This window comes from Streptomyces sp. NPDC044002 (assembly GCF_056434525.1).
In genome coordinates, this window is sequence record NZ_JBWKEZ010000008.1 from 56,656 (window position 1) to 111,433 (window position 54,778).

Annotated in this window: 53 protein-coding genes, 4 tRNA genes and 1 pseudogene (2 of these 58 running past the window's edge); 26 read left to right on the forward strand and 32 right to left on the reverse strand. The window is 73.7% G+C overall.

Features of this window, described 5'->3' with window-relative positions; translation table 11 throughout:
- The 5 genes and pseudogenes from AC07A6_RS08520 to AC07A6_RS08540 form a co-directional block, all read right to left on the reverse strand.
- Window positions 1-147: pseudogene (locus AC07A6_RS08520) on the reverse strand (toxin glutamine deamidase domain-containing protein) (its annotated part extends 441 nt beyond the left edge of the window); the annotation flags it as partial.
- Between the two features lie 9 nt (window positions 148-156).
- Window positions 157-465, reverse strand: coding sequence for a YrhB domain-containing protein (locus tag AC07A6_RS08525; RefSeq protein ID WP_478776551.1), 309 nt, complete (start codon window positions 463-465; stop codon window positions 157-159).
- Window positions 462-2,159: a putative T7SS-secreted protein gene (locus tag AC07A6_RS08530; RefSeq protein ID WP_478776552.1), complete on the reverse strand. Its 1,698-nt coding sequence runs from the start codon at window positions 2,157-2,159 to the stop codon at window positions 462-464. Before AC07A6_RS08530 ends, AC07A6_RS08525 begins: the two co-directional genes overlap by 4 nt.
- Window positions 2,159-2,791 (reverse strand): hypothetical protein, encoded by a 633-nt coding sequence (locus AC07A6_RS08535; RefSeq protein WP_478776553.1) that lies wholly within the window; start codon window positions 2,789-2,791, stop codon window positions 2,159-2,161. The genes AC07A6_RS08530 and AC07A6_RS08535 overlap by 1 nt, the downstream gene beginning before the upstream one ends.
- Window positions 2,788-3,258, reverse strand: a complete 471-nt coding sequence (locus tag AC07A6_RS08540) for an SseB family protein (protein ID WP_478776554.1) — start codon at window positions 3,256-3,258, stop codon at window positions 2,788-2,790. Before AC07A6_RS08540 ends, AC07A6_RS08535 begins: the two co-directional genes overlap by 4 nt.
- A 141-nt stretch (window positions 3,259-3,399) precedes the next feature.
- Here AC07A6_RS08540 and AC07A6_RS08545 point away from each other — a divergent pair, with 141 nt between their 5' ends.
- Window positions 3,400-4,302 carry a hypothetical protein gene (locus AC07A6_RS08545; RefSeq protein WP_478776639.1) on the forward strand — a complete coding sequence of 301 codons (903 nt, stop codon included), beginning with the start codon at window positions 3,400-3,402 and terminating at the stop codon, window positions 4,300-4,302.
- A gap of 7 nt (window positions 4,303-4,309) precedes the next feature.
- On the opposite strand, the gene AC07A6_RS08550 is transcribed toward AC07A6_RS08545, so the two are convergent.
- Window positions 4,310-5,890: a beta-N-acetylhexosaminidase gene (locus AC07A6_RS08550; RefSeq protein ID WP_478776555.1), complete on the reverse strand. Its 1,581-nt coding sequence runs from the start codon at window positions 5,888-5,890 to the stop codon at window positions 4,310-4,312.
- Window positions 5,891-5,953: 63 nt separating this feature from the next.
- Between AC07A6_RS08550 and AC07A6_RS08555 the strand changes: the two genes are divergently transcribed.
- The 3 genes from AC07A6_RS08555 (at window position 5,954) to glmS (ending at window position 9,118) form a co-directional block, all read left to right on the forward strand.
- Window positions 5,954-6,844, forward strand: a complete 891-nt coding sequence (locus AC07A6_RS08555; RefSeq protein ID WP_362461757.1) for a DUF4429 domain-containing protein — start codon at window positions 5,954-5,956, stop codon at window positions 6,842-6,844.
- 106 nt (window positions 6,845-6,950) lie between these two features.
- Window positions 6,951-7,226, forward strand: a complete 276-nt coding sequence (locus tag AC07A6_RS08560; protein ID WP_007264192.1) for a hypothetical protein — start codon at window positions 6,951-6,953, stop codon at window positions 7,224-7,226.
- Between the two features lie 74 nt (window positions 7,227-7,300).
- Window positions 7,301-9,118, forward strand: a complete 1,818-nt coding sequence (glmS, locus tag AC07A6_RS08565; RefSeq protein WP_362461760.1) for a glutamine--fructose-6-phosphate transaminase (isomerizing) — start codon at window positions 7,301-7,303, stop codon at window positions 9,116-9,118.
- Between the two features lie 102 nt (window positions 9,119-9,220).
- Here the strand turns inward: glmS and AC07A6_RS08570 are convergent, their stop codons facing one another.
- Together AC07A6_RS08570 and AC07A6_RS08575 are read right to left on the reverse strand one after the other, a co-directional pair.
- Window positions 9,221-9,787: a GPR1/FUN34/YaaH family transporter gene (locus AC07A6_RS08570; protein WP_478776556.1), complete on the reverse strand. Its 567-nt coding sequence runs from the start codon at window positions 9,785-9,787 to the stop codon at window positions 9,221-9,223.
- 99 nt (window positions 9,788-9,886) lie between these two features.
- Window positions 9,887-10,417, reverse strand: a complete 531-nt coding sequence (locus tag AC07A6_RS08575) for a universal stress protein (RefSeq protein ID WP_362461766.1) — start codon at window positions 10,415-10,417, stop codon at window positions 9,887-9,889.
- 416 nt (window positions 10,418-10,833) lie between these two features.
- Between AC07A6_RS08575 and AC07A6_RS08580 the strand changes: the two genes are divergently transcribed.
- From AC07A6_RS08580 to AC07A6_RS08595, 4 genes are all read left to right on the forward strand, one after another.
- A complete protein-coding gene (locus AC07A6_RS08580) occupies window positions 10,834-11,220 on the forward strand; it encodes a hypothetical protein (protein WP_478776640.1) in 387 nt (128 codons plus the stop codon).
- Between the two features lie 376 nt (window positions 11,221-11,596).
- A complete protein-coding gene (locus AC07A6_RS08585) occupies window positions 11,597-12,772 on the forward strand; it encodes a helix-turn-helix domain-containing protein (RefSeq protein ID WP_125817271.1) in 1,176 nt (391 codons plus the stop codon).
- Window positions 12,773-12,851: 79 nt separating this feature from the next.
- The gene (gene orn, locus AC07A6_RS08590) at window positions 12,852-13,454 is read left to right on the forward strand and encodes an oligoribonuclease (RefSeq protein ID WP_125817272.1); all 603 of its coding nucleotides are present in this window, start codon (window positions 12,852-12,854) and stop codon (window positions 13,452-13,454) included.
- 105 nt (window positions 13,455-13,559) lie between these two features.
- Window positions 13,560-13,632: transfer RNA gene (locus AC07A6_RS08595), tRNA-His, on the forward strand.
- A gap of 62 nt (window positions 13,633-13,694) precedes the next feature.
- Here the strand turns inward: AC07A6_RS08595 and AC07A6_RS08600 are convergent.
- On the reverse strand, window positions 13,695-14,687 hold the full coding sequence (locus AC07A6_RS08600) for a LacI family DNA-binding transcriptional regulator (protein ID WP_478776557.1): 993 nt from the start codon (window positions 14,685-14,687) through the stop codon (window positions 13,695-13,697).
- 159 nt (window positions 14,688-14,846) lie between these two features.
- On the opposite strand from AC07A6_RS08600, the gene AC07A6_RS08605 reads away from it, so the two are divergent.
- Window positions 14,847-16,130, forward strand: coding sequence for an MFS transporter (locus tag AC07A6_RS08605; RefSeq protein ID WP_478776558.1), 1,284 nt, complete (start codon window positions 14,847-14,849; stop codon window positions 16,128-16,130).
- Here the strand turns inward: AC07A6_RS08605 and AC07A6_RS08610 are convergent.
- From AC07A6_RS08610 to AC07A6_RS08630, 5 genes are all read right to left on the reverse strand, one after another.
- Complete coding sequence (locus tag AC07A6_RS08610; protein ID WP_478776559.1) at window positions 16,078-16,374, reverse strand: hypothetical protein; 297 nt, start codon at window positions 16,372-16,374, stop codon at window positions 16,078-16,080. The two genes, AC07A6_RS08605 and AC07A6_RS08610, sit on opposite strands and share 53 nt — an antisense overlap.
- Window positions 16,375-16,483: 109 nt before the next feature.
- Complete coding sequence (locus AC07A6_RS08615) at window positions 16,484-17,161, reverse strand: NADPH-dependent F420 reductase (RefSeq protein ID WP_478776560.1); 678 nt, start codon at window positions 17,159-17,161, stop codon at window positions 16,484-16,486.
- 186 nt (window positions 17,162-17,347) lie between these two features.
- The gene (locus AC07A6_RS08620) at window positions 17,348-18,730 is read right to left on the reverse strand and encodes a sensor histidine kinase (protein ID WP_478776561.1); all 1,383 of its coding nucleotides are present in this window, start codon (window positions 18,728-18,730) and stop codon (window positions 17,348-17,350) included.
- Window positions 18,731-18,800: 70 nt separating this feature from the next.
- Window positions 18,801-19,490, reverse strand: a complete 690-nt coding sequence (locus tag AC07A6_RS08625; protein WP_128636943.1) for a response regulator transcription factor — start codon at window positions 19,488-19,490, stop codon at window positions 18,801-18,803.
- A 179-nt stretch (window positions 19,491-19,669) separates the two neighbouring features.
- On the reverse strand, window positions 19,670-19,915 hold the full coding sequence (locus AC07A6_RS08630; RefSeq protein ID WP_478776562.1) for a hypothetical protein: 246 nt from the start codon (window positions 19,913-19,915) through the stop codon (window positions 19,670-19,672).
- A 1-nt stretch (window position 19,916) separates the two neighbouring features.
- Between AC07A6_RS08630 and AC07A6_RS08635 the strand changes: the two genes are divergently transcribed.
- Window positions 19,917-20,132 carry a hypothetical protein gene (locus tag AC07A6_RS08635; protein WP_362461788.1) on the forward strand — a complete coding sequence of 72 codons (216 nt, stop codon included), beginning with the start codon at window positions 19,917-19,919 and terminating at the stop codon, window positions 20,130-20,132.
- A gap of 7 nt (window positions 20,133-20,139) precedes the next feature.
- Here AC07A6_RS08635 and AC07A6_RS08640 read toward each other — a convergent pair whose 3' ends face one another.
- Window positions 20,140-21,024, reverse strand: coding sequence for a spermidine synthase (locus AC07A6_RS08640; protein ID WP_478776563.1), 885 nt, complete (start codon window positions 21,022-21,024; stop codon window positions 20,140-20,142).
- Between the two features lie 25 nt (window positions 21,025-21,049).
- A complete protein-coding gene (locus AC07A6_RS08645) occupies window positions 21,050-21,499 on the reverse strand; it encodes a hypothetical protein (protein WP_362461794.1) in 450 nt (149 codons plus the stop codon).
- 281 nt (window positions 21,500-21,780) lie between these two features.
- Between AC07A6_RS08645 and AC07A6_RS08650 the strand changes: the two genes are divergently transcribed.
- Entirely contained in the window at window positions 21,781-23,103 is a 1,323-nt protein-coding gene (locus AC07A6_RS08650) for a tetratricopeptide repeat protein (protein ID WP_478776564.1), read from the forward strand.
- 423 nt (window positions 23,104-23,526) lie between these two features.
- Here AC07A6_RS08650 and AC07A6_RS08655 read toward each other — a convergent pair whose 3' ends face one another.
- Window positions 23,527-23,868 carry a VOC family protein gene (locus AC07A6_RS08655; protein WP_362461799.1) on the reverse strand — a complete coding sequence of 114 codons (342 nt, stop codon included), beginning with the start codon at window positions 23,866-23,868 and terminating at the stop codon, window positions 23,527-23,529.
- A 43-nt stretch (window positions 23,869-23,911) separates the two neighbouring features.
- The gene (locus AC07A6_RS08660) at window positions 23,912-24,508 is read right to left on the reverse strand and encodes a histidine phosphatase family protein (RefSeq protein ID WP_362461802.1); all 597 of its coding nucleotides are present in this window, start codon (window positions 24,506-24,508) and stop codon (window positions 23,912-23,914) included.
- Between the two features lie 128 nt (window positions 24,509-24,636).
- Here AC07A6_RS08660 and AC07A6_RS08665 point away from each other — a divergent pair, with 128 nt between their 5' ends.
- The 4 genes from AC07A6_RS08665 (at window position 24,637) to AC07A6_RS08680 (ending at window position 29,380) form a co-directional block, all read left to right on the forward strand.
- A complete protein-coding gene (locus tag AC07A6_RS08665) occupies window positions 24,637-25,815 on the forward strand; it encodes a hypothetical protein (RefSeq protein WP_478776565.1) in 1,179 nt (392 codons plus the stop codon).
- Window positions 25,803-27,374, forward strand: coding sequence for a hypothetical protein (locus AC07A6_RS08670; protein ID WP_478776566.1), 1,572 nt, complete (start codon window positions 25,803-25,805; stop codon window positions 27,372-27,374). Before AC07A6_RS08665 ends, AC07A6_RS08670 begins: the two co-directional genes overlap by 13 nt.
- Entirely contained in the window at window positions 27,371-28,705 is a 1,335-nt protein-coding gene (locus tag AC07A6_RS08675) for an AAA domain-containing protein (protein ID WP_362461810.1), read from the forward strand. The genes AC07A6_RS08670 and AC07A6_RS08675 overlap by 4 nt, the downstream gene beginning before the upstream one ends.
- Window positions 28,706-28,792: 87 nt before the next feature.
- Window positions 28,793-29,380 (forward strand): hypothetical protein, encoded by a 588-nt coding sequence (locus tag AC07A6_RS08680; RefSeq protein WP_478776567.1) that lies wholly within the window; start codon window positions 28,793-28,795, stop codon window positions 29,378-29,380.
- Window positions 29,381-29,404: 24 nt separating this feature from the next.
- Here AC07A6_RS08680 and AC07A6_RS08685 read toward each other — a convergent pair whose 3' ends face one another.
- Genes AC07A6_RS08685 through AC07A6_RS08695 form a run of 3 tightly spaced genes read right to left on the reverse strand, consistent with a single transcriptional unit; the run spans window position 29,405 to window position 30,953 of the window.
- Window positions 29,405-29,821 (reverse strand): GNAT family N-acetyltransferase, encoded by a 417-nt coding sequence (locus AC07A6_RS08685; RefSeq protein ID WP_478776568.1) that lies wholly within the window; start codon window positions 29,819-29,821, stop codon window positions 29,405-29,407.
- Window positions 29,822-29,863: 42 nt separating this feature from the next.
- On the reverse strand, window positions 29,864-30,442 hold the full coding sequence (locus AC07A6_RS08690) for an SMI1/KNR4 family protein (protein WP_478776569.1): 579 nt from the start codon (window positions 30,440-30,442) through the stop codon (window positions 29,864-29,866).
- A 16-nt stretch (window positions 30,443-30,458) separates the two neighbouring features.
- Complete coding sequence (locus AC07A6_RS08695; RefSeq protein ID WP_362461821.1) at window positions 30,459-30,953, reverse strand: MarR family winged helix-turn-helix transcriptional regulator; 495 nt, start codon at window positions 30,951-30,953, stop codon at window positions 30,459-30,461.
- A gap of 136 nt (window positions 30,954-31,089) precedes the next feature.
- Here AC07A6_RS08695 and AC07A6_RS08700 point away from each other — a divergent pair, with 136 nt between their 5' ends.
- The 4 genes from AC07A6_RS08700 (at window position 31,090) to AC07A6_RS08715 (ending at window position 32,932) form a co-directional block, all read left to right on the forward strand.
- Complete coding sequence (locus AC07A6_RS08700; protein ID WP_478776570.1) at window positions 31,090-31,647, forward strand: NADPH-dependent FMN reductase; 558 nt, start codon at window positions 31,090-31,092, stop codon at window positions 31,645-31,647.
- 72 nt (window positions 31,648-31,719) lie between these two features.
- Window positions 31,720-32,067 carry a hypothetical protein gene (locus AC07A6_RS08705; protein ID WP_362461827.1) on the forward strand — a complete coding sequence of 116 codons (348 nt, stop codon included), beginning with the start codon at window positions 31,720-31,722 and terminating at the stop codon, window positions 32,065-32,067.
- A gap of 207 nt (window positions 32,068-32,274) precedes the next feature.
- Entirely contained in the window at window positions 32,275-32,868 is a 594-nt protein-coding gene (locus tag AC07A6_RS08710; protein WP_478776571.1) for a bifunctional DNA primase/polymerase, read from the forward strand.
- Window positions 32,859-32,932 (forward strand) — tRNA-Lys (locus AC07A6_RS08715). Before AC07A6_RS08710 ends, AC07A6_RS08715 begins: the two co-directional genes overlap by 10 nt.
- A gap of 61 nt (window positions 32,933-32,993) precedes the next feature.
- On the opposite strand, the gene AC07A6_RS08720 is transcribed toward AC07A6_RS08715, so the two are convergent.
- Window positions 32,994-34,235, reverse strand: a complete 1,242-nt coding sequence (locus AC07A6_RS08720) for a M6 family metalloprotease domain-containing protein (protein WP_386270573.1) — start codon at window positions 34,233-34,235, stop codon at window positions 32,994-32,996.
- Between the two features lie 369 nt (window positions 34,236-34,604).
- On the opposite strand from AC07A6_RS08720, the gene AC07A6_RS08725 reads away from it, so the two are divergent.
- From AC07A6_RS08725 to AC07A6_RS08735, 3 genes are all read left to right on the forward strand, one after another.
- Entirely contained in the window at window positions 34,605-36,437 is a 1,833-nt protein-coding gene (locus tag AC07A6_RS08725) for a putative bifunctional diguanylate cyclase/phosphodiesterase (protein ID WP_478776572.1), read from the forward strand.
- Between the two features lie 121 nt (window positions 36,438-36,558).
- A complete protein-coding gene (locus AC07A6_RS08730; RefSeq protein WP_478776573.1) occupies window positions 36,559-36,987 on the forward strand; it encodes an effector-associated constant component EACC1 in 429 nt (142 codons plus the stop codon).
- Entirely contained in the window at window positions 36,984-39,287 is a 2,304-nt protein-coding gene (locus AC07A6_RS08735) for a caspase family protein (RefSeq protein WP_478776574.1), read from the forward strand. Before AC07A6_RS08730 ends, AC07A6_RS08735 begins: the two co-directional genes overlap by 4 nt.
- 68 nt (window positions 39,288-39,355) lie before the next feature.
- On the opposite strand, the gene AC07A6_RS08740 is transcribed toward AC07A6_RS08735, so the two are convergent.
- Window positions 39,356-41,041, reverse strand: a complete 1,686-nt coding sequence (locus AC07A6_RS08740) for a glycosyl hydrolase family 18 protein (RefSeq protein ID WP_362461835.1) — start codon at window positions 41,039-41,041, stop codon at window positions 39,356-39,358.
- Window positions 41,042-41,307: 266 nt separating this feature from the next.
- Complete coding sequence (locus tag AC07A6_RS08745; protein WP_478776641.1) at window positions 41,308-42,513, reverse strand: LLM class flavin-dependent oxidoreductase; 1,206 nt, start codon at window positions 42,511-42,513, stop codon at window positions 41,308-41,310.
- Window positions 42,514-42,776: 263 nt separating this feature from the next.
- Here AC07A6_RS08745 and AC07A6_RS08750 point away from each other — a divergent pair, with 263 nt between their 5' ends.
- On the forward strand, window positions 42,777-43,535 hold the full coding sequence (locus tag AC07A6_RS08750; protein WP_007264223.1) for an IclR family transcriptional regulator: 759 nt from the start codon (window positions 42,777-42,779) through the stop codon (window positions 43,533-43,535).
- A 102-nt stretch (window positions 43,536-43,637) separates the two neighbouring features.
- Here AC07A6_RS08750 and AC07A6_RS08755 read toward each other — a convergent pair.
- The 5 genes from AC07A6_RS08755 to AC07A6_RS08775 form a co-directional block, all read right to left on the reverse strand.
- Window positions 43,638-43,711 (reverse strand) — tRNA-Lys (locus AC07A6_RS08755).
- Window positions 43,712-43,798: 87 nt separating this feature from the next.
- Window positions 43,799-45,505, reverse strand: coding sequence for an AMP-binding protein (locus AC07A6_RS08760; RefSeq protein ID WP_478776575.1), 1,707 nt, complete (start codon window positions 45,503-45,505; stop codon window positions 43,799-43,801).
- Between the two features lie 26 nt (window positions 45,506-45,531).
- The gene (locus tag AC07A6_RS08765; RefSeq protein ID WP_478776576.1) at window positions 45,532-46,122 is read right to left on the reverse strand and encodes a lytic polysaccharide monooxygenase auxiliary activity family 9 protein; all 591 of its coding nucleotides are present in this window, start codon (window positions 46,120-46,122) and stop codon (window positions 45,532-45,534) included.
- Between the two features lie 334 nt (window positions 46,123-46,456).
- Window positions 46,457-48,706: an SPFH domain-containing protein gene (locus tag AC07A6_RS08770; RefSeq protein ID WP_478776577.1), complete on the reverse strand. Its 2,250-nt coding sequence runs from the start codon at window positions 48,704-48,706 to the stop codon at window positions 46,457-46,459.
- Between the two features lie 11 nt (window positions 48,707-48,717).
- Entirely contained in the window at window positions 48,718-50,199 is a 1,482-nt protein-coding gene (locus AC07A6_RS08775; RefSeq protein ID WP_478776642.1) for a peptidoglycan-binding protein, read from the reverse strand.
- A gap of 227 nt (window positions 50,200-50,426) precedes the next feature.
- Here AC07A6_RS08775 and AC07A6_RS08780 point away from each other — a divergent pair.
- Window positions 50,427-50,500 (forward strand) — tRNA-Lys (locus AC07A6_RS08780).
- 89 nt (window positions 50,501-50,589) lie between these two features.
- Here AC07A6_RS08780 and AC07A6_RS08785 read toward each other — a convergent pair.
- Entirely contained in the window at window positions 50,590-51,264 is a 675-nt protein-coding gene (locus AC07A6_RS08785) for a class F sortase (RefSeq protein WP_478776578.1), read from the reverse strand.
- Window positions 51,261-51,860 (reverse strand): hypothetical protein, encoded by a 600-nt coding sequence (locus AC07A6_RS08790; RefSeq protein WP_362461851.1) that lies wholly within the window; start codon window positions 51,858-51,860, stop codon window positions 51,261-51,263. Before AC07A6_RS08790 ends, AC07A6_RS08785 begins: the two co-directional genes overlap by 4 nt.
- 151 nt (window positions 51,861-52,011) lie before the next feature.
- Here AC07A6_RS08790 and AC07A6_RS08795 point away from each other — a divergent pair, with 151 nt between their 5' ends.
- Both AC07A6_RS08795 and AC07A6_RS08800 read left to right on the forward strand, forming a co-directional pair.
- A complete protein-coding gene (locus tag AC07A6_RS08795) occupies window positions 52,012-52,245 on the forward strand; it encodes a hypothetical protein (protein WP_478776579.1) in 234 nt (77 codons plus the stop codon).
- A gap of 42 nt (window positions 52,246-52,287) precedes the next feature.
- Complete coding sequence (locus AC07A6_RS08800) at window positions 52,288-54,303, forward strand: zinc ribbon domain-containing protein (RefSeq protein ID WP_478776580.1); 2,016 nt, start codon at window positions 52,288-52,290, stop codon at window positions 54,301-54,303.
- Here AC07A6_RS08800 and AC07A6_RS08805 read toward each other — a convergent pair.
- Window positions 54,300-54,778, reverse strand: partial view of an HAD-IIA family hydrolase gene (locus AC07A6_RS08805; RefSeq protein WP_386270579.1) — the 3' portion only. Its footprint extends 301 nt past the window's final position; 479 of the gene's 780 nt are visible here — the last part of the coding sequence; its start codon lies off the right edge, out of view — the gene reads right to left on this strand; it ends in the stop codon at window positions 54,300-54,302. The two genes, AC07A6_RS08800 and AC07A6_RS08805, sit on opposite strands and share 4 nt — an antisense overlap.

The following is a 54,778-nucleotide window of genomic DNA, read 5'->3' on the forward strand; positions in this document are numbered from 1 at the left end:
CCGAGGATATCCAGGCTGCGCAACGGTCCGACAGGAGAACAACCACGTCCCGGCATCCTCCGCCACCGGATTCGGCTCTGCCAGCTCGACAAGCCCTCGGTACGTGCCGAAGAGCCATTGCAGCGCGGCGCCCTGAGGCTCGATCATCAGCCGACCTCAATCCTTGGTCGGGGGCCAGTTGCCCGCCGCCAGTTGGTCAAGGTACGCGGCCACGGGAAGGTGGGTGGGTGGGAAATGAGGGGCATCACCGTTCTTCGGAACAACCACCACGCGAGTGAACGGGGCCAGGGCCCGGTTTCCCGTGTCGAGATGCTCCTGCGAATCGAAACGGACACACCAGGCGAAGTCGTGTTCGAACGACAGGTCGGGCTGCATGACTACCGTCAACCCAGACCTATCCGAAAACGCCTGCTCCAGGAACCTGCGGGCGCTGGCATGCGCTTCCATCCGGGATACCGACATCATTTCCCTCCACCATACGGAATATGGCCGATATATGGCACATCTTCCAGAATCGCCAATGTTCCGCTCTGTCCATCGAGGAACGCCACCCCGTACTCCGTGTTTACGGCATTGAACACGTGAGCACTTCCGTCCTCTCGCTCGATGTACACAACACTTCTGGCATCGGGCCCACGCGCCTCGATGTCGCGAATTATGTCATCATAACCGTGAACCCAGTCATATTCGCCGACCGCCCTGTCTTTGAGGCCGAGCACCTCCGGAGGGACGTGCGCTCCTTCCGCCCTCGGAGCAGCCGACACCTCGACCCCCTGCAGCCTCTGCTCCACAGTCACCACGTTGTGTGAACAGTTCATGGTATAGCCAGCACTGCCGGTAGGGTTGATTTCTTCGAGCCACGGGAATTTATGCTCCAGGAACTTCTTGGCATCCGCCTCGGAAACCGAATCCGCATGAATTGACCTCTCGGGCACCTTTTCCGTCGGCTTCGCGAGATCTTTCCAATCGAAGGATTCGATCGGGGTAGTCCCGGGGCTTGCCGCACTTTTCCCTGCTTGCTTTACCGAGGTCTCCGCGCCTTCTTCGGCCACTCGTACGCCAACGCGGGCCCCACCCATCCCCTTCGTGCCCAGCAGCTCCGGCACCAGGCGACCGAGACCCTCGCTGGGGTCGTCCTTCAGGGGGTCCAGGAGCGCGCCCGGGATGCGTTCCGGGTGGGCGGCCGTGGAGACGAGACCCGCCAGGGTCATGTTGACGTGCTGCGAGTACTCGGCCGGGTGCGTGAGGTTGTACGGGTCGTACGGGTTCAGGCCTCGGGCGAAGTCGACGGTGGCCGCCGTGCCCTTGAGCACGCCGCCGACGAAGTGGTTCAGCTCCAGCGCCTGGCCGGCCTCGTGGTCGACGAAGTTTCCCCAGGCGCGCTCGGATGCCGACGGCATGGCCGGGGCCTTCTCCGTGGCCGCCTCCACGGCCCGCTGGGCCGTTCCGGCGGCCTCGTCCCGCTGGCGGCGGGCCTCCGTGAGGATCTCCTGCGCGCGCCCCCGCGCCGCCTCGCCCGGGTCGGCGCCCGGTGCCGGGCAGGGGCCCGGGTCGCGGCCGGCCTTGGCCGCGGCCTCGTACGCGTCCGCCTTGGCCCGGTAGGCGTCGGCCGCCTCCTTCGTGGCCTTCACGCCCTGCCGGTAGAGGTCGACGGCCTGGGCGGCCTGCTTCTGGGCCCATTCCACGGTGTCCGCGTAGTGCTTGAGGGCATTGGCGCCGTCCTGGCAGGCGTCCGACGCGTGGAACCAGTCCTTGGGGTGCATCGCGAACTTCTCGCGGAACGCCTCGGCGGCGGCACCCTTCCAGTTGCCGGTTTCCAGGGCCTTCATGCCTTGGCCGACCTTGTCGAAGGCGGAGTGGAAGTCGGCGAGGTGGGCGGCCGCCTCGCGGATCGCCGCCGGCTTGCCGTGGACCAGTTCGTTTGCCTGCTCGGTCTGGCCGAGCTGCTGCTCGCCCACGGAGGCGCCGAGGTCGGAGGCGACGCCGTCGCCCCAGTCGTCGACCTTGTCCGCCCAGCCGTGCGCGCCGACCTGGTCCAGGACGTCGCCGACGCCGTGGGCGGCGCCGCTCACGCCCTCGCCGACCGCCTTCTTGGTGGCGTCCCAGCCGTCCTCCAGCTTCTCCAGCCCCCGGTCGACCAGACCTCCCCAGTCCGGCATCAGTGCCCACCGCCCTTGCCGGCCTCCGGTGCGGGTCCGACCCAGCCCTCCACGGCCCTGTCCATGTCGTCCCGCAGACCGGTGGCGTCCAGCAACTGGTTGTGGAGGAGGGTGTCGGAGCTGTTCACGTCCCGTACCGCGCCCTTCCAGGCCTCGGTGCTGTTCCCGTCGGCCCGCACGAAGGACTCCGCGCTGTAGTCCGCGTCCCTGACCTGCGTGTACGGGTTGTCGGCGAGGACTTCGCCCCAGCCCTTCCCGGTGATGTCGCCCTCGGAGGCGTACGGGTTGCCCATGGCCGAGTTGACCAGCACCTTGAAGCCGCCCTGGATGTACTGGTCCTGTTCGTGCACCAGGCCGGCCGACAGGCCGACGTTGGCGGCGAAGTCGTTGCCCTGCTGGACCAGCGAGCGCACGCCCCACTCCCAGCGCTCGCAGAACGCGTTGAAGGAAGAGGTCAGGCCGTCGTGGCCGGTCTCCAGCCCGGACAGCGACAGGTCCGAGAAGCCGCGGCCCATGCTCGCCGTGCCGACCATGCCGAGCTCCTTCAGCTCAGCCAGCGTCTTCGTGATGCCGTCGGCAATCTGCCCGAGTGCCTGCTTCGAGACGTCCAGGTCGGCCCCGTCCCCGCTCACGCCGCCACCTCCCCGTCCAGCGCCGCCGCGTCCGGCACGATCCCGCGCAGCGGCGGGAACACCGCCCGGTCGGGGCCGGCCGCGTCCAGGGCGACTCCGACCGGGAAGTCCAGCTCCGGGATCACCTCGTCCAGCAGCCGCGCCCCGGCCACCCGCCGGAACGCCCACTCCCGCCCGGCCTCGCCCCGCGCCTCGGCGAACCGGGCCAGGGCCTCCTCACCGGAGAAAGCGCAGATCCAGTCCAGGCCGCCGAGCTGAGCGGTCCACAGCCCGCCCCGCTCGTCCAGCGGCACCAGCACCACCCGCTCCCGGAACAGGTCCAGCCGCACCCCGGCCGCCTCCCGCGCCGCACCGAGCGGATCCGCGGGACGTCCGGCAGCCGCCGACACCGGCGGCACCGGGGCCCCCGCAGCCGCCCGCCCGGCCGCCGCCGCGCGCAGCTCGGCCCACTCCTCGTCAAATCCCACCCTGAGCAACCCCCTTGGCATCCACCGGTCGACCTCCCCGGCTCGACAGATCCTTGCACGGAGCAGCGACGGGGCCGCTGTCGGCGGATGGGATCATGCGGCGACACGTTCCTTCGCCCGCGAGGTGGTCTCTTGACGAAGGTGGCGCTGCGGCCCTACGCACTGTTGCCTCGGCAGTACGACGAACGGAAGGTCCTGGCCTCCACGGTGGACGCGTGGGGAAGGGCCCTCTGGTTGATGTGTGACAACGCCCGGTTCCAGCTCCGGCCCCATGGCTGGCGCTCCGTCGAACCGCCCGGGTTGCCCTTCGACGCGCTCCTCGTCATCCGTGACGGGGACCACGTCCGTGAGCAGACCCTGTACGGCGTGCCCACCGTCCCGACGAGGATCGACGCCCTGGCCCGGGACGAATTCGTCCTCTACGGCTTCGGCCGGGGGGACCGCAACGGCCAGGTCTTCGGCCGGCGGGGCCGCTGCCGCCGCCGTTTCTCCCTGGGCTCGGGGCTGCAGCACATGGTGGCGGACGGGCGGGCGAGCTTCTGGACGGGCTACAACGACGAGGGCGTCTACGGGGACCCCATCGGTGCGGGTGCCCTGGTCCGGTGGGACAGCGGCGGCAACCGCCGGCACGGTTTCCACCCGCCGGAGCCGCACCACATGGTGGTCGAGATCGACGCGCTCAACGTCACGGACTCGGTCGTCCGAGCCGCCTACGGCCCCGGCTCTCCCCTGGCCGAGCTGCGGGCCGGGGAGCCGATCCGGTTCCGGGAACTGCCCGTCGCCGACGCGTGGGGCCTCGCCGTCCGGGACGACCGTCTGCTGCTGCTCGGGGGCTCCGAGCGCGGCACGGCCCACACCCACCTGCGGCAGGTCCACCACTGCCGGCTGACCGACGGCGGGGCGGTGATCACCGGCCGGCGCGAGCTGACCTGGCCGAACGGTGATCCCGTGCGGCGGTACACCCGCCCCGTGGGCCGCGGGCCCCACCTCTACGTGCGCAACCGCCCCTCCATGCGGCAGTGGTACGTGCTGAGCGTGCCCTGACCGGCGGCTACTCCCACGGCACCTCCGGCGCCCGGTAGTACGCCGTGTCCTGCGCGGCCAGGCGGGGGGACTGGGCCGCCAGGCGGAGGCGGTAGGCGGGCCAGTCCAGGGCGGCCGCCGGGGACCAGCCGAGTTCCGCGATGCCGAGGAGGCGGGGGAAGGCCATGAGTTCCCAGTCGGCGCGGGTGGCGATGGTCTCCGTCCAGAGGGGGGCTTCGACGCCGAGGACGGCGGATTCGGGGGCGTCCGGGAGGTAGGCGCCCGGGTTCCAGGAGTAGGAGCGCTGCACCGGGACGTAGCCGGCCCAGGCCAGGCCCGGCTTCGTCGCCTTGTCGTACTTCATGTCCAGGTAGGCGCGGTCCGCCGGGGAGAGGATGAGGGGGTGGCCCTGCCGGGCGGCCGTCGCCACCGCCGTCTTCTCCGCCGCCGCCGTTTTGTCGTGGCCCCAGTACTGGAGGACGGCGCCCGGCGCCGGGCGGGCGTTCGCGAGCTGGTGCCAGGCCACCACCGTCTTGCCGTGCTCCGCCACCACCGCCTGGGCGCGGTCCATGAAGGCCGCGTAGTCCGCCGCCGGGGTGGAGTGGGCCTCGTCGCCGCCGATGTGGAGGTAGCGGCCGGGGGTGAGGGCGGCCAGTTCGCCGAGGACGTCGTCGACGAACTCGTACGTGCGCTCCTTGCCGACGCACAGCGAGCTGAAGCCGACCTTGATCCCGGTGTAGCGCTCGGGGGCCTTTCCGTCGCAGTTCAGCTCCGCGTAGGAGGCCAGGGCGGCGTTGACGTGGCCGGGCATGTCGATCTCCGGGACCACGTCGACGTAGCGGCGGGCCGCGTAGGCGACCAGGTCCCGGTATTCGGACTTGGTCCAGTGGCCGCCGGGCCCGCCGCCGACCTCGCTGCCGCCGCCGTACTCCGCCAGGCGCGGCCAGGAGTCGACGGCGATGCGCCAGCCCTGGTCGTCGGTGAGGTGCACGTGCAGGGTGTTGATCTTGTACTGGGCGAGCTGGTCGACGTACCGCTTGACCTGTTCGAGGGGGAAGTGGTGGCGGGCGATGTCGACCATGGCCCCCCGGTACGCGAAGCGCGGGGTGTCCGTGACGTCCCCTCCCGGGACCTCCCCCGCGCCCCGCACCGGCAGCAGCTGCCGCAGCGTCTGCCCGCCCCGGAAGAGGCCCGCCGGGGCGTGCGCGGTCAGGGTGACCCCGGAGGCGGTGGTCCGCAGCCGGTAGCCCTCCGCGCCCAGCTCCCGGGCCCGGGCGTCCAGCCGCAGCCGGATCCCGTCCCCCTCCTCCCCGTCGACCACCGGCAGCGGCAGCCCCGCGGCCGCGCGCAGCTGCTCCGCGAGGAGCTCGCCGACCTGCCGCACCTCCTCCGGGGAGCCCGGCCCGGTACGGATCACCGTGCCCGGACCGAAGGCGTACCCGGCACCGCCCGAGGCCCGCGCGGAGACCGGAGCCGGCAGGAGGCGTTCGTAGGGGGTGAGGACGGCGGAAGCGTGCGGGGGCCTGGCGTCGTCGCCGTGGGCCGCCGTGCAGGAGACGGCGGCACCCAGGGCGAGGAGGGCGGCGAGCGTGCGGCGCAGGGCTCTCATCCGCCCAGGTATAGGCCAAACGGCTCCCCCTCGGGCCGCATATGGCGGTGGGAGAATCACCGGATGGCGGAAATCATCCAGAAGGACGGTACTTGGACCTTCGACGGGGACACGGTGCGCATCGTGCCGGGCCGCGACAAGGGGGTGGGGCTGCTCCGGCAGCACCTGGGCGAGGTGGTCGTGCCGCTGCGCGCGATCGGGGGGATCAGTTACGAGCCGGGGCGCAAGGCGGGCCGGCTGCGGCTGAGGCTGCGGGACGGGGCGGACCCGCTGGTGCAGGTGACGGGCGGGCGGCTGCCGGAGGCCTCGGACCCGTACCGGCTGTCGGTGGAGTCGGACCGCAGCGGGGTCGCGGAGTACTTCGTGGACGAGGTCCGCAACGCCCTGCTGCTGGACCAGGTGGATCCGGGGCCGTGCGACGCGTACCTGATGCCGGGGCCGCCGGTGCCGCTCTCGTTCGGCGCGGGTGACGCCACGGCCTCCTTCGACGGTGACCGGGTGGTGCTGGACTGGAACTGGACCACGGAGGAGGCCAAGCGCTCCGGCGGCCCGTGCGAGTTCCGGGTCGCGGACGTGCGGGCGGTGGACTGGTCGCCGTCGAAGGGGCTGGACAACGGCTGGCTGCGGTTCACGCTGGAGGGGGCGGCGAAGGCCCCCGCGCCCAAGTACGACCGCTGCACGGTGGAGCTCTTCGGCTTCAAGAAGGACCCGCTGATGGCGCTGGTCGCGGCGGCCGTGGCGGTACGGATGCCCCATCCGGCGGCTCCCGCGCCCGAACCGGACCGGCCGGCGGCTCTGCCTCTCGCGGACGCGGCCCCGGCGCTGGCGGGCGAGGCCGCGGACCACGACACCCTGCTGCGGCGGCTGCGCGAGGTGGGCGAGCTGCACCAGTCGGGGATCCTCACCGCCGATGAGTTCTCGGCGGCGAAGGCGGCGATTTTGGGTCGTTTCTGACCACGGCGTACCGGAATCTCCCCTTCCCTGGTCCAGACCAGCGAGATCCTGCCCGATATCGGGCAGGATCTTTGCGTTTCACTCCTTGGACAGTCAATATCTACTGGTGCTCGACCGCCGCCCGTCGCATGACGACCTCGTCGACCACCTGGTGCGCAGCACCGCGCTGCAGCGCGGAGAAGCCGCCCGGGTGGTACTGGACGTGCTCGCCTACTTCAACGAGACGACGGAGGAGTTCGTCCGCCGCCGCCACCGCGAGCTGCAGTCGGGCGGCGCGGTCAACGCCGAGATCTTCGAGCGGATCGCGGCCGAACTGCCGCACCGCGCCGTGGCGCCACCGGAGCTCTCGCTCCGGCAGCTGCGCCGCATCGTCTACGGCTGACAGGGGCCGGGGCGACCCGGGCCTGCCGCGCGGGGAAGAGCACGACCACCGAACCTCAGGAGGGGCAACACCGTATGTGCGGAATCGTCGGTTACATCGGCAAGCGCGACGTGGCGCCGCTGCTGCTCGAAGGCCTGGCACGACTGGAGTACCGCGGATACGACTCCGCCGGCATCGTCGTCAACAGCCCGAAGGCCGCCGCGCTGAAGATGGTCAAGGCGAAGGGCCGCGTCCGCGACCTGGAGGCCCGCGTCCCCAAGCGCTTCGCCGGCACCACCGGCATCGCCCACACCCGCTGGGCCACCCACGGCGCACCGAGCGACACCAACTCGCACCCGCACCTGGACCCCGAGAACAAGGTCGCCGTCGTCCACAACGGCATCGTCGACAACGCCGCCGAGCTGCGCGCCAAGCTGGAGGCCGAGGGCGTCGTCTTCGCGTCCGAGACCGACACCGAGGTGATCACCCACCTGATCGCCCGCTCCCAGGCCGACAGCCTGGAGGAGAAGGTCCGCGAGGCGCTCAAGGTCATCGAGGGCACCTACGGCATCGCCGTCATGCACGCCGACTTCGCCGACCGCATCGTCGTCGCCCGCAACGGCTCCCCGGTCATCCTCGGCATCGGCGAGAAGGAGATGCTCGTCGCCTCCGACGTGGCCGCCCTGATCGCGCACACCCGCCAGGTCGTGACCCTCAACGACGGCGAGATGGCCACCCTCAAGGCCGACGACTTCCGCACTTACACCACCAGCGGTACGACGACCACCGCCACCCCGGAGACCGTGGAGTGGGAGGCCGCCTCCTACGACATGGGCGGCCACGACACCTACATGCACAAGGAGATCTCCGAGCAGCCCGACGCGGTCGACCGCGTGCTGCGCGGCCGGATCGACGACCGCTTCAACACCGTCCACCTGGGCGGCCTGAACCTGGACCCGCGCGAGGCGCGCGGCATCCGCCGGGTCAAGATCCTGGGCTGCGGCACCTCGTACCACGCCGGTCTGATCGGCGCCGGGCTGATCGAGAGCATGGCCCGCATCCCCGCGGACGCCGAGCCGGCCTCCGAGTTCCGCTACCGCAACCCGGTCGTGGACCCCGACACCCTGTACATCGCCGTCTCCCAGTCGGGTGAGACGTACGACGTGCTCGCGGCCGTCCAGGAGCTCAAGCGCAAGGGCGCCCGCGTCCTCGGCGTGGTCAACGTGGTCGGCTCCGCGATCGCCCGCGAGGCCGACGGCGGCGTGTACGTGCACGCCGGCCCCGAGGTCTGCGTCGTCTCCACCAAGTGCTTCACCAACACGGTGGTGGCCTTCGCGCTGCTCGCCGTGCACCTCGGCCGGATCCGGGACCTGTCGGTCACCGACGGCAAGCGGATCATCGACGGCCTGCGCAAGCTGCCCGCGCAGATCGAGGAGATCCTCAAGGGCGAGGAGGACATCAAGCGCCTCGCCGCCGAGTACGCCGACGCCAAGTCGATGATGTTCATCGGCCGCGTCCGGGGCTACCCGGTCGCGCTGGAGGCCTCCCTCAAGCTGAAGGAGATCTCCTACATCCACGCCGAGGCCTACCCGGCCTCCGAGCTGAAGCACGGCCCGCTCGCCCTCATCGAGCCGGCCATGCCGACGGTCGCGATCGTCCCGGACGACGACCTGCTGGAGAAGAACCGCGCGGCGCTGGAGGAGATCAAGGCCCGCAGCGGCCGGATCCTGGCCGTCGCCCACCGCGAGCAGGAGAAGGCCGACCACACCATCCTCGTGCCCAAGAACGAGGACGAGCTGGACCCGATCCTGATGGGCATCCCGCTCCAGCTGCTGGCGTACCACACCGCCCTGGCCCTGGGCCGGGACATCGACAAGCCGCGCAACCTGGCGAAGTCCGTCACGGTCGAGTAGTCGCCACTGCGCACGCGGAAGCACCCGCGGGCACGGCACTCGGAAGGGGTGCCACCGGAACTCCGGTGGCACCCCTTCGCGTTGTCCCGCGGTCCGGGCCCGTCAGCCCGCGGCGACCGCCCGTCCGGAGCTCCTGCCCAGCGCCATCGGCCAGTTGGCCAGCGCGGCCGTGGCCCCGTACCAGGCCAGCAGGCCGGACACGGCCGCGACCCAGCCGCCCGCCTTGGCCAGGCCGGCGCTGTCCGCGAAGGCGGCTATGGCCAGCAGGAGGAGGGAGAGGGTCAGCAGGGCGTAGACGCCCTGGCCGAACAGCCCGCTCGACGCGGCGAGCGTCAGGGTCAGCGCGAGCATCGCGAAGAGGACGAGAAACGTTCCGGCCGCCTCGTCGGAGACCGTGGCCCCCGCGCCCTTGGCCCAGGTGAACCAGAAGATGCCGAGGCCCGCGAAGGCGGTGCCGTTGAACCCGTTGCCGCCGCGGTACTCCAGGAGGCCGAGGAGGAAGAGGGCCGCGCCGCCGACGTACATGGCGAGCGACACGGAGTTGGCGGCGGTCACACCCGAGAGGACACCCGTGTGGCCGATACCGAACGCGAGAAGGGTGAGACCCAGGGCGATGTTCCCCAGGGTCGAAGTCGAGGCCGTGCTTCCCGCAGAGACACCATTGTCCACGGCGGGCTCCCTTCGATCTGCAGTTGTTTGCTGCGTCCCAGCAGCATTTATCTACCCTTTACAAGGGGGTTCACAACCGCACAATCGACATACAACGGGTTACGGAATGACAACAACGGGTCGCTGCGCCCGCTTCGCCAGCCGCCCCGCGACCGAGCCGAAGATCCGGCCGACGATCCCGTGCGTGGAACCCACCACGATGGCGTCCGCCGAGTACTCCCGGCCGACCTCCTCCAGCTCGTGGCAGATGTCACCCCCGCGCTCGACGAGGATCCACGGCACCTCGGACAGGTAGTCCGCGCAGGCCAGCTCCAGGCCGAGCACCTCGGTGCGGTGGTCGGGGACGTCCACGAACACGGGCGGCTCGCAGCCGGCCCACACCGTGGTGGGCAGCCGGTTCGCCACGTGCACGATGATCAGACCGGAACCGGAGCGCCGGGCCATGCCGATCGCGTAGGCCAGGGCGCGCTCACTGGACGTGGATCCGTCGAAGCCCACCACCACGCCGTGCCGGAAGGCCGGGTCGCAGGGATGGCGCGTCTGTTCCACCGCGCGCAGGTCGCTCGATACGGAATCGGCGAGGTGCTTGCGCTTGCGGTCCGCGGGTTCGGAGAATTCGTGACCGGCCATGGTGTCTCGGGGAGGAGTCCTCGGGGGAAGCGACAGGGACGGTTTCAGTGGCTCGGATCTTCTGACGACGGAGGCCCGGGCCGCGAGCGTTTTTGACGACGCAGCGTGACCGGACTCCGTCCTGGAAGCATCTTTCCAAGCCCTTACCCACCAGGGTACGGCGACACTCCTGTCCTGCACAGGGCATGCCGCCCTTGGAGAGCGTCCCAGGGAGCATGCCGGAGCGCGGGCGCCTTGGCAATGGCAGCTGTCCCCTACAGCCAGTGACGAGAGGCCCTTGCGCCACCCGTGCGCGCAGTGACCGAGGCCCGTACCGGGGCGTTGGACAAGAGTCCGACCGTCCAGGAAGAGCCCGCAGGGAGTACGCCGTGCCCGGCCATCCGGTTCACCCCGTCCAGCCCGTCCAGCCCGCTCCGATGACGCGGTCCGCCCGGTCCGCCCGCTCCGCGCCGTCCTCCGCGCGCGCTCCGCTTCACCCGTCCGTGCAGTCCGCCGGACGGGTGCACGACGACCCGGCGGGTGACGTCGTGCGCTGGGCCGCCTTCAGCTGCCTGCTCGTGCCGGTCGTGCTGGTCGTCTACGGGACCTCGTACGGAGGGGCCGCCGTGGCGACCCTGGGACTGGCGGCCGTCACGGCCGCCTGCCGGGTGCTGCTGCGGTACTCGGAGAAGACGGAACGGGCCGCGGCACGCGTGCTGTCGGAGGATCCGCTTCCGCCCGGGCACCGCGGCCGGCACTCCCGCACCGGGGCCGGTTCGCACCGCGGCTGCCACGGTTCCGGCGGCGCGTCCCCCCACGACTGACCGATTCGCACGTACACACCCGGTTGTTTTCAGCCAACTTCCGGACCCTGTGCTTCCCTTGCCGGAATGTCCCCCCAACCCCCCTACCATCAGCGACTACGGGCGACAGGGGACGATTCGACCCCATGGGTACTGGCCACGGCCGGATCGCGGGGTTCCCCGTCGGGTAGCGGAGTGGAACGCTTCCTGATCGAATGCTTTTCGCCAAGTTGCCAAGTCGACATAGCGCTGCGTGCTGAACTTGTCACGCCGACACCACGGGACGCAGTAGATTCGATCATGTATTTACGGCGGGGGATCCACGTGCAAGGCCGAGGGGAAACGTGCAGGTGCGACCAGACCAAGGAGTCGCGACACCCAAGGGGGGCTTAGCGCCATGAGCCAGGATTCCACCGCCGCTGTCGTCGCAGACGCGGGCCGGAAGCTCGCGGGGCGTCGCCGCAGGGAGATCGTCGCCGTGCTGCTGTTCAGCGGCGGGCCGATCTTCGAGAGTTCCATTCCGCTGTCCGTGTTCGGCATCGACCGGCAGGACGCGGGAGTTCCACGCTACCGACTGCTCGTGTGCGCCGGGGAGGACGGTCCGCTGCGGACCACCGGCGGACTCGAACTGACCGCGCCGTACGGGTTGGAGGCGATCGCCCGGGCAGGCACGGTCGTCGTCCCGGCATGGCGCTCCATCACCTCACCACCGCCGCCGGAAGCGCTCGACGCGCTGCGCCTGGCGCACGAGGAGGGGGCCCGGATCGTCGGCCTGTGCACGGGAGCCTTCGTGCTCGCCGCCGCCGGGCTGCTGGACGGCCGGCCCGCGACGACGCACTGGATGTACGCGCCGACGCTGGCCAAGCGCTACCCGTCCGTCCACGTCGACCCTCGCGAGCTGTTCGTCGACGACGGCGACGTGCTGACGTCCGCGGGCACCGCGGCCGGAATCGACCTGTGCCTGCACATCGTGCGCACCGACCACGGCAGCGAGGCGGCCGGGGCCCTGGCCCGCAGGCTCGTCGTGCCGCCGCGCCGCACGGGCGGCCAGGAGCGCTACCTCGACCGGTCGCTGCCCGAGGAGATCGGCGCCGACCCGCTCGCCGAGGTCGTCGCCTGGGCACTGGAGCACCTCCACGAGCAGTTCGACGTGGAGACGCTGGCCGCCCGCGCCTACATGAGCAGGCGCACCTTCGACCGGCGGTTCCGCTCGCTCACCGGCAGCGCGCCGCTCCAGTGGCTGATCACCCAGCGGGTGCTCCAGGCACAGCGGCTCCTGGAGACCTCCGACTACTCGGTCGACGAGGTCGCCGGACGCTGCGGCTTCCGGTCGCCGGTCGCCCTGCGCGGCCACTTCCGGCGGCAGCTGGGCTCCTCCCCGGCCGCCTACCGCTCCGCCTACCGCGCCCGCCGGCCCCAGGCCGACGTGTCCCCGGTGTCGGAGATGCAGGGCTCGCCGGTGCCGCACCAGCGCACCCCGCAGCCCCAGCGGGCCGCGGCGGCCCTGGCCGCCTCCGGTCCGAGCGTGACCGAGCTGTACGCCCCGAGCCGGGTGCTGCGCGAGCACGCGTAGCCGTCCCCCGCAGGAGCGAGGAGGTCCCCCGCACCGGTAGAGCACCGGTGCGGGGGACCTTCGGCATAAGGTGGGGCGCATGAACGATCGCATGGTGTGGATCGACTGCGAGATGACCGGGCTCTCGCTGACGGACGACGCACTTATCGAGGTGGCCGCACTGGTCACCGACTCGGAGCTCAACGTGCTCGGCGAAGGCGTGGACATCGTGATCCGCCCGCCGGACGCGGCCCTGGAGACCATGCCCGACGTGGTGCGCGAGATGCACACCGCCTCCGGCCTGCTCGACGAGCTGGCCGCCGGCACGACCCTCGCCGACGCCGAGGCGCAGGTCCTGGCGTACGTGCGGGAACACGTGAAGGAGCCGCGCAAGGCCCCGCTGTGCGGAAACTCGGTCGGCACCGACCGCGGGTTCCTCTCGCGCGACATGCCCGCGCTGGAGGGCCACCTGCACTACCGGATCGTGGACGTGTCCTCGGTCAAGGAGCTGGCGCGCCGCTGGTACCCGCGCGCGTACTTCAACAGCCCGCCGAAGAACGGCAACCACCGGGCGCTCGCGGACATCAGGGAGTCCATCGCCGAGCTGCGCTACTACCGGGAAGCGGTCTTCGTGCCGCAGCCCGGACCCGACTCGGACACCGCCCGCACCATCGCCGCCAAGCACGTGGTGACGGACGAGTGACGGACGAGTAGACCCTCCGGAGGGGGGTGCGGGGGAAAGGTGGAGCGAGCACCCTCCAACACCCTGTACCCTTTTCTTCGGCCGGTCGTTCTGCGACCGGACATGGTGGGTGTAGCTCAGCTGGTAGAGCACCTGGTTGTGGTCCAGGTGGCCGCGGGTTCAAGTCCCGTCACTCACCCTGCGGGAAGGCCCCGGTACGCGGAAGCGGACCGGGGCCTTCTGCGTTCCCGCTCCGCGGTCCTACGTCGACCCGCGGACGATCAGCTCCGCCGGCAGGACGACCTCCTCCCGCTCCCGGGAACCCCCGCCCGAGATCCGGGCCAGCAGCAGCCGCGCCATGGTCCGGCCCAGCTCCTCCGCCGGCGGCCGCACGCTGGTCAGCGGCGGGTCCAGGTGCCGGGCCAGCGCCGAGTCGCCGAAGCCCACCAGCGCCACGTCCTGCGGCACCCGCCGCCCGGCCGCGCGCAGCTCCCGCCGGGCGCCCGCCGCCAGCAGGTCGGAAGCGGCGAAGACGGCGTCCAGGGCGGGCCGGCGCTCCAGCAGCTCCCGCATGGCCCGCCGGCCCCCGTCCTCGCCCGGTCCGCCGACCGCGACGAGCCGCTCGTCCGGCGGGTGCCCGGCGGCGGCCAGGGCCCGCCGGTAGCCCTCCAGGCGGCGCCGGGCCCCCTCGTCCCCGGGCGGGCCCGCGATGGCGGCTATCGTCCGCCGGCCCCGCCCCAGCAGGTGGCGCACCGCCTCGGCGGCGCCCCCCAGGTGGTCGCAGTCCACGCTCGGCAGCGTCCCGGCGCCGGGCCCGCGTCCACCGACCACCGCCGGGATCCCCGGCGGCGGCTCCACCCCGCCCGACGCCGGCAGCAGCACCCCGTCGACCCGGTGCCCGGACAGCGCCGGCACCCCGCCCCCGAGGGCGAGGACCAGCTCCACCCCGGCCCCGGCCAGCGCCTCGGCGGCCCCGCGCAGCACACCGGCGAAGCAGGCTTCCGTGAGCAGGGGCGACTGCGGCTCGGGCAGCACCAGGGCGACGGCTCCGGCCCGGTCGGCGGCCAGCGCCCGGGCCGCGCGGTCGGGGACGTACCCGAGCTCGGCGACGGCGGCCTCGACGGCCGCCCGGGCACGCTCGCTGACCCCCGGCGAGCCGTTGACCACCCGGGAGGCGGTGCCGCGCCCGACACCGGCCCGCAGGGCGACCTCCTCCAGGGTCGGCCGTCCCCGCCCGCGCCCGTGACCGTTCATGGCTGCCTCCCGCTGCGAATCTACCCCGAGGGGAGACCCGGACGGCCCGTGTGCGCGAGGGCTTCCGAAGCGGGCGTTCCATGGCTAGCGTCACGGCCGACGGGCAACGGTGCGCGCCGGAGAAACGGGAGGGTCGGCGCGCGGCTGGAGGCTGCCCCCATGTCCCGTTCCACCGCGTCCCGGCCCGTGGCCGGGGCCGCTCCCGCAGGGTTCCGCGGGGTGTTCGCCCTCGGCGGGCGCGCCCTGCCCGTACACGCGTTCCTGGCCCGGCTGCCCGCCGCGCTCTGCCCCATCGGGACGCTGCTGCTGATCAACGACCGCGACGGCATCGGCGACGCCGGCGCCGTCGCGTCTGCGCTCTGGCTGGGCCAGGCCCTGGGCGGCCCGGTCATCGGGAGGCTGGCCGACCGGCGCGGCCACCGCCCGGTGCTGCTCGTCGCCTGCGCCGCCAACTCCGCCGTACTGTGCGCCCTGGTCGCGGCCGTGCTGGCCGGGCTGCCGCTGGCCGCCCGCATGGCGCTGGCGGTGGCGGCCGGGCTGACCGTCCCGCAGGTGGGGCCGCTGGCGCGGGCCCGGTGGGCGCGGCTGGCCGGGGAGGACCGGGCCCTGCTGGGCTCCGCGCTGTCCTTCGACACCACCCTCGACGAGGTCGGCTTCGTGGTGGGGCCCGCGCTGGCCGGGATCCTCGCGGTGACCGTGCACCCGGCCTCGGCGCTGGTGCTGGCGGCACTCCTGATCCTGGTGTCGGGGACGCTGTTCGCCCTGCACCCGAGCGCGCCCGGGCCGGTCGCAGCGGCGGGCGCGCGGGCCGGCGTACGGCTGTGGTCGCCGGGGCTGGCCCTGCTGTTCACGATGGCCGTGCTGCAGGGGGCCGCGTTCAGCGGGGCCAACACGGGGGTCAACGCGCTGGCGGGCTCGCTCGGCGAGGGCGGCGCGGCCGGGCTGGTCTGGGCCGGGATGGCGGTGACCAGCTCGGTCGCCGGTCTGGTGACGGTGGCCCGGCCCGGGAGCGCGGACCTGCCGGTGCGGCTGCGGTGGACGGTCGGGATCCAGGCGCTGCTCACGCTGCCGCTGCTCGCGGTGTCGGGGCTGTGGGGTGCGGCGGCGGCCGTGGCCGGGATCGGGCTGGCCGTGGCCCCGCACCTGATCGCGCTGTTCGGGCTGGTCGAGCGGACCGGCCCGGCGGAGCGGATGGGCGAGGCCATGACCGTGCTGGGCAGCGGCCTGATCGTGGGTCAGGCCCTCGCCGCGGCGGCGGCCGGCCCGCTGGCCGCCGCGTACGGGTACCGGGCCGCGTTCGCCGTGTCGTGCGGGGCGGTGGCCGCGTCGGCCCTGCTGGGGCTGGTGGCCGCGGGGCGGGTCCGGTTCGGGTCCGCCGCCGGGGGCGCCGTCACGAGGACTGCAGCGCTCCCAGAGCCTTCGCCAGGTCTTCCGGGGTCATGACGGGGCCGACCTCGATCTCGGCGTTGAACTCGTGGAACAGGTCCCAGGTCAGCGACGGCATCTGCGTGCTGTCCTGGAGGTCGAAGACGATCCAGCAGGAGCGCACGCCCTCGTGGAGGCCGAAGTAGGCGGCCTCCGGCTTGACCTTCTCCAGGAGCTTCTTGATCGCTTGGGGCAGGCCCCCCGTCTTGATGCCCTCGTTGGTGGCGGCCGTGTCCATGTGGGCCCTGAGCATGACTCTCATGCGTGGCTCCTTCCGTCACGGCCACCCTCGGCGCGGTACGGGGGCGCGGCAACATTTGCGCCCCCGTCCGGCGCAGCGGCGCGGGGCGGCGGCCAGGGGCCGGCGGCGGTCAGGCGGAGGGGGCGTCCGCCGCCTGGATGTGGAAGTTGAACTCCGAGTGCCCCAGGGCGCCCATGACGCGCAGCCACACCGGGAGCAGCATCTCGGTGCCGCGCGCGGTCTCGATGCCGCCGAGGTCGAGGATGGCGCGGTCCGGCCAGCCGAAGGAGCCCAGCAGGTCGTGGACGGTCTTCTTGGCGTCGGCGTCCTCGCCGGAGAGGAAGACGGTGTGCTCGCCCGGCACCCGGGCCGGGTCGACCATGATCTGGCAGTTCATGGTGTTGAGGGTCTTGACCACGCGCAGCCGCGGGAAGGTGCGCTGGATCAGCTCGCCGAGGCTGTCGTCGTTGGCGGGGTCCAGGACGGGCGGGAAGCCCTTGGAGAAGTCCAGCGGGTTCGAGATGTCGATCAGGACCTTGCCGTCCAGGTCGGCGGCGTCGGCCTCGCCCAGGGCATCGACACTGACCCGGCCGCCGGTGGCGTTGACCAGGACCTCGCCGTCGCGGGCGGCCTCCGCGAAGCCCGCGAGACCGATCGCCGGGTGGGCCGTCTGCCATTCGGCGTACTCGGCGCGGGCGAGGGTGGACTGCGGGTCGCGGGTGCCGATGACCACCTCGTGGCCCAGGGAGGCCAGCCGGGCGGCCACCGTACGGCCGACGACGCCGGTGCCGAGAACTGCGTAGCGCATGTGGATGTCCCATCAGGATCGGTTCTGCACGTGCCGGGCGCGGGGTGCGGCCGCTCCGGGGACCGGCGTGTACCGGCCCCCAACTGGCGCGATCCGTACGGTATTCCACGGTGTGGCGGAACGTCTCCGTCCAAGATCCCGGATTCGTGGAACGTCCTCGTCCGGTGTCGGGCCGGGTGCCTGGCGTCAGGCGCCGCGGCGCCTGCGGCGGGCGCGGCGGACGCGGGCCCCGCCCTCGCCGCGCCGGGCCCGGCCGTCCAGCGCGATCCACACCCGCACCTCGGTCCCGCCGAGCACCGAGCGCCCGAGCCGCACGTCGCCGCCGGTGGACTCGGCGACCCGGCGCACGATGTCCAGGCCCAGCCCCGTCGAGCCGTCGCGGGCGCCGTCGTTGCCGCGCCGCAGGGCGGCGTCCGGGTCGGCGATGCCGGGGCCGGCGTCGGAGACGAGGACGATGACGGCGTCCCCGGCGTCGTGCACGTCCACAGCGAAGGGGGTGCCCTCCGGGGTGTGCCGGAAGACGTTGCCGAGCATCGCGTCGAGCGCGGCCGCCAGCTCGGGGCGGGCCACCGGGATGCGCACGGTGCGGTCCACGCCCGCGAGCCGGACCTCGCGGCCCTCGTCCTCGGCCAGCGCCGACCAGAAGGCCATCCTGTCGCGGATCACCTCGGAGGCGTCGCAGCCGGCGGTGGCGGTGGCGGTGCCGGCGGACGGGCGCTGTTCGCGGGCGGTACGGATGATCGTGTCGACCTCCCGTTCCAGCTGCTCCACCGCCGCCCGGGTGTGCTCGGCGGCCGGGCCGTCCCCCAGGGAGGCCGCGTTGAGCCGCAGTACGGTCAGGGGCGTGCGCAGCCGGTGCGAGAGGTCGGCGGCGAGCTCCCGCTCGTTGGCGAGGAGTTCCACGACCTGGTCCGCCATCGAGTTGAACGCGACGGCCGCCGAGCGGAGTTCCTTGGGGCCGTCCTCCGGCACCCGCGCCCCGAGCCTGCCCTCCCCCAGCTGGTGCGCGGCGTCCGCGAGCCGTTCGGCGGGGCGCACCAGGCGGGCGCCGAGCCGGTCCGCGACGGCCACCGAGCCGATGACGAGGGCGAGTCCGACGCCGCCGAGGACCAGCCAGGCGGTGGTGACCCCGTTGCTGACCTCGCTCTCGGGGACGTAGATCTCGATGACCGCGATGTCCCCGGAGCCCAGGGCGATGGGCTGGAGCAGGGCCGAACCCCCGCCGGGGACGCGGGCGGTGGTCGCCCGGCCGAGGGAGCGGGTCTCCGCGACCGCGTGGGCCCCGGCGCGGCCCTCGCCGATGTCCACGGCGGCGGCGCCGCCGATCGCCGGGACGTGGACGGCCATCCGTCCGGCGGCGCCCATCTCGGTGGACTCCACGGCCCGGCGCAGCTGCGCGGGGTCGGTGGTGACGGTCAGGGTCGGCCCCATGGTGGCGGCCTGCCGTTCGGCGTTGGAGAAGGCCCGGTCGCTGGCCATCTCCCGCACCACCATCGCCAGTGGCACGGCGAAGGCCAGGACCACCATGGTCGTGACCGCGAGGCACACCTTGACCAGCGCCCACCTCACGGCGTCCGCCTCACGGCGGTCCGCCCCGCAGCGGTCCGCCCCGCAGCGGTCCGCCCCGCAGGGGTCCGCCTCACAGCGGCGGCTCCAGCTTCACGCCGACCCCGCGCAGGGTGTGCAGGTAGCGGGGCCGGGCGGCGGTCTCGCCGAGTTTGCGGCGCAGCCAGGACAGGTGCACGTCTATGGTCTGGTCGTCGCCGTAGGACTGCTGCCAGACCTCGGCGAGCAGCTCGCGCCGGGCCACGACCACGCCGGGCCGGCCGGCGAGGAAGGTCAGCAGGTCGAACTCCCGCCGGGTGAGGTCGAGTACGGCGCCGTCGAGTTCGGCCTGGCGGCGCAGCGGGTCGATGGCGAGGCCGCCGACGCGCAGGACGCGCGAGGGCGGTTCGGCACCCGCGGCCGCGCGGGCGCGGCGCAGGACGGCGGCCATCCGGGCGGAGAGGTGCTCGACGGAGAAGGGTTTGGTCAGGTAGTCGTCGGCGCCGTCGTTGAGGAGCCGGACGATCTCGGCCTCGTCGTCGCGGGCGGTGGCGATGATGACCGGTACGTCGGTGATGCCGCGCAGCATCTTCAGGGCCTCGGAGCCGTCGAGGTCGGGCAGTCCGAGGTCGAGGATGACCACGTCGAAGCGGTTGTGGGCGACTTCGCGCAGGGCCTCCAGGGCCGTGCCGACGCTCCGCACGGTGTGGGAGGCCTCGGTCAGGTGCCGGATGAGGGCGGAACGTACGAACTGGTCGTCCTCGACCACGAGCACACTAGCCATGGGCGCACCGTAGTCCATCCGGGGGACCCGGGGAGGTGCGGGGACGACCTTGTGACGTGTGGTGCACTATGTGCCCTGATGCGACGAGGACCTGTACATGCCATGGCCTGGGTGCTGGCGACCGCTGCCGCCGTGACCCTGTCGTGGTGGGGTGTGCACACGGTCATGTCCGGGACGGCCTACGATCCCCCGCGCGCGGTGCCGTTGACGGCCAGGGCGCCGGACGCCGCTCCGCCGCCCTCCTCCGCCCCGGGGCCGGATCCGACGCCCTCGCCTTCCGGTTCCCCGTCCGCGTCCCCGTCGCCCTCCGCGTCCGCGTCGGACCGGGCCGGGGCCGCCCCCTCGCCGCCCGCGCGGTCGAAGCAGGCGCCGGCGCCCGGCCGGAGCCCGGGCCCGGAGGGCGGCCAGGGCGGCGGGTCCGGCACGGTGAAGAGCTACTCGGTGTCGGGCGGCCGGGTCGTCTTCGACCTCGGGGCCACCTCGGCCGGGCTGGTCTCGGCGACGCCGGAGGCGGGCTGGCGGATGCAGGTGTGGAAGCAGGACTTCTGGATCCGGGTCACCTTCACCCAGGGCAGCCGCGAGGTGTCGGTGTTCTGCACCTGGCACGACCACCCGCCGATGGTGGAGACCGTCGACCCCTAGCGGGGCCTCAGCGGAAGACCGAGGGCGGCGGCTGCGGGGAGGGGACGGCGGAGGCGTCCTTCACCGGGGCGGCTCCTCCCGTGAAGTCGGCCAGGGCGCGGCCGTGCTCGACCCGGCCGGGGTGCGGGTCGCTCGCCACGCGGCGGGTGAACTCCGCCACGGGCAGCTCCCGGTCGGAGGCCACGAGCACCGCGTTGCCGAAACGTTTCCCCCGCCAGACGACGGGATCCGCCGCCAGCGCCAGCTCCGCGAACCGCGAAGCGGCCGTGGCGACCTGGCCCCGCAGGTGCGCCAGCGGCGGGCCGTCCGCCAGGTTGGCCACGTACCAGCCGGTGGGCGCCAGCGCCCGGCGCACCTCGTCCAGGAACTCCCCGCTGGTCAGGTGGGCCGGAGTGCGCGCCCCGCTGAACACGTCCGCGATGACCAGGTCCGCCCAGCCGTCCGGCACCTTCGCGAGCCCCGCCCGCGCGTCCACGGCCCGTACGCGGATCCGCGCCTGCGGGTCCAGCGGCAGGTATTCCCGTACGAAGGCCACCAGGGCCCCGTCCACCTCCACCACCTGCTGCGTGGAGCGGGGGCGCGCGGCGGCCGTGTAGCGGGCCAGGGTGAAGGCGCCGCCGCCCAGGTGCACCACGTTCAGGGGCTGCCGGGCGGGCGCGATCAGGTCGATCAGGTGGCCGATCCGGCGCTGGTAGGCGAAGTCCAGGTGGCCCGGGTCGTCCAGGTCCACGTGGGACTGCGGGGCGCCGTCGATCAGCAGGGTCCAGGCGCGGGAGCGCTCGCGGTCCGGTGCCAGCTCGGCGAGCCCGCCGCCCACCTGTCCGGAGACCGGTCCGGCGGCCGGTATCGCGCCGCCCCTGCCGCTCCTGCTGCCCTTGCCTTTGCCTGCCACGCCCCCATTATCGCTGGCCAGGGCATCACCGACAGTTGTCGGCCGCCTCGATGAGCCGGGCCGCCTCGCCCAGCGCGGCGCGCAGCACCTCGGGATCGGTGACCGGCCCCACCGCGTCGGGGGGCAGCAGCCAGCCCGTACCGCCCGCCGTGGGCGCGGCGGCGAGGTCGCCGAAGCGCATGCCGCGCCCGTTGGTCTGCGTACAGGCACTGCCCGGCAGGTCCCAGGCGTCGGCGGTGCCGGGCGGGACGAGGAAGCCGAGGGTGTCGCCGGAGCCGTCGTGCAGGACCGGGCCGACGCCGGGGGCGGCCAGGCCCGCGCCGCGCCGGATGATGTCCACCGCCTCCAGGCCCTGGCGGGTGGGCACGGTCACCAGGTCCGGGGCCGCGACGGGGGCCTGCGGGCCCGGGGCCGGAGCCGGGACCGGGGAGGGCGCGCCGGGTCCGGGCGCGGTGTTCGTTCCGATGCTGTCCATGCCGGCCTCCACCAAGGGGAACCCCTCCTCGATCCGTATCCGCATGGGTTCAACGCACGGAAGCGTCAACGGGTGCGGCGGCAAGACGCCGCAAAGGATGGCAGTTCATGGCGGATCGCGGGTGAGATATCCGTTTTGTAGCCAAACACCGCATGAAGCACCCGCCGCTGGCGGTACGTTCATGCGCGCCGGAGCCCTGACTCCGGAGCGAGACCGACAGGGATCGACGGGGGTCCTGCTTCCCGCGGGACACCTGGGATCGTCCAGAGAGGCACACGTCGATGGCGGCGTCCCCCCACTCACCCAACTCCTCCTTCCGCCGCCTGCGCGGACAGCACTCCCCCGCCGAGTTCGCGGCCATGGTCCGCCGCGCGGCCCGGGAAATCGGCGAAACGGTTTCCTGCGACGCCCGCTACATCGGCCGGGTCGAGTCCGGCGAGATCCGGTGCCCCAACTACGCCTACGAGCGGGTCTTCCTCCAGATGTTCCCCGGCCGCACCCTGGCCGACCTCGGCTTCTCCCCGCGCGAGGCGGTGCGCGGCCGGGGGGCGCAGCGCGCACTGCCGGCGCCGCCGGCCTTCACCCACCTCGTCCGGCGTTCCAAGGAGAGCGACGTGCTGCGTCGCGCGTTCATGACGGGCGGCTCCGCGACCGTGGCGGCCGCGACGCTCAGCCTCACCCTGCTCGGCGACGCCCGCAGGATCCCCTCCCGCGCCGGGGAGGCCGAGGCCGCCGCGGTCGAGGACGCGGTGCGGCAGATCCGGCTGCTGGACGACCGGCACGGCGCCGACGCCCTCTACCGGCGGGCGGCGCAGCCCCTGAAGACCGCGTACGCGCTGCTCGACGCGGGGGCCACCCGGCAGTCCACCGAGGACCGGCTGCACGCGGGGGCCGGGGAGCTGGCCGTCTCGGTGGGCTGGCTCGCGCACGACTCGGGCCGCTTCGAGGACGCCCGCTCGCACTACTCGGAGGCCCTGGCCACCGCCCGGGTCTCGGGCAACGCGGCCCTGGAGGCGCACGCCTTCAGCAACATGGCCTTCCTGGCCCGGGACCGCGGCCGCCACCGCGAGTCGGTACGGGCGGCCCAGGCGGGCCGGCGCGCGGCCCGCTCACTGGGCTCGCCCCGGCTGCTGGCGCTGCTGGCCCTGCGGGAGGCGGGCGGCTGGGCGGGGCTCGGGGACCGCAGGGCGTGCGAGGAGTCCCTGGCCCGGGCGCACGCGGACTTCGCGCGGGGCGCGTCGGCCGCCGACCCGGAGTGGATGTCCTTCTTCGGCGAGGCCGAACTGGAGTCGCTGGAGTCCCGCTGCTGGGCCGCCCTCGGGGAACACGCCCGCGCGGCCCGGCACGCCCGGCGCGCGGCGGACCTCCAGGACCCGCACTTCGCGCGGAACGTCGCCCTCTACACGGCGGAGCTCGCCGACGACCTGGCCCGGGCGGGCGCGCCCGACGAGGCGGCCTGGGCGGGCGGCCGGGTCCTGGACCTGCTGGCCGAGGTCCGCTCGACCCGGATCCGGTCGATGCTGGCGGGCACGGCCCGCACCCTGGTCCCCCACCAGCGCTCCCCGCGCGTCGGCGCGTTCCTGACGCGGCACGCGGAGGTCTAGCGGTCGCGGGACCGGCGGCTCCGGCCGGCCGGGGCCTCCGGTGGTGCGGGGGCGCTCCGCGGGGGCCTCGTCATTCGGCTGCGGGTGCGTTGTGGCCGGGCGCGCAGTTCCCCGCGCCCCTGGCAGGGCACGGCCGGGGCGGCGTGTGGCCTGCCGGGCCCGGGCGGCGCCGTGTGCCGGGTGCGGGTGCGACGTGGCCGGGCGCGCAGTTCCCCGCGCCCCTGGCGGGACACCGCCCGGGCGGCGCACGGCCTGCGGCCGGCTCTGGTGAGCCCGAGCGGCGCCGTGCGGCCGGTCGCGCAGTTCCCCGCGCCCCCGGGCGGGATACGGCCGAGGCGGGGCCTGGCCTGCGGCCGGTTCTGCCGGGGGCCGTGCGATGCCGTGCGCCGGGCGCGGGGTCCCCCACGGCCCGGGCGCGGGCGGTCAGGGGCCGACGTACTCGAAGACCGCGCCGTCCGGGTGGCGGAGTACGGCGCGGCGGCCGTTGGGGGTGTCCGCGGGCGGGGCGATCAGCTCGGCCCCGGCCCCCGTGGCCTCGGCCACCGCGGCGTCCAGGCCGGCCACGGTCAGCGTGGCCGCCACGGCGGCGAACCGCCCGGCCGCCTCGTCCGGTCCGCTGAACAGCAGGAACGGCCCGGTGCTCGCCAGTTCCAGGCCGGCGAAGGCGAACCGGACGACCGGTTCGCCCGTGAGCTTCGCGTAGAAGGCCACGGCGTCTTCGAGGTCGGCCACGCGCCGCCGCAGTACCACCGATGAGATCGTCATGGCCCGATCATCCCAACCCCGTTCGGCCGCAACCGAGTTGGGGTCAGCCCTCCAGATGGCCCGTGTCGTTCCAGCGCTCCAGCGCAGGGGCGCCGTAGGCCCAGCCCAGGACCGACAGGGAGGTCGGGTCCAGGCGGATGCGGGCGCCAAAGGAGGCCTCGAAGCCGAGCCAGCGGGCGGCCAGCGTGCGCAGGATGTGGCCGTGCGCGAAGACGAGGACGTCGCGCTCCGCCGCACGGGCCCAGGCCACGACCTCGTCGGCGCGCGCCGAGACGTCGGCGACGGACTCGCCGCCGGGGACCCCGTCGCGCCAGATCAGCCAGCCCGGCCGGACCGCCTGGATCTCGGCCGGGGTCATGCCCTCGTAGTCGCCGTAGTCCCACTCCATCAGGGTGTCCCAGGGATCGGCCTGGGCCCCGAAGCCGGCCAGGTCGCAGCTCTCGCTCGCGCGGACCAGCGGGCTCGTGCGCACCTCCAGGCCGCGCAGGCCCGCCCAGGGTTCCCGGGCCAGGCGTTCGCCGAGCCGCTTCGCCCCCAGCCTGCCCTCCTCCAGCAGCGGCACGTCCGTGCGTCCCGTGTGCTTGCCGAGCAGGGACCATGCCGTCTGGCCGTGGCGGGCCAGCAGGATGCGGGGGGCCATCTGTGTTTCTCCCGGTCCGTGGGGGTTCACCGTCCGTCCATCATCGCCGACGCGGCCGCAAGGGCGGGGACCGGACCGTTTCCGCCGTATGACCACGATTGTCAGTGGCGGATGGGACACTTCCGCCCGTGAGCTCCTACCCGCCCGACGGCCCGCCCCAGACGACACTGCGGCAGCGGCTCGCCGACCTGCGCGGCCCCGCCGTGCCGCCCCGCCCGCTCGACGCGCGGGCGCTCGCCGCCCTCGCCGCCAACCCCGGCTGCGGCAGACGGGCCCTGCTCGACGGCGCCGGGGTGGACAAGACCGCGCTCGCGGCCGCGCTGGGCTCCCCCGCCGCCTTCGGGCAGTCGCAGTTCGCGATCGTCCGCGGCAACTCCTTCGAGGCCCGGGTCAAGGGCGACGGCGGAGCGGAGCTGCTGCGGCTGACGCACGCCCGCCTCGGCGGCGGGGCCGAGCCGCCCGGGCCGGACTCCCGGGTGCCGGACCTGACCGCCGCCGGGCCCGAGGGGCGTGCCGCGCGGACGGCGCTGGCCCTGCGGGAGGCCACCGCCGCGGGGACGTGGACGCTGCTGGACCATCCGATGCTGGCCCTGGAGGTGGCGGGCACCCCCGCGTACCTGGAGCCCGACGCCGTCGTGGTGCACCCCGACGGCCGCTGGACCGTGGTGGAGATCAAGTCGTTCCCGATGATCGACGGGGCCGCCGACGCCGCGAAGGTGGGGGCCGCCGCGCGGCAGGCCGCCGTGTACGTGCTGGCCCTGGAGCAGACCGCCGGGAAGCTGGAGGGGGCCCGGGTCGGCCACCAGGTGCTGCTCGTCTGCCCGAAGGACTTCTCCAACCTGCCCACCGCCGCGCTCGTCGACGTACGCCGGGAGCGGGCGGTGACCCGCCGCCAGCTGGAGCGGCTGACCCGGGTGGAGGAGCTGGCCGAGGGGCTGCCGCAGGGGCTGTGCTTCGACCCCGCCCGGCCCGCCGCCGAACTGACCGAGGCCGTCTCGGCGGTCTCCGCCGCCTACGCCCCCGAGTGCCTCGCCGCCTGCGAGCTGGCCTTCCACTGCCGGGAGCGGGCCCGCGACGCCGGGGAGCCGGCCGCGCTGGGCCGTTCCGTACGGGGCGAGCTGGGCGGCCTGACCACCGTCGAGGCCGCCCTCGCCGCGGCCGCCGGAGCCGGCCCCTGCACCGGCACCGACCCCGACCCCACCGCCGCCGCCCTGCGCGAGGCGGCCCGGCTGCGCGCCGAGGCGCTCGCCTCTGCCGCCGCCCGACCCCCGTACCAGGCCCCGGAGACCCCCGAATGCCCCTGCTGAGCACCCTGGCCCGGCTGGAGGCGGTCCGCGCGGGCCGCGCCCAGCCGCTCGCGACCGTGCGGCACCGCCACCTGAGCGAGCGGCCGCTGGTCTTCGTACCGCTGACCACCGCCGGCGAGGCGGGCGCCCCGCTGGGCGCGATGCTGGGCACCGACCGGCACGAGCCGCGGATCTTCGTCATACCCCAGCCGCGCGACCGGGACCTGCGCTGGCGGTTCCTGGCCGACCTGGCCGTGCACGTCATGGCGTACGTGGACGCGTACACGGACGTCGTCGAGCCGGCCGAGCGCACCGAGACCGACCCGGAGACCGGCAAGAAGGTCAAGGTCGAGGCCGAACTGTGCGTGGACGCGCCGCAGATCGTCGTGCCGAGCCGGGCGGGCATCGAGTACGTGCGCCTGCTGGGCCGGTCCATGCGGTTCCGCCGGACCGCCGAGGAGGACCCGGAGAACCCGTACCCGGCCCCCACCCAGGTACCGCTGCTCGGCCGCTGGTTCACGCACCTCGCCGAACGCTCCCGGGTCCCCGGCTCCTCCATGCTGCTGTCCGCCACCGACCTGCTGGGCCGGCACTGGGCCACGGGCCAGAGCAACCTGGAGGACCAGCACCTCGGGGCGCTGCTCGGCTGGATCGACCCGCCGGAGGGCCTCTCGGGCGCCGAGTTCGCGCTGCGCGTGGAGCTCGCGCGGGACGCGGACGGGCAGCTGGAGGTCCCGCCGGCCGGCCCGGCCACCGACCCGGCCTTCGACAACAAGCTGCTCGCACCGGCGATCGCGAAGTTCGACGCGGCCCGGGCGGCCGGCGAGCCCCGCGACGGCGATCACGCGCGCCTCGCCGAACGGGCGGTCCGGCGGCTGGTGCTGAGCCAGATGGAGACCGCCTGGTGGCAGACCTGGGCGGCGGTCGACCTGATGCGCACCCTGCCGCCGGGCGAGCGGACCGAGGAGCGCTGGACCCGCGACCGCTGGTCCTTCACGGGCCACCGCGACCGGGTCCGGGCCGGCGAGCCGCCGCAGCCGCGCCGGGACGACGTGGTGACGGCCGCCCAGAAGCTGGCCACGCGGGAGACCGAGCAGGTCCGCCTCGACGCGCAGGAGGCGCTGGACGACCCCCTCGTCATGGCCGGCCGGCGGTTCGCGGGCGAGGCCTTCGCCGGCGAGGTCACCGAGGTCCTGATGGAGTGGTCGGAGGGCAGGCGCCCGCGGCCGCGCCCGCTGGTGACGGTGGCGACCGAGGACCGGCCGCAGCTCGCGGACGCGGGCGGCGGGAAGGTGTTCCGCTCGCTGGACGGGCGGCAGCAGGCCTTCGAGTTCGTGCGGTACGAGGAGGACGGGCAGCTGGTGCTGCGCGTGCTCGACAAGATGGGCGCGGGCCGGGAGCCGGTGGCGGGCTCGGTGCCGGAGAAGGGCGACCGGGACTGCTGGACCCTCTTCGAGCACGACGCCCGCGGCGGCCCGAAGCTGCCCGATCCGGAGCACACCCCGTGGACGCACGGCGGCCCGCCGGGCTCCGCGACCGCCCCCACCATGGACGCCGTGACCGACGAGGACCTGCTGTGACCACCGCCTTCGACCCGGGCGCGGCCGCCGACCGGGCCACCGCCGCCATCCTCCGCGACACCCTGCACGGCACCGAGCGGGGCGTGGTGGTGGACTCCCCGCCGGGTGCCGGCAAGTCGACGCTCGTGGTGCGGGCGGCCCGGGAGCTGGCCGCCGCCGGGCGCCGGCTGATGGTGGTCGCGCAGACCAACGCCCAGGTCGACGACCTGGTGCTGCGGCTCGCCGAGAAGGATCCGGAGCTGAAGGTGGGCCGGCTGCACAGCAGTGACGGCGACGCCTACGACCCGGCGCTGCGCGGGCTCCCGTCGGTCACCCTGTCCGCCAAGCCGGCGGACCTGGCGGAGCTGCCGGTCACCATCTCCACGGCCGCCAAGTGGGCGTACGTGAAGGCCGACGCGCCGTGGGAGCACGCGATCGTCGACGAGGCGTACCAGATGCGCTCGGACGCGCTGCTGGCCGTGGCCGGGCTGTTCGAGCGCGCGCTGTTCGTGGGCGACCCGGGGCAGCTGGACCCGTTCAGCGTGGTCGGCGCGGAGCAGTGGGCCGGGCTGTCGTACGACCCTTCGGCGTCGGCGGTCTCCACGCTCCTGGCGCACAACCCGGGGCTGCCGCAGCACCGGCTGCCGGTGTCGTGGCGGCTCCCGGCGACGGCGGCGCCGCTGGTCTCGCGCGCCTTCTACCCGTACTCGCAGTTCCGCAGCGGCACCGGCCCCGGCGAGCGGCGCCTCGCGTACGGGGTCGCGGGCGACGGTTCGGGCCCGGACCGGGTGCTGGACGAGGCCGCCGCGTCGGGCTGGGGGCTGCTGGAGCTGCCCGCCCGGCACACCCCGCGCACGGACCCGGAGGCGGTGGGGGCGGTGGCCCTGGTGGTGCGCCGGGCGCTGGACCGGGGTGCGGTGACCTCCGACGAGCGCTCCCCCGCCCCTTCGCCGCTGACCCCGGACCGCATCGCCGTCGGCACCGCCCACCGCGACCAGGCGGCGGCGGTCCGCGCGGCACTGGCGTCCCTCGGCGTCACGGGGGTCACGGTGGACACGGCGAACCGGCTCCAGGGCCGCGAGTACGACCTCACGGTGGTCCTGCACCCCCTGTCGGGCCGCCCCGACGCGACGGCGTTCCACCTGGAGACGGGCCGCCTCTGCGTCCTGGCCTCCCGGCACCGGCACGCCTGCGTGGTGGTGGCCCGGGCGGGGATAGCGGAGCTGCTGGACGACCACCCGTCGACGGAGCCGGTCCAGCTGGGCGTGACGGTCAAGTTCCCGGATGGCTGGGAGGCGAACCATTCGGTCCTGGCCCACCTGGCCGAACACCGCGTCCGCTGGCGGCCGTAGGCGCCGCACCAGGGGCGGAAATCGGCGTGCCCCGGGCGGGCGGGCCGTGCGAGGATCCGGTCCGGTCTTCAAGGGGGGGCGGTCCGCATGGGACTTGACTACGGGTACCAGATCTACCTGCCGGCGCGGAACGTCGCCCGGGCGCTGGGCGAGCTCGCCCGGCTGGCGCCGCCCACCGACCGGGTGCCGCCGCTCACCGTCACGCTGCCCGGCGGTGAGCGGGTCACCGTCCCGTTCACGTCCAACTTCAAGAGCGAGCCGGTCGACTGCTCCGCGGGCGGCCCGCTCGACCTCGACACCTCGATCATGTTCGGCGCGGACGACGCGGTGCGCGCGTACGTCGACGGCCGCGGCCTGGTGCCCGACACGTTCGGCAGGCTCCAGGTGGGCTACATCTACCTGATGGGGACGTTCGAGTCCCCGCTCCACCCGCGCCACGTGATGCTGGACTTCACCGCGGCCACCTCCGAGATGAGCCGGCTGTTCGAACGCTCGGCGAGCATCAGGGAGGTGTTCACCGGGCTCGCGGCCGCCTCCGGCGCCGTGTGCTGCCTGCTCGACACCGAGAGCGAGACCTCTCGGGCGACCTGGCTGAACGGCCGCCCCGTCGACGAAGTGGTCCCGGGCATCTATTCCGAGGGCTTCCGCGAGTTCACGCAGACCTGGGACGGCTGAGGGCCGGTCGGCCCGCAGGGACGACTACTGCTCCCCGAACAGCATCCACTTGTCCTGCGTCTCCAGCGGCGCGAAGCCGGCGCGGGCGTAGACCTCGTGCGCGTCGGCGGTGGCCAGCATGATGCGGCGCAGGCCGTACGGGGCCAGGTGGGCCTTCACCGCCTCGACGAGGGTGCCGCCGAGGCCCTTGCCGCGCGCGCCCGGGTCCACGTACACGTCGCAGAGCCAGGCGAAGGTGGCGAAGTCGGTGACGATGCGCGCGTAGCCGAGCTGGGCGCCCGAAGCGCTGTCGTACACGCCGAAGTTCAGCGAGGAGCCGACGGCCCTGTCGTGGCTCTCGCGGCTGCGGCCGAGGGCCCAGTAGGCGTCCTCGGAGAGCCAGCGGTGGACCCGCTCGTGGTCGAGCCGGTCGGGGTCGGTGGAGATCTCGTAGCCGTCCATCGGGTCATCCAACAGCGTCCGCGGCGGCCGGGCCAGCGGATATCAGCCCGCGGGGCCGCCCCAGCCGGGCGGCAGCAGGTCCCAGGAGTCACGGCCGAGCCATTCCCCGAAGGTGGCCGGGCGGCCGCCGTCGGCGTGGTCGAGGGAGAGCGGGATGATGCGGTCGCAGCTGGCGCGGCCGTCCCACCACATCGTGCCGGCCAGCGGCCCGGAGACCGCCAGCAGGGTGGAGAAGCCGCAGCCGTGCTCCTGGAGGCGCATCGCACCCGCCGTCCGGCCGTCCTCGAACACTTCGCACTCCGCGTCCCAGGCGTTCCAGGCCGCCGTCATCGCGGCGGGGTCGTCGAAGTCCTCCTCCCGGGGTTCCGCCTCCCACAGCGCGGCGTCGGCCGCCGCGTAGGAGTCGGGGTGCGGGAACGGCTCGGGCAGCAGGTCGCGGCGCATCTGGTCGTCCCCAGGCCAGCGCCAGCCGTCCTCGGTGCGCACCACGCCGAACCCGCCGGTGTCGGGGCCGCGCAGGTAGGCGCGGTACTCGGCGGGGAAGCGGACGCGGAGTGCGCGCTCGGCGTCGGCCACCTCGTCCTCGGTCAACGGCGGCCGCAGGCCGGCGGGTCGGTGCATGGGGCGAGGGTACGGCCTAGTCGTCGTAGCCCTTGCGGGTGATGCCGAGGTGGCGGCGGAGGGTTTCGCCGGCGTCGGCGAGGGCGTCCAGCTGCTGTGGGGTGAGGACGTCGATCAGGTGCCGCCGTACGGATTCCACGTGCAGCGGGGCCGCCGCGGTGATGGTGTCCACCCCCTGGCCGGTGAGCACCACCTCGGCGCCGCGGCCGTCGCCGGCGACCTCCTCGCGGCGGACGAGGCCGCGCTGCTGCATCCGGGTGATCTGGTGCGAGAGGCGGCTGCGCGACCACTGCATCAGCACGGCGAGGGCGCTGATCCGCATGCGGTGGCCCTCGGTCGAGCCGAGTGCGGACAGGACGTCGTAGTCGGCTTCGGAGAGGGCGCTGTCCGTGTTGAGGTCACGCGCGATCTCTGCGTCGACGAGGGGGAACATGCGGCGCCAGGCGTACCAGGCGTGCTGTTCGGACTCGGTGAGCCAGCGGGGGTGGGCCGGCTCGGGCGCGTCGGTCATGGCAGCAGACTACCCAGTTTGGTGACACATCAACGATGTAGTTGACATATCACGGGCCACCGACTTTCCTAGGTGACACGTCAACAACCAGGCTGCGGACCGCACACCGCACCAGAACCCAAAGGGAGTTCACCCCATGACCCGTCTGCTCGTCATCTCCGCCGCCACCCGCCCCACCTCCTCCGGACGCCCCGTCGCCCAGTGGGTCACCGGCCAGGCCCGCGACCACGGCGCCTTCGAGGTCTCCGCGGTGGACCTCGCGGAGCTCGCACTGCCCTTCCTGGACGAGCCGGAGTACGCCTCCACCGGCAACTACGCCCACCAGCACACCCGCGACTGGAGCGCGATCGTCGACTCCGCCGACGCGGTCGTGTTCGTCCTGCCGATGTACAACGGCGGCTTCACCGCCCCCTTCAAGAACGCCGTCGACTTCCTCTACCGCGAGTGGCAGGGCAAGCCGGTCGGCCTGGTCAGCTACAGCGCCGGCGGCACCGGCGGCGCCCCGGCCGCCCGGATGCTGCTGCCGGTGCTCACCCAGCTCGGCATGCTCCCCGCCGAGCGCTCGGTGGCGATCGCGGGCATCAACGGCCTGGTCGGAGCCGGGGGCTTCGACGCGCCCGAGGGCCTGGCCGCCGAGCTGGCGGGCGTCCTGGACGACGTCGCGGCGCTGGTGAAGGAGCCCGTGGCGGCCTGACTCCCGGCACCCTTGCGCCACGCTGGACAATGGAGGGTGGCCCAGGATCCGGAGCGCAGCAGGAGGACACGCATGGCAGAGCCCGAGCGGACCGAGCGGAGGCAGCGGCCGGCGCCGCTGCTCTTCGAGCCCTCGGAGGCCGCCACGGACCCGGAGCACTTCTTCGACCTGGAGTCGATCGAGGACCCGCGCGAGCTGTTGGCCCGGGCCACCGAGCTGACGCTGGCGTTCCGGGCGGCACAGGACCGGGCGGTGGAGTTCCAGGCCCTGGCGGCGGCCCAGCTGGCGGACCCCCGGCGCTTCGACCGGCTCCCGCCGGAGGCCATCGCGGCGATCGCGGAGTGGACCGAGGACTACGCCCGCAAGATGATCGAGTTCGGCGAGGACCTCCAGCGCGGCACCACCCCCGACACGGTCTAGCCGTACGGGACGCGGGGCCCGGGCCCCCGCCGCCGGAGCGCGGGCGGGAGGTCCGGGGGAACCTGCGGGCGGGAGGTCCAGGGAACCCGCGGAACCCGCGGAGCCCGTCGGCATATGCGCGGCGCAAGATACCCCAGGACCGCCCACCCTGTCCCGGTTTTCGGTAACTCCGCGAAAGGGTCACACTACGCCGGGTACACCTGGCATATGACGACCCTGACGACGGCCGCCGGCTGCCCCGCCCTCGACGGCCCCGACGCACGCACCGCGCCCGCGACCCAGGTGACCGCGCAGGGCGCCGCCTGGCTGGCCTCCGCTTCGGCGCACCCGGGGGAGACGCTCGCGGCCTGGGAGGCGCGGCCCGCCTCGCCCGCGGCGCTGCCCTGCGGGACCGCGTTCGACGTCGTCAACGTTCCGCTCGTGCTCGGCCGCCGGATGCTCGACCTGCTCTGGGAGCGGGGGCCCGGCTCGGGGCCGGCCGCCGTCCACCGCGGCCGGATGCTGCTCTTCGCCGCCCCCGGCACCGCCCAGCGGCTCCCGGCGCTGCTCGCCTGGGAGGAGTGGGGTCCGGCCGCCCCGGCCCCGCTGTGCCACGGCCACGGGGACGCCGTCACCGTGCCGCCGCTGGCCGCCACCCCCGGGCCGTCGCGGTGGCTGGTGGCCCCGGACACCCGGCTGCCCTGGCTGCCGGGGCCGGACTCCCTGCTCTGGGCGTTCCTGCACGCCGCCCGCGGCCCGGTATCGATTTTTGGTTCGGCCGAAACGGATGCTAATGTCTACGACGTCAGCAGGCGCCGCTAGCTCAGTTGGTTAGAGCAGCTGACTCTTAATCAGCGGGTCCGGGGTTCGAGTCCCTGGCGGCGCACAGACGGGAGAAGGCCCCCGCTCTTCGGAGCGGGGGCCTTCTTCGTGTCCGGAAACCGCCCTCAGGTCGTGATCTTCACCGTGTAGGCGCCCGACTGGGTCCGGTCCGCCACCTCGATCGTGATCCGCTCCCCCGGCACCGTGAAGGTCTCCCCGACCTCCAGCGGCGCGTCCGCCAGCGGCGGGTACACCGAGCGGTCCCAGCAGGCCTCCGTGCGGGGGTGGCCGTCGAGCACCTCGATCGGGCCGCCGCCCGAGGCCGCCTCGTTGCGGACCCGGTAGACCAGGACCCCCTCCGTGCAGGTGTCCCCGTCGTTGCCGGCGGAGCCCCGCGCCTCGACCGCGATCGCGGTGCCGGGGCCCGTACGGATCACCGCGAGCCGGGTGCCGCCCGTGCCGCCGGGCGGCGGGGCCTGCGACAGCGGCTGGAGGGTGTGCAGCGAGGTGCCGGACCGTACGCAGTCCACCTGGGCGGGATCCAGCCAGCCCAGCTTCCACTTGTGCCAGGCGAACAGGTCCGGGGACATCCCGAACTGGCTGCCCATGACGTCCCAGTCGCCGACGTACGTGTCCCAGTCGCCCTTGCCGTCCGTCGGGCGGTGGTAGAGGTCGGGCAGGTCGAAGACGTGCCCGGTCTCGTGCGCCAGCACGTTGCGGTCCGGCGGGTGCTGCTCGAAGACGGTCACGATCCGCCGCAGCTCCGCGCCGTCCGCCACGATCGGGCGGTCGAAGTTGACGACCTTGGTTGCGTCGGAGTCCACGCCGGGGGCGCCCGGGTCCGCGACGAAGTACACGACGTCGTACGCGCTGAAGTCGACCAGCGGATCGGCGGCCGCGACCGCGTCCCGCAGGTAGGCCGCCCGGTCCTCGGGGGCCCAGTCGCGCTGTATCCCGTACGCGGTCGCGGGCCGGGGCATCCGGATCCACCGCTCCTCGGGATGCGGGACCAGCCGGAACCGCCCGTAGGAGGCCCGCTCGAAGAAGTCGCTGGTCGCCGGGAAGTAGTCGGCCGTCAGCTCCCGGGGCGTCACGGCGGCGCGGTGGCCGGGGAAGGAGAGGAACACCATGACGGCGTTCAGGGTGCGCTCGGGCCTGGGGTAGGCGGCGTTCCAGGTGTCCACCCCGAGGGAGTGGTGGGCGGCCGTCCGCGTCAGGGCGCAGGGCCCCGCGGCGGCGGTGTCGGCCGCCACCGCCGGTCCCGCGACGAGCGACATGGCGGCGAGCGCCGTCATGGAGGTGAGCACGGCCGCCGTACTTCGCATGCGGGAGCGGTCCACTCCCCCGGGTGTCTGCTCTCGCCGCACATCGACCTCCCGGTGGTGGATTCGTCCCGTCCCATCCACCTTGAGGCGATTGTCTGACTAATGTCCTGTTCCGGTGCCCCACATGAGTGAGCGATACGGCAAGCCGGTGACCCGCGCCCTTGACCCCCGCCACTACAGAACGTCACGTTCGATCACGTGAGAACAGTCGCCGTCACCAGGTGTTCACAGGTGTGCGCAAACGGTCGCCCGACCGCTGTCCGACACCCCGTCAGCACCTGCCTCCCGAGGCGTCAGCACGGCGACGGACCCGGCCCCGCACGGCGACGCCGCTGGATAGGGCCTCCCGGCAGCCTCTATGATCGGCACACTTTCCTGCGCGGACACTCACGAACACAGCGGGAGCGAACGGTGAGCGGAACCTCAGAGGAGACCGGTTCGGCGGCCGAGAGCATCCGTCCGACCCTTACGGAGCGTCACCCCGCGGTGCCTGTCGTGCCCGAACCCCGCGACTACCGCGCCGCCTTCGACGCGGCCCACCTCGCCATGGCCGTCGTCGGCCGCAGCGGCGAGGTGATCGCCGCCAACCGGGCCCTGGCCGCCCTCCTGGGCGCCGAGCCGCACGCCCTCGCCGGGCAGTGCGCCGCCGACCTGGTGGACCTGGCGGCGGAGGCCCGTACCTGGCAGGCCTACCAGGAGGTGCTGCGCGGCCGGCAGGCCCGGCTGCGGTGCACCCGCCGCCTCAAGCACCCCGACGGGCACTCGCTGTGGACCGAGGTCACCCTCGGCCCGGTGACCGGCACCCAGGACGTCCTGCTGTCCGTCGCCGACATCAGCGACCGGCGCGACCTCCAGGCCCGGCTGCGGCACCTCCAGATGCACGACCCGGTCACCCGGCTCCCCAACCGGGCACTGTTCTTCGAACGGCTCTCGGCCGCCCTGGAGGCCTCCGCCTACGGCACGGGCGGCACCGGCCGGATCGGCCTGTGCTACCTGGACCTCGACGGCTTCAAGGCGGTCAACGACACCCTCGGCCACCGCGTCGGCGACCGGCTGCTGACCGCCGTGGCGGCCCGGCTCACCCAGTGCGCCGACCAGTCCGGGTACGGCCGCTCCGGCGGGCACCTCGTCGCCCGGCTCGGCGGCGACGAGTTCGCCCTGCTGGTCGAGGACTCCACCGGCACCGAGCAGCTCGCGGACCTGGCGCGCAGCGTCCTGGCCGCCGTGCAGGAGCCCTTCGACCTGGCCGGGCAGCGGCTGTCGGTGTCCGCGTCGATCGGCGTGGTCGAGCGGGACGCGGCCGGCACCTCGGCGACGGGGCTGATGCAGGCCGCGGACACCACGCTGTACTGGGCGAAGGCGGACGGCAAGGCCCGCTGGACCCTCTTCGACCCCGAGCGCAACGCGCACCGGATGACCCGGCAGGCACTCTCGTCCAGCCTGCGCCCGGCCGTGGAGCGCGGGGAGTTCGAGCTGGAGTACCAGCCGCTGGTGGACCTGGAGAGCGGGGTGGTGCGCGGGGTGGAGGCCCTGGTCCGCTGGAACCACCCCCAGTTCGGCATGCTGACGCCGAATCGGTTCATCGGTATCGCCGAGGAGGACGGCTCGATCGTGCAGCTGGGCCAGTGGGTGCTGCGCACGGCGTGCCGGCAGGCTCGGCGCTGGCAGATCGAACAGCCCAGTGACTCGCCGGTGTTCGTCTCGGTGAACGTGGCGGTGCGCCAGGTGTGGGACTCCGACCTGGTGGGGGACGTGGCGGAGATCCTCGCCGAGACCGGTCTCGCCCCGCAGCTGCTCCAGCTGGAGCTGACGGAGTCCGCGGTGATGGGGTCGGCGGGCCGGCCCCTGCAGGCGCTCCAGGCGCTGAGCGACATGGGCGTGCGGATCGCCATCGACGACTTCGGGACCGGCTATTCGAACCTGGCCTACCTGAGCCGGCTCCCGGTGTCGGTGCTGAAGCTGGACGGCTCCTTCGTGCGCGGCTTCCGCTACGAGGAGGGCACCCACCCGAACCCGGCCGACGAGACGATCGTGGAGGCCCTGGTGCAGCTCGCGCACCGGCTCGGCCTGACCGTCACCGCCGAGTGCGTGGAGACCGCCGGGCAGGCGGCCCGGCTGCGGCGGGTCGGCTGCGACACCGGCCAGGGCTGGCTGTACTCCCGGGCGGTGGCCCCGGAGCGGATCGCGGAGATGATCGCGCCGCCGCCGGGGGCCCGGTTCGCCACCGGGACCACGGAGGCCTGAGCGGTCGGGGCGCGGGCGGCGGCTGAGCCATGCGCCCCGGGCAGGGTGGTGCCACACTGGAGACAACGGGGGTACCGCGCCACTGACCGGCGGAACCGGGAGCCATCCGGGGCGATCAGCCGTGACCAGACAAGTACGGATCACTGTCGGACCTGCAGACGGCCGCGCAGACGACGAGACGGAGTCGCTGCCACGGGAGGTTGACGTCCTGCGCGAGGACCTGCTCCTGTTGGACGTGGAGCAGGTGGCGCATCCGGACGGCGGCCCCGCTCCGGACGGCACCCGCGGCGCCGCGACGGATCTGCTCAACGTCCTTCTGGTAAGCCTGCCTCCCGCACTGCCGCTGCTGTCGAACCTCGTCGGTGTCGTCAAGGAGTGGCTCGGACGCACCGGCAGCTCACGCCACGTCGTCCTGGAGATCGACGGCAACCGTCTGGAGCTGACCGGTGTCCGCAGCGAGGAGCAGCGACGCCTGACCGACCTGTGGATCGCACGTGTCTCCCAGCCGGACACCGGCGCGCCGGGGCAGGAACAGGAGCAGGAGTCATGACCACGCCGGGCAGGCATGCGCTGGTCGTGGTGACCAGCAAGTACGAGGACGCGGGCCTGGGCGCGCTGCGGGCACCGCTGAAAGATGCGGCCGGCCTCGCCGAGGTGCTCGGCGACACCTCCGTCGGCGATTTCGACGTGGAGGTGTTGAGCGACCCCACCGTCCAGCAGCTGCGCCTCGCGGTGGAGGACTTCTTCGCGGACAGGTCCACCAACGACACCCTGCTGCTGCACTTCTCGTGCCACGGGGTGAAGAACGCCGCGGGCAAGCTCTTCCTCGCCGCCTCCGACACCTACCGGACCCGGCTGGCCGCGACCGCGGTACCGGCCGAGTACGTGAGCAGTCTGATGCTGGAGAGCCGCGCCCAGCGTGCGGTCCTCCTCCTGGACTGCTGCTACGCCGGAGCGTTCGAGCGGGGGATGCTCACCCGGGCGGGCTCGGAGGTCCAGGTGCAGGAGAGCTTCCAGGACCTGGAACGCACCGGCGGGAAGCGCGGACGCGCGGTCTTCACCGCTTCCAGCGCCCTGGAGTACGCCTTCGAGGGCGACCACCCGGTCACCGACGGCATGGCGGGGGCCGGGGACGGGCCGTCGCTCTTCACGGGTGCTCTGGTCGAGGGCCTGCGCACCGGTGAGGCCGACCTCGACCACGACGGCGAGGTGGGCATGTCCGAGCTGGCGGACTACGTCAACGAGCGGATCCGGGAACGGACTCCGCACCAGACGCCGCAACTGTGGCTGTTCGGCAGCCAGGGCGACCTGACCATCGCTCACACCGGCCGGCGGCGGGCCGTCGCCACGGACCTCCCGGCCCCGCTCGCCGATGCCGTCCACTCCGACAGCCGGGAGCGGAAACTGTGGTCGGTCGAGGACCTGGGCACGCTGTTGTGCGGCGCGGACGTGGGCGTGGCGCTCGCCGCCCACGCGGCGCTGTCCGAGCTAGCCGCCGACGACAGTCGCAGGGTGGCCGAGCGTGCCGCCCGCGCCCTGGCGCTGGCCGCCCCCGGAGTCGACACCCCGGTGGTGGAGGTGGGGGCGGCCCAGGCGGCCGTCGTCAAGGTGACGGGTCCGCCGATCGTCCTCGCCACGCTGGAGGCCAGGACGGACCCGTGGCTGAAGGTCCGGTACCTGGACACCGGCATCGAGCTGGTGCCGGAGCCGGAGGACCGGGGGCGGCACGAGGGGACGGTGCAGCTGTGCACCGTGACCGGCGAACTGGCGATCACGGTGGCGACGGGAACGGCAACGGAGGCCGAGCGCGGAACCACGGCGGAAACCGGGAAGGGGCGAGCGGCGGAGACCCCGGCAGAGACAGGGAGGACCAAGCCGAAGACGCCGAAGACGCCGAAGACGGAGCAGCGCACCACGTGGGCACCATGGAAGGCGGCCGGGACGCGCCCGGCCGCGGCTTCCCCGCTCAGCCCGTGGCCCTTCCCGCTCGCGGCCGTCGCGATGGTGCTGGCGCTGTGGCTGCCCTTCTACGAGAAGATCGACAAGCGCGGGTACCCGATGTGGCTCGCGTCTCCCGCGGACTGGTACTGGCCGTTGGGAGGGGTGGGCGCGATCATGTTGGTGCTGGCGGCCCTGAGCCTGGCCGCGTGCACCGCAGCCACCTTCCTCATCCTGCTCGGCTCTCCCGCCCTGCTGCGGCCGGCACTGGTCCGGAGCTGCAGCGCGCTCGCAGCGGTGTCCGTCTTCGCGACGGCGGTGGTGTGGATCACCTCCTCCGTCGTGCGGAGCGACTTCGACGCCGGCCCGGGCTTCCTGGCCTTCGCCGTGGGCAGCCTGATCCTGGCGTGGGGGGCCGAGCAGCTGAGGCTGAACCGGCGCGCCGCCGGCACGGGAGCCACGGAAGTGGGAGACCTTCCGGAAGCCCGCTCGCTACAGCCGTGCACCTTCGCGGCCGTGGTCATGGCCCTGGTGATCCCGATCCCCCTGGGCTCGGGCGGGCCGGCCTGGCAGCTCATCACGCTGCTGGAGTGGAGAGGTGGCCGCCAGGTGGCGAGCGCCATCATCCTGGTGAGCGCGGTCGCCAGTGTGGCGGTCGCCGTCCACGCCTGGAGCGGCCACGCGGTCGCCCGGGTACCCGGACTGCTCTGGTGTTACAGCGCCCTGGCCCTGCTGACCTTGTGGGCGACGGTCTACTTCTGGACGGTACTCAAAGGCCAGGCCGGGTTCGGCCAGTACCTCCTCACCCTAGGCTGCGCCCTCCAGCTCTGGACCGCGGCCGCCCTGTGGCGCGACAGACCGTCCGCCGCCGGACGCCGTTCGCACGCGCGCGGCCCCCTGGGCGCCCACTGACCGGGGCCGCCCCGCCCCTCGGGAGGAGGGGCGGGGCGGTCCGGCGCTCGGCGCGGGGTGGGGGGAGATCAGCAGGCGCCGAGGTCCTTCCAGACACCCCATTCACCGGTGGTGCCGGGCACCTCGTTCTGCGTCCACCACTGGGCCTTGTACTTGCGGCCGTTGTGCGAGACCTCGTTGCCGGCGGTGTAGACCGTGCCCGGGACGTAGGCCGGGACGTTGCCGCAGCCGGTGGTCGGGGGCGTCGTCGGCGGGGTCGTCGGCGGCGTGGTGGGAGGCGTGGTCGGCGGGGTGGTCGGCGGCACGGTGGTCCCGCCGAGGGCGTCCGAGATCTGGTTCAGCAGCGTGGTGTTGTTGTCCAGGCCGAGCAGGGAGTACATCATCGCGCCGGCCAGGCCGCGCTGCTTGCCGTAGTCGACCCGGGCCTGGATCGACTTCTGGTTCAGGCCGGTGAAGAACTCGCCGTCCTTGTAGAAGTAGGAGGCCTTGGCCTGGTCGTCCCAGTAGGTCGTCGCCGGGTTGTCGACGATCCCGCCGAGCTCCTTGTAGTTGGCGATGCCGGCCTGCTGGCTGGTGGGCCGGGCGCCGGAGGCCCCGGTGGCGGGCTGGGCGAGGCCGCCCGCCGCCCCGGCGGGGACGCCCTTCCAGCCGCGGTAGTAGAACTCGTAGCCCAGGGTCAGCTTGTTGGCGGGGAAGCCGCCGGTGATGCCGTAGGCCGGGTTGCCGTCGATCCAGGAGTCGATGGCGTTGTCGATGCTGTACTTCTGGGTGCCCGGGGCGATCGGGTCGGTCGGGTCGTTGGTGCCGGAGTACAGCGGGGACTGGTGGTACGTCGGCCCGTCGCCGTCCCAGGCGCCGTGCATGTCGTACGTCATGATGTTCGCGTAGTCGAGGTACGCGCCGATCTTGTCCGTCTCGATGTACTTGATCTTGTCCTGGCCGGCCGGGAGGGCCGAGGTCAGCAGGTACTTCTTGCCGCCGTTGGCCTGGCCGTAGGCGTCGAGCTGCTCGCGGAACTCCTTGAGCAGGAGGGTGAAGTTCTGCTTGTCCTCGGGGGCGTAGTGGTTGCCGAGGTGGCCGCCGGACGAGCCCGGGTACTCCCAGTCGATGTCGATGCCGTCGAAGATCCCGGCCGCGGTGCCGGGGCCGCCGTAGCCGTCGGCCTTGGGCAGGTTGCCCTTGATGTACTGGTCGATGCAGGAGGAGACCAGCTTCTTGCGGGAGGCGTCGGTCTTGGCCGCGTCGCTGAAGTACTTCGAGTACGTCCAGCCGCCCAGCGAGATGTTGATCTTCAGGTGGGGGTACTTGGCCTTCAGCTGCTTGAACTGGTTGAAGACGCCCACGATGGGCTGGTCCCACTTGTCGGCGACGCCGCTGACGCTGTCGGCCGCGCTGAAGGACTTCTGGTAGTCGGCGTACGAGTCGCCCGCGCCGTCACCGGCGTTGGGGTTGTTGTCGTCGCCCGCCGCCTTGTTCGCCTCGAAACAGGTGAGGTCGGTGGGGTGGATGTTGCCGAACGAGTAGTTGATGACGTCCAGCTTCCCCGCTATGCCCCGGGTGTCGAGGTGCTTGGGGTAGAACGCGTTGCCGTACACGCTCCACTGGTCGTAATAGGCGATCCGCACGCCGCCGGCCGCGGCGGTGGTGGAGGCGTCGGCGGCCTGGGCGGTGCCGAGTCCCGCGAAGGTGGCCAGCGCTCCGGCTGCCAGCGCGGCCGTGGCGGCGGCCGCGATGAGGGGTTTACGGATGTGCATGAACTGCCTCCGTGGGGGTGGGAGGGGAGGGCATCAGCTTTAGGTGAGAGAAGTGATAGCGATCACCCGCCGCCCCAGTCAATGGTTTGGACCAAAGAAGGACTAGACCACTCGGTGGCCAAATGCCCTAGTCAGAGACCTGAGCGCACACCAAAAACCGCCCGCCACCCCGGGTGACGAGCGGTTTAAGGCTCCCTTAGGTCATGCTGCGGCAAGGTTTCGGCAACAAACCAGCCAAACGCCGTTCTCCGCCGGTCCGGCCCCACTCAGCGCGTCGTCAAGGGCTCCGTCGGCATCCCGTACGCATTGGCAACGAGCCCGTAGGAGCGGATGCGGGCGGCACCGCTGTGGGCGCTCGCGGTCAGCATCAGCTCGTCCGCGCCCGTCCGCGCCACCAGGGCGTCGAGCCCGGCGCGGACCTCGTCGGCGGTGCCGTGGACGATGTTGGAGAGCCAGGAGTCCACGAACTCCCGCTCCGGCTGCGAGAAGTCGTACGCCGCCGCCTCCTCGGGCGTCGGGACCAGCCCGGGCCGACCGGTGCGCAGCCGGAGCATCGCCAGGGCGCCGGCGAGCGCCTGCGCGCGGGCCTCCGCCCCGGTGTCGGCGGCCAGCGCCGAGACCCCGATCAGGGCGTACGGGGCGTCCAGCACCGCCGACGGGCGGAAGCTCTCGCGGTACAGCTCCAGCGCGGGCAGGGTGCCGGCGGCGGAGAAGTGGTGGGCGTACGCGAAGGGCAGGCCCAGCTCCCCGGCGAGGCGGGCGCTGAAGCCGGAGGAGCCCAGCAGCCACAGCGGCGGGCGGGCGGCGGGCCCCTGCACCGGGCCGGGCACGGCGTGCACGCGGGAGTACGGGTGCCCGTCGGGGAAGTCGTCGTCGAGGAAGCGGGTCAGCTCCGCGAGCCGCCGGGGGAACTCGTCGGCCGCCTCGTCCAGCCGCCCGGGCCCGCGCAGCGCGGCCGCCGTACGCGGGTCGGTGCCCGGCGCCCGGCCGAGTCCGAGGTCGATCCGGCCCGGGGCCAGGGCCTCCAGGGTGCCGAACTGCTCGGCCACGGCCAGCGGGGCGTGGTTGGGCAGCATGACCCCGCCCGAGCCGAGCCGGAGGCGGGAGGTGTACGCGGCGAGGTGGGCCAGGATCACGGCCGGGGAGGAGCTGGCGACCCCGGGCATGGAGTGGTGCTCGGCGACCCAGTGGCGGTGGTAGCCGCGGGACTCGGCCTGCCGGGCTATCTGCACGCTGGTGCGCAGGGACTCGTGGGCGGTGGAGCCGCTGCCGACGGTGACCAGGTCGAGCACCGACAGCGGCACGGGCGCCTCACCGAGGGCGGTCCCGCGGATCGGGTCCCGGACCGGGTCCTGCACCAGGTCCTGGACTGCTGCCCGGCCCGGGTCCTGGACCGGGTCCTGGACCGGCCCCCCTCGCGGATCCTCCGGCTGCCCGCCCGTGCGCCGGCCCGTGTCCCCGGTGTCGCTCATCGTCGCTCCCGTCCCGTCCCGCTCGTGCGCCCGCGGCGCCCCGTACGCCTCGTACGGCGTTCGTACGAAGAAGTCGAACGGGATGTGCTCGCCGGGCATTCCCGGCAGACCGGGGCATGCCCGTGCCCGTGGCATATGCCATTCGAGTAGGCCCAGGCAGGGGGACTTGATTAAGCCATCAATCTCCTCAACACACGCTCCACGTGGGCCTCTTGATGGCTATCGTGGTAGAGCAAGCGGTAACAACCTGGTAGGGGGAAACCGTGGCGCTGAAGCCCGAGCCGACCGCGCCGTTCCACTCGGTGCAGTACGCCCTGCGCGTACTCGAAACGATCTCGCGGCACACCGGCGGTGTGACCGACGTGCAGATCGCGCGTGAGACCGGCCTGCCCGCGGTCCATCTCGCCCCGATGCTCCTCATGCTGCGGCGCGAAGGGTACGTGCTCCAGGTCTCCGACGGCGCCTACGCCATAGGGGACTCCCTCGTCCTGCTCGGCTCCGGCATGGACCGGCAGCAGGCCCTCCAGGAGAAGCTCCAGGACACCCTCGACAAGCTGCGGGACTCGGTCGGCGCGGCCGTCTACATCAGCCGCTACGTCGACGGCGAGGTCCGCATCACACAGTTCGCGGACAGCCCCCGCACGCCCAAGGTGCACGAGTGGGTCGACTTCCGCTCGGCGGCCCACGCCAGCGCGGTCGGCAAGTGCCTGCTGACCCAGCTCGACCTGAACGGACGGCGCGACCACCTCTCCCGGCACAAGATCGCCCGGCTGACGTCGAAGACGATCGTGAACGAGCGGATCCTGTTCTCCAAGCTGGACGCCCAGCCGGCCACGGTCCCCGTCCTGGACCTCCAGGAGTACGCCGTCGGCACCGTCTGCGCGGCCGTCCCGATCACGGCCGGCGCCGCCGTGGGCTGCCTCGCCCTGTCCATGCCCGTCGAGCACGCCCACCGGCTGCGCGCCGCGGCCGACACCCTAAACCGCAAGGCCGCGCCGCTGCTGCTGTCGCTCACGCTCTGAGGGCCGCGAGGGCGACCCGGGGATGCGGGGCGGGTGGCCCGGGGCGGCCCGGAAAACACTTCGGGCGGTTCCCGGTGAACCGGAAACCGCCCGAAGGACAGGTGCGCCGCCAGGGACTCGAACCCCGGACCCGCTGATTAAGAGTCAGCTGCTCTAACCAACTGAGCTAGCGGCGCCTGCTGACAGAGAAAATACTACCTGCTCCCCAGGGGTGCTCCAAACCAATGGCCGGGGCGCCGCCCGGCGGCCCCGCGGGCGGCCCCTCAGCGGTCCAGCAGCTCCCGGCGGCCCTGGGCCTCGTACGCGGCCAGCAGCGCGGCCCGGCCCTCCCCGTCGAGCGGGCGGTAGGCGCCGCCGGTCCGTTGCCAGACCGGGCCGGGGCCCAGGAAGCCGGCCCGGCGCAGGGCAACCCGGTGGATCTTGTTCGTGGCGGTGACGGGCAGCTCGTCGAGGAGCCGGACGTAGCGCGGGGCCATCTTCGTGCCGAGGTCCGGCTGCGCGGCGAGGAAGGCGGCGAAGGCCTCCGGATCGAAGGCCGCGCCCTCCCGCAGGGCCACGGCGGCCATCACCTGGTCCCCCGCGACCTCGTCCGGGACCGCGTACACCGCGACGGCGGCCGCCGCCTCCCAGCGGGCCAGGACGTTCTCGATCACCGCGGCGGCCAGGTTCTCGCTGTCGACCCGCAGCCGGTCGTCGGTGCGGCCCGCGAAGTAGAGGAAGCCCTCGGGATCCCGGAAGAACAGGTCGCCGGTCCAGTACCAGCCTCCCCGGGTGCGGGCCGCCTCGGCGCCGGGGTTGCGCCAGTAGCCCTCGAAGAGGCTGCGGCCCCGGTTGACGAGCTCGCCGATGGCCTCGTCCCCGTTGAGCAGCCGGCCCCGCGCGTCCAGCCGCGCCGGCGGGCACTCGCGGCCCGTCTCCGGGTCGACCACGGCCAGGTCGTTCCCCGGCGCGGCCCTGCCCAGCGCACCCTGCGGGGTGCCGGGGCCGCGCTGGACGGAGGCGCCGCCCTCGGTGGCCCCGTACCCCTCGACGAGGCGGACCCCGAACCGTTCGGCGAAGCGGGCCGCGTCCACCGCCCCCGCCTCGGTGCCGAAGCCGAGGCGCAGCCGGTGCTCGCGGTCGTCGGGGCGGGGCTCGGTGGCCAGCAGGTACTGGACGGCCCGGCCGACGTAGGTGAAGTACGTCGCCCCGTACGCCCGTACGTCGGCCAGGAACGCGGAGGCCGAGAAGCGGTGGCGCAGTGCGACCGGGGCGCCGGCGCAGAGGGCGGGCAGCCAGTCGGCGATGACGGCGTTGCCGTGGAAGAGCGGCATGCAGACGTAGTGGACGTCGTCCGGGGTGACGGAGAACTGCCGGGCGAGCGATCCCCCGGCGGCGGCGAGGCGGCCCTGGCTGCAGACGGCCGCCTTGGGGGCGCCGGTGGAGCCGGAGGTGAAGTAGAGGAGCAGCCGGGTGTCCGGGCGGGGGCCGCCGGGGCGCACGCGGGCCTCGCCGGGCTCCGCGGCGGCGTAGGGGGCGAGCAGGGCCGCGTACTCCTCGGTGCCGGTCACCAGGAGGCGTACGCCGGGCAGGTCGAGGCCGCGCAGGAGGGGGAGGTGGGCGGGCTCGGTGACCAGGATCCGGCAGTCGGTGTGCAGGATGTCGCGGGCCAGCTCGGGGCCGCGCCGGGTGGGGTTGATCCCGGCGACGGCGGCCCCCGCGAGGGCCGCCGCGCCGAGCCAGGAGGGGAACTCGGGGGTGTTGTCGAGCAGCACGCCCACGTGCGGCTCCGCGCCGGTCGGCAACAGGTCGACCAGGAGTGCGGCGCGGGCGGCGGCCTCCTGGGCGGTCCGGTGGCGGCTGAGGACGGTGGGCCCGGCGCTGTCGGCCGCGCCGGCCCCGTACATCAGCCCCGGCCGGTGGTCGCCCCACTGGCGCGCGACGAGTTCCGCGACGGTCTCGGCGGCATCGGGTGCTGTCGTGGTCCGCATGCCGCCGGAGGGTAGCTGACGTTCCGTCAGAACTGAACGTCGGAGCAGGCGTAGAAGGCCATCGGGGTGTCGTTGACGGTCCAGACGGCCAGGATCATGTGCCGCCCCGACTTGCCGGCCGGCATCGAGCCGCGGTGGATGGTGGTCATGTCCGGGCGGCCGCCGTTGTAGGGGACGACGAGGAAGGGCTGCGGGTCGAGGGAGGCCCGGGTGAGGGGCTTGGCCGGGTCCCAGCCGTTCTTGGTGACGTAGTACTTGAAGTCGGTGGTGGAGTGGTTGGCGGTGAACTGCCAGCGGAAGTCGAAGGGCTGGCCGGAGTTCACGCGGGTCGCGGGCCAGTTGCCGCCGCGGGGGTCGTCGAGCTGGGCGAACTCGGCGTGGCCGCCGGCGCATATCTTCCCGTCCGCGGGGCCGGCCGCGGGGAAGCCCTTGTAGCCCTCGACACTCTGCGGCTCCCACTGGATGGGGCCGCAGTCGGAGACCGTCCGGTTGGCGCAGAGCTTCTGGCGGCTGATGGGGGTGTCGGTGTAGCCGTGGCCGCTGGCGTTGGGGGCGCCGAACAGGGCGGCACCGGCGAGGAGGCCGAGGCCGACCGTCGCGGCCGCGCCGACGCGCACGGGGCGCGATGTGCGGGAGGGGTGCGCGGGGCGCGAGGGCCGCGTGGGCCATGAGGGTATGCGGAAGGAACGCATGGTGCTCCTTGGGCGTGGGGGGAGGGGAAGGTTGGGGAGGGGAGGCGGTAGGGGATTTCGGCGGGGACGTGCGCGCGCGTGGGGATCGGCCCTGACGGGCCGGTGGGGCTGCGGCTCGGAGCTGCGTCGGGACTAGGTCTAGACCAAGTCCCAAGTCACACAGTATTGACGGGAGTTGGCCATGTCTATACCAATGCGAGGACGGGTGGTCCGGTCATTGCCGGCCACCCGTCCTCGCACGGAACCCCCGTGACTGCTGCTACTGGTCGGACCGCCCGGTGTAGAAGGCGACGGTGAGGTCCTTCACCAGGGCCTTGCGCTCGTAGTCGTCCAGCTCCACGATCCCGCGCGAGGTCAGCCGGTGGACCGTGTCGTCCACGGCGTCGACGACCGAGGTCAGCACCGTGTCCCGGTGCTTGGCGTCGATCGCGGCGACCCGGCGGCGGCGCATGGCCTCCGCGACCTCCGGCGCGTACTCGATCCGGGTGGGCTGGGCCGAGAACACCTCGATGCCCACCGCCTCGGTCTCGGCCGCCACCATGCGGGTCAGCGCGTCGCCGACGGCCTCGGCGTCGCGCAGGGTCGGGGCGTCCTCGTGGAAGGCGTCGGCGGGCAGCTGGGACAGCACCCGGGCCATGGCCGACTCGACCTGCTCGGCCAGGTAGTCGATGTGGTCCTCGACGGCCAGGGTGGCCCTGGCCGTGTCCTTGACCTGCCAGACGACCTGCACCACCACCTGGAGGGCGAGGCCGCCGGAGTCCACGGCGGCCATCGGCTCGCTGCGCCAGTGGCGCAGCCGTACGTCGACCCGCCGGCGCAGCAGGAGCGGGCTGATCCAGGTCAGGCCGGTACGCCGGACCGTGCCGCGGTAGCGGCCGAAGAGGGTCAGCACCCAGGCGTGGCCCGCCTTGGCCCGGCCGAGGCCGCCGAGCGCGAGGAGGGTGACGATGCCGAGGAGGGCGAGCGGGGGCCAGTGCGCGGCGCGCAGCCCCTGGTAGGCGCGGGGCGTGGCCCCGAAGGCGGCGACCACGGTGGCGGGTACCACCCCGGCCCGCCACAGCACGGCCGCGCCGCCGAGGAGGGCGAGGCCGCCGACCAGCACCGCGATCCAGCCGGGCAGCACGGGCCCCCGGTGCTCCCGGAGCCGGTCGTCGCCCCTGGGTACGCGGCGGCCGGCGGGCAGCTTCTTCGGGGCGCGGGCGACGGGGGCGGCGGCCGGGGAGGCGGGGGCCTGCGGCTGCGGGCGGAACGGGAGGTGCAGCGGGACCTCCGTGACGGCGGTGCCGTTGCCGCTGCCGCGTGGGGGGCGCGGGAGGCCGTCGCGCGAACCGGGGTCCTCGGTGCGCATCCCGCGCGCGACGGCCCGGGCGGCGATCTCGGCGGGCCCGGGTCCGGGCACGCCGGACGGGGGCTCGGGGGTGGGGTGCGGGATCCCCGCCGCGGACCCGTCCCCGGCCTGGCTCCGGGCGGCGGGCACGTCACCCCGGGCGTGCTCCGCCGCCGGGGCGGCCGGTTCCGGGGCACGGGCCGGCCCGGGCCCGGCCGGGTACGCCGGGGCGCCTACCGGGGCCGGGGCCGGTTCCGGGACGGCGTCGGCCCGCTCGGCGGCGCGGGGTGCCGGCGCGCAGGCGGCAGGCTCCGGCTCCGGGCGCACCGGGTGGGCGGCCCCGACCCCCGACCCGAACCGGGTGGCCCCGAACGGCTGCGTCGCCGCCGGGGCGGGGTGCCCGTCCCGCACGGCGGCCCCCGGCGCCACGGGGTGGGCCGGATGCGGCGCCCGCACCCGGGCGGGCTCGGCCCCCGGCGCGGGGCGCCCGGCGGGGGCCGGCGCCCCGGGGATCCGGTCCGGCGACGGGGTGGCGGGCTCCGCAGCCCAGGCAGCCACCGCCGGTTCCGGCCGCGCGCCCGGGCCCACACCCGGCGCCTGCGAGCCGGGCGCGGGGTGCCCGCCCGCCCGGGCGGGCTCGGCCGGGTGCGGCGGCCCGGCGGGCGCCGGGTGCGCCCCCGGCGCGGGGTGGCCTGCGGGCGCGGGCTCCGTCCAGGCGGCCGCCGCCGGGTCGGCCGGGTGCCCGGCGGGGGCCGGGTGCGGCGTCCGCGTCAGCGAGGGCTCGGCCGGGTGCGCCCCCGGCGCGGGGTGGCCTGCGGGGGTGGCCGACCGGGCGGGGGCCGCCGGTTCGGGCCGCGGGTCCGGTGTGGCTGCCCGGCCGGGGGCCGCCCCCGGCGCGGAGTGCCCGACGGGCGCGGGCGCCGTCCAGGCTGCGGGCTCCGGGCCGGCCGGGTGCGGCGGCCGGGCGGCGGGCCCCGGAGTGGGCGGCACCTGGGCGGGGGCCGGCGGGGAGAGCGGGTGCGCCGTGCGGGCGGGCGGGGCCGGGGCCGCCGGGGCCGGGGCGGTGGGGGCCGGGGCCCATGCGCCCCGGTACACCGCGACCGGTTCCGGAAGCGTCGCCGCAGGCGGAAGGGCGGGGAGCCGGCAGGTGCCCGTGGTGAAGGTGGTGTGGGTGGGGTACATCGTTGCCTCCGTCATGCGAACAGCCGGCGCCAGGTTTCCGGGCCCGGGTAGCCGTCGGCCGAGGCGCCGCGCCAGCCCTGGGCGCGCTGGAAGGCCTCGACGTTGCGGCGGTCGGCCTCGCTCCAGCGGGGGCCCGGGCCGGACGTGTAGTACTTGCCGAAGCCCTTCTGCGCCAGTCGGCGGCCGAGGGCGAGTACGGCCGGATGGGACTGCCCCGGGCGGAAGACCCGCAGCCCGGGATAGGCGGGCACCCCGGCGGAGCCCGGCAGGGCCCCCGGCGGCGTCTTCGGCGGTGCCGTCGGCGGTTTCACCGTGCCCGGAGCCGTGCCCGGAGCGGTGCCCGGAGCCGTGCCCGGAGCGGTGCCGGGAGCCGTGCCCGGGCCCGTCCGCCCCGTCGGCGGGATGTCCTTGCCCTGGCGCTGCACCAGCAGCCGCCAGGTGTGCTCGCCGGGGATGCCGTCGGCGTCGGCGCCCGTCCAGCCCTGCGCCTGCTGGAAGGCCTGCGTGGCCTGCCGGTCGGCCTCGCTCCACTTCGAGCTCGGCCCCTTGGGGTAGAACCGCAGGGCGCCCCGCCCGATCAGCATCTTGGCCAGCTCGGTGACGTGCTCGTTGTCCGCGCCCGGGCCGAACTTCGCCGCGCCCGGGAAGACCGCCGTCCCCGCCGCCGGGGCGCCCGGCACCGGCACGTCCGGGAGGACCCCGGTGGTCACGCCGTTGTAGCGGTACGGGAGGTACTTCTCCGAGTTCTTCCAGTACCCGTACGGCGTGGCCAGCTTCCGGGTGTACGGGCGGGTCTGCTCGTACGCGATGTAGTGGGTGCGCGTCTCGTCGGCCCAGCCTCCGAAGATGACGACGTGCGAGCCGTTGTTGGGGTCCGCCGGGTTGTGGAAGAGCAGCATGTCCCCCGGGAGCAGCTCCTCCTTCGTGATCTTCGTGGCGAAGGTGTCGAGGCTGCCGGTCCACTCGTTCGTACCGAGGTTCCAGACCATGGAGACGTACCCCGAGCAGTCCTGCCGGTAGCCGTCCGCCCAGTACTCGGACATGCTGTAGGGGACCTGGGCGTCCAGCCAGATCTTCGCCCGGTTGATGATCGTGGCCCGGTCGATGGCCCGCACCGCGGGCGGCGCGCCCGGCCGGCCCGCCGCCGAGGACGACGGACGCGGCCCCGTGACCGGGGCCGGGCGTCCGTGCAGCGGGGCCCGGCCGCCCTGCGGGGTGCCCGGACCGTCCGAGCCGCCGCGGTCGTCCAGCGCCACCGGCCCCGGACCCCGCACCGGCCCGGCCGCGGCCAGCGCCGCCGAACCGCCGCCGCCCAGCACCACGCCGGCCGCGGTCGCCAGCACCAGCGCCCGGCGCGCCCCGCGCGCGGCCGGGTGGCCGCCGTCCCGGAGCGCTATGGCCCGCCCGCGCGCGAGGGTGCGGCGCCGCTGCGCGCACCCGAGGCACACGCAGTCGCCGGCGGGCTCGTACTCCTCGAAGACCGGCATCGTCATCGGCGTCGGCATCTGCACATGCACCGGAGGCTGCATCGTCATGCGGTTCCGTCCACTCCCCTGCTCGTCCACTGGTCGGCCGGGCACGCATCTGTCGGGGCATCAGATTCGGCTCGACCAGACATATCGTGCACGATAAACCCCCCAAACATGGGTTAATCGGACAACGCGGGCGCGGCTGGTCACGAGCACCTCGGCAGGTGGGGTAGAGTTTTCCCTGTCAGCAAGCGCCGCTAGCTCAGTTGGTTAGAGCAGCTGACTCTTAATCAGCGGGTCCGGGGTTCGAGTCCCTGGCGGCGCACAGACGAGGAGAAGCCCCCCGCAGCGAAAGCTGCGGGGGGCTTCTTCGTTCCCGGCTCCGTTCCCGGCTCCGTCCCCGGTCCGGACGGGCTAGACCGCCGCCGCGCCCGCTCCCGCTCCCGTCCCCGCGCCCGTCAGGTACGCGGAGACCACCACGTTCGCCGAGTACTGCCCGGCCGCCTTGTCGTAGTTGCCGCCGCAGGTCACGAGCCGCAGTTCGGCCCGGCCCTTCACCCGGGGCCCGTACACCGCGTGCGGGTCGAAGCCCGCGCGCTCGTAGACGCGTACGTCCTCCACCGTGAACTCGGCGACCGTCGCGTCCGCCCGCGCCACGCGGATCTTCTGGCCCGGCTTGAGCGCGCTCAGGCCGTAGAAGACGGCCGGCTTCGACTTCGTGTCCACGTGCCCCACCATCAGCGCGGCCCCCTCCGCTCCCGGCGCGGGACCCGCCCCCCACCAGCCCACCGTGCCCGGGAGCTCGTACGGCGGCGGGTCGATCGCCCCCTGCGCGTCCAGGCCGCGCGCGATCACCGGCGCCCGGACGCCGAGGTCCGGTACGTCGACCCGTGCGGGCATCGCCCCGGACAGCGGGGCCCGCGCGGCCGGGAGGGCCGGCCCCGACTGCCCGCCGGCCTGCTGCCCGGCGGGCGGAGCGGGCGGGACCCCGGTGATCTCCTTGCCCCACAGCCACAGGCCCATCACCAGCACCGTCCAGGCGGCGAAGGTCAGCAGCCGGCCGCCGGCGGAGGCCCTGGGCTCGCTCATCCGCCGTTGCGGCGGCGGCGCAGGGTGATGGCCCGGCCCGCGACCGCCAGGGTGGCCGCGGCGGCGAGGACGGCGCCGATCACGGTGTGGGGCAGCCCGGGGCCGTCGCCGCCGTGGCTCTTCTTCGCGGCCGCCGCCAGCCGGGTCGTCTCCGCGACCTCGGCGGACATCCCGCCGCCGCCCGCGTGGACCGGCCAGACCGGCGAGTGGTGCGGGTCGGGGCGGTGGTGGTCGCGGCGGATCTCGATGGAGCCGCGCAGGCCGTCGGCGCCCTCGCACTTGATCCGGATCTCGTGCCAGCCCGGGTCGGCGTGCGGGCGGATCTTCGCCTCGCCGTGGAGGGTCCGGCCGTCGCCGTGCCGCGAGGAGAGCCGGGCGTCGGACGTGAAGACGGGCGAACGGGCCACCCCCCAGTCACCGTCGCAGCCCCGGACGCGGATCTTGACGTGCGCGCCCGGTTCGGCCGGGTTCGGTTCCGCCGAGACGCCGCCGCGGTCCCACTCGTTCGCGAGGGCGGCGGGGGCGGTCACGGCGGTGCACGCGGTCAGGGCGACGGCGACCCCTGCGACACGGAGAGCGATCAGAGAACAGCGCATGGTGAACCTCCTCAACAAGGAGATTCACGCGCGGCGCGCCGCTCCGCATCCGGAGCGGCGCTCTCTTGGCCCGTACGTGTCAGCCGTACGCGCTAACGCGCGGCTAGACGACGATGCCGTTGCGGCTGCCAGGCCATGAGTCGCCGAGGCGATGACGCACTGGATGGCGGCGAGGCAGACGTCGATCTCCGCGCTTCGGATGCACTGCCCGCCACTCGTCGAGCTGGCCCACGGGCCGCAGTGGGGCGCGGCCGACGCAAACGTGGGCAGGGAAGTCGTCACGTCCGCTATTGAGGTCGTAGACATGCTGGACGATCACGTTGAGTTGCAGCGCCACCTGCCCGGTATCTTCGAAACCGGGAATTGTAGTCATCTGATCACGTAGCGTGTCGCGGGTCGACTGATCGACGATGGGGGGTGACGAGTGATGCAGGCTGCCCAGACGCGGAAGTTCCGGGGGAAGAACAAGGCCCGGAAGTGGAAGAAGCCCGACGACGGGATGGTGTCGGTGATGGTGCTGCCGCTCGCCGTCACCGACCCCGCCGACCTGGCCCGGCTGGGGAAGCTGTTCGGAGCGATGTGGAGCATCAAGCGGGCCGTCCAGCGTGACGCCCGCGCCAAGGTCGACGCCTACTGGACCGCCTACCGCGAGAGGAACGATCAGGGCGCGAAGGCCGTACGGCAGCGCCTGGGCCTGTCCCGCGAAGCCCTGGAACGCAGCGCCTACAAGCACCTCGAAGCCGCCGGGCACCTCAAGCACCACGCCTCCAAGGCCCTGGCCATGCACATGGCCGACGAGGTATGGAACGGCGTACAGCGGCACTTGTTCCCCGACGCCACCGGGCAGCGCTTCGGACGTCCCAGGATCGGCCGATGGTACGACTTCACCCGCATCCCCGGCCGCGCCCGTTCCCACACCACCGACAACAAGTGGGAGACCTTCCGTCTCGTCGGCACCCTGGCCGGCCACGCCATGGCCTACACCACCGGCGGCCGGCACCCCCTGTCCCAGCCCCGCCGCATGCCCCGGCCGGCACTGCCGGACGCCAAGGTCCCCACGGGGAAGCTGACCGCCGCCGGGAAGCCGGGGATACGCAAGGCGAACTGGTGGGACCACACCGGGCCCCTCGCCGTCGTCTTCTCCGGAGGCCCCGACAGCCGACGCGGTGACCTCGTCCTGCCTGTCCGTATCCCCCAGGGGCCGGGCCGGTGGGCGCGGGCCGAGCATTTCCTTGCCGACCCCGGCCGCTGGCACAAGGTCGACCTCGTCCGCCGGCGCAAGGCGTCTGCTCCGGGCGGCTGGGCGTACGAGGCACACCTGATGATCCTCGGCCCCGGCCACACCTCCCCGGCCGTACAACAGATGCGCGAGCAGGCTGCCGCCCTGGACCGGATCGGCGGGGTGGACGGCAACGTCTCCAACCTCTCCGTCGTCTCCTTCCCCGCCGACCTCGGCCCCGGTACGCCGGTCTCCACCGAGATCACGCTGACCGACGCCGAGCGCACCCTCCTGGTCAAGCAGGCGAAGAAGCAGCGCGGCCGGGCGCGGGCACTGGAGCGTTCCCGCCGGGCGACGAACACCGGGCAGTACGGACTGTCGAAGAAACAGACCGCCCGCGCCCGCCGCCGCGCCGACGCCGGACTCACACCCAAAACGGTGACCGTGCCCGGCGGTGCCCGTGACACCCGCACGGACGGCGTGCCCAAGCAGGCATACCGGCGTGACCGGCTCTCCGCGAACTACCGGGAACTGCGCGCCCGCCAGGCCGAGCACGCCGCCTCGGCAGCCGAACACCGGCGCCACCGCGCCCGCACCGTGGCGCGGGAGATCATCACCACCCACGGCCCCGTACTCGTGATCGAGGACTGCGACATCCGCAACTGGTACCGGCTGTGGGGCAAGCGCCTCTCCCAGACCACGCCCGGCCTGCTGATCTCCGCCCTCAAGAACGAGTGCGAGGCCGCAGGCGGACGGCTGGTCCCGGCCTCCACCTGGTCCACGGCCCTGTCCCAGCACTGCATGTGCGGCGCACGCGTCAAGAAGTCCCTCCGCGACCGCGAGCACAAATGCACCGCCTGCGGCCTCACCGGCAAGCGCGACCTCGTCTCCGCCGCCCTCGCCTCGTTCGTCCGCTTCGCCGACGCGGACGACCCCAAGACCGCATACCTGGACACGACCGCGTCCCGGCACGCCCAGATCACCTATACCCAAGCGCTGGAAGAAGCGCTGTGGGAGTCAACCACACCGAACCCGAACACCCCCGGGGTGCGGGACGCGTGGCAGTACCACGGCAACGTGGTGCCTCTGCTCCCCGAACCGCCGGACGGCGGGACCGAGCGACCCCGGATGAGTCACGACCTCGTGACCACGCCGGAAAGCCCGGACCCCGCCCCGGCTGCGACCCCCAGCTCACCCTCTGGTGAGTTACGGACCAAGTCTTAAACCAGGTCGACCAGATCGGCGATGGAGTCGACGGTCTTGGTGGGCCGGTAGGGGAACTTCTCGGTGTCCCGGGCCGTGGTCAGCCCGGTCAGCACGAGGAAGGTCTGCATGCCCGCCTCCAGGCCGGCCAGCACGTCGGTGTCCATGCGGTCGCCGATCATCGCGCTGGTCTCGGAGTGGGCGCCGATGGCGTTGAGGCCCGTACGCATCATCAGCGGGTTCGGCTTGCCGGCGAAGTAGGGCTTCTTGCCGGTCGCCTTGGTGATCAGCGCGGCGACCGCGCCCGTCGCCGGGAGCGGCCCCTCGGTGGAGGGGCCGGTCTCGTCCGGGTTGGTGCAGATGAAGCGGGCGCCGGCGTTGATCAGCCGGACGGCCTTGGTCATGGCCTCGAACGAGTAGGTCCGCGTCTCGCCGAGGACCACGTAGTCGGGCTCGTGGTCGGTCAGGACGTAGCCGATGTCGTGCAGGGCGGTGG

Excerpts from the sequence above, each read along its gene's own strand:
- AC07A6_RS08525 (WP_478776551.1), bottom strand. The coding sequence starts at position 465 with ATGATGTCGGTATCCCGGATGGAAGCGCATGCCAGCGCCCGCAGGTTC.
- AC07A6_RS08530 (WP_478776552.1), bottom strand. The coding sequence starts at position 2,159 with ATGCCGGACTGGGGAGGTCTGGTCGACCGGGGGCTGGAGAAGCTGGAG.
- AC07A6_RS08550 (WP_478776555.1), bottom strand. The coding sequence starts at position 5,890 with ATGAGAGCCCTGCGCCGCACGCTCGCCGCCCTCCTCGCCCTGGGTGCC.
- AC07A6_RS08555 (WP_362461757.1), top strand. The coding sequence starts at position 5,954 with ATGGCGGAAATCATCCAGAAGGACGGTACTTGGACCTTCGACGGGGAC.
- glmS (WP_362461760.1), top strand. The coding sequence starts at position 7,301 with ATGTGCGGAATCGTCGGTTACATCGGCAAGCGCGACGTGGCGCCGCTG.
- AC07A6_RS08575 (WP_362461766.1), bottom strand. The coding sequence starts at position 10,417 with ATGGCCGGTCACGAATTCTCCGAACCCGCGGACCGCAAGCGCAAGCAC.
- AC07A6_RS08580 (WP_478776640.1), top strand. The coding sequence starts at position 10,834 with ATGACGCGGTCCGCCCGGTCCGCCCGCTCCGCGCCGTCCTCCGCGCGC.
- AC07A6_RS08585 (WP_125817271.1), top strand. The coding sequence starts at position 11,597 with ATGAGCCAGGATTCCACCGCCGCTGTCGTCGCAGACGCGGGCCGGAAG.
- orn (WP_125817272.1), top strand. The coding sequence starts at position 12,852 with ATGAACGATCGCATGGTGTGGATCGACTGCGAGATGACCGGGCTCTCG.
- AC07A6_RS08600 (WP_478776557.1), bottom strand. The coding sequence starts at position 14,687 with ATGAACGGTCACGGGCGCGGGCGGGGACGGCCGACCCTGGAGGAGGTC.
- AC07A6_RS08605 (WP_478776558.1), top strand. The coding sequence starts at position 14,847 with ATGTCCCGTTCCACCGCGTCCCGGCCCGTGGCCGGGGCCGCTCCCGCA.
- AC07A6_RS08610 (WP_478776559.1), bottom strand. The coding sequence starts at position 16,374 with ATGAGAGTCATGCTCAGGGCCCACATGGACACGGCCGCCACCAACGAG.
- AC07A6_RS08615 (WP_478776560.1), bottom strand. The coding sequence starts at position 17,161 with ATGCGCTACGCAGTTCTCGGCACCGGCGTCGTCGGCCGTACGGTGGCC.
- AC07A6_RS08625 (WP_128636943.1), bottom strand. The coding sequence starts at position 19,490 with ATGGCTAGTGTGCTCGTGGTCGAGGACGACCAGTTCGTACGTTCCGCC.
- AC07A6_RS08645 (WP_362461794.1), bottom strand. The coding sequence starts at position 21,499 with ATGGACAGCATCGGAACGAACACCGCGCCCGGACCCGGCGCGCCCTCC.
- AC07A6_RS08650 (WP_478776564.1), top strand. The coding sequence starts at position 21,781 with ATGGCGGCGTCCCCCCACTCACCCAACTCCTCCTTCCGCCGCCTGCGC.
- AC07A6_RS08655 (WP_362461799.1), bottom strand. The coding sequence starts at position 23,868 with ATGACGATCTCATCGGTGGTACTGCGGCGGCGCGTGGCCGACCTCGAA.
- AC07A6_RS08660 (WP_362461802.1), bottom strand. The coding sequence starts at position 24,508 with ATGGCCCCCCGCATCCTGCTGGCCCGCCACGGCCAGACGGCATGGTCC.
- AC07A6_RS08670 (WP_478776566.1), top strand. The coding sequence starts at position 25,803 with ATGCCCCTGCTGAGCACCCTGGCCCGGCTGGAGGCGGTCCGCGCGGGC.
- AC07A6_RS08680 (WP_478776567.1), top strand. The coding sequence starts at position 28,793 with ATGGGACTTGACTACGGGTACCAGATCTACCTGCCGGCGCGGAACGTC.
- AC07A6_RS08685 (WP_478776568.1), bottom strand. The coding sequence starts at position 29,821 with ATGGACGGCTACGAGATCTCCACCGACCCCGACCGGCTCGACCACGAG.
- AC07A6_RS08690 (WP_478776569.1), bottom strand. The coding sequence starts at position 30,442 with ATGCACCGACCCGCCGGCCTGCGGCCGCCGTTGACCGAGGACGAGGTG.
- AC07A6_RS08695 (WP_362461821.1), bottom strand. The coding sequence starts at position 30,953 with ATGACCGACGCGCCCGAGCCGGCCCACCCCCGCTGGCTCACCGAGTCC.
- AC07A6_RS08700 (WP_478776570.1), top strand. The coding sequence starts at position 31,090 with ATGACCCGTCTGCTCGTCATCTCCGCCGCCACCCGCCCCACCTCCTCC.
- AC07A6_RS08705 (WP_362461827.1), top strand. The coding sequence starts at position 31,720 with ATGGCAGAGCCCGAGCGGACCGAGCGGAGGCAGCGGCCGGCGCCGCTG.
- AC07A6_RS08710 (WP_478776571.1), top strand. The coding sequence starts at position 32,275 with ATGACGACCCTGACGACGGCCGCCGGCTGCCCCGCCCTCGACGGCCCC.
- AC07A6_RS08735 (WP_478776574.1), top strand. The coding sequence starts at position 36,984 with ATGACCACGCCGGGCAGGCATGCGCTGGTCGTGGTGACCAGCAAGTAC.
- AC07A6_RS08740 (WP_362461835.1), bottom strand. The coding sequence starts at position 41,041 with ATGCACATCCGTAAACCCCTCATCGCGGCCGCCGCCACGGCCGCGCTG.
- AC07A6_RS08745 (WP_478776641.1), bottom strand. The coding sequence starts at position 42,513 with ATGAGCGACACCGGGGACACGGGCCGGCGCACGGGCGGGCAGCCGGAG.
- AC07A6_RS08760 (WP_478776575.1), bottom strand. The coding sequence starts at position 45,505 with ATGCGGACCACGACAGCACCCGATGCCGCCGAGACCGTCGCGGAACTC.
- AC07A6_RS08770 (WP_478776577.1), bottom strand. The coding sequence starts at position 48,706 with ATGTACCCCACCCACACCACCTTCACCACGGGCACCTGCCGGCTCCCC.
- AC07A6_RS08775 (WP_478776642.1), bottom strand. The coding sequence starts at position 50,199 with ATGACGATGCCGGTCTTCGAGGAGTACGAGCCCGCCGGCGACTGCGTG.
- AC07A6_RS08785 (WP_478776578.1), bottom strand. The coding sequence starts at position 51,264 with ATGAGCGAGCCCAGGGCCTCCGCCGGCGGCCGGCTGCTGACCTTCGCC.
- AC07A6_RS08790 (WP_362461851.1), bottom strand. The coding sequence starts at position 51,860 with ATGCGCTGTTCTCTGATCGCTCTCCGTGTCGCAGGGGTCGCCGTCGCC.
- AC07A6_RS08795 (WP_478776579.1), top strand. The coding sequence starts at position 52,012 with ATGACGCACTGGATGGCGGCGAGGCAGACGTCGATCTCCGCGCTTCGG.
- AC07A6_RS08800 (WP_478776580.1), top strand. The coding sequence starts at position 52,288 with ATGCAGGCTGCCCAGACGCGGAAGTTCCGGGGGAAGAACAAGGCCCGG.